Here is a 57671-nt window from a genome sequence, read left to right on the forward strand (position 1 = left end):
GATCGTGGCCCCGCGTCGCTGTGGTGGAACCCGGCGGCGATCGCCGGCATCACCGATCCCAGCGCCGCGATCAGCGCCACCGCGATCCTGCCCAAGGGCGACGTGATCGACAATGGCACGCTCATCCGCCGTCCGGGCCAGTCGTTCGTGCCGGTCGGCGGCAATGGTGTGTCGCGTGATCCGATCAGCAATGGCGTGCTGCCGAGCGGCGCATTCGCCTATCCGATCACCGATCGCATCGCGGTCGGCGTCGCGGTAACCTCGCCGTTCAGCTTCACCACCGATTACGATGCGAACAGCTGGGCACGCTATAGCGCCGACAAGACCCGCCTGCGCACGATCGACATCCAGCCTTCGATCGGCGTGAAGGTGACCGATTGGCTAAACGTGGGCGGCGCGCTCAACGTTGAATATACCGATGCTTATCTCAGCAACGCGTTGCCCAACGTGCTCGCGTCGCTGCCCGATGGCAGCCAGACGCTGAAGGGTCATGGCTGGGATTTCGGCTGGACCGCAGGCGTGCAGTTGCACAACGACGTCGTCACCGTCGGCATCAGCTACAAATCGAGCATCAAGCATACGTTGACGGGAAATCTCAACGTGTCGGGGTTGGTCGGTCCGCTCGCCGGGTCCAACACGTCGCTGTCGGGCGTGCAGGCGCAGTTCAACACGCCGGGGCAGGTGATCGTCGCCGGCCGCTTCCGCGCCACCAACGCACTGACGCTCAATGCTCAGACAGTCGCCTATAACTGGAGCAAGTTCGACGCGATCCGGCTCGGTGCACCGCTCAATGTCGCGCTGCCCGAGAACTATCGCGACAGCTTCAGCGTGGCGGGCGGCTTTGATTATGCCGTCAGCCCCAAAGCGACGCTGCGCGCCGGGCTTCAGCGCACGATCACGCCGACGCAGGACGGCCTGCGCGATGCCCGCGTGCCCGATTCGGACCGTTGGACCTATGCGGCGGGCGGCAGCTATCAGTTGAACCGGCACATGACGATCGATGCCGGTGCGAATTACGTGAAGTTCGACGACGCCACGATCGACCGCGTGACCGCAGCCTATGCCGGCACCGCCGCGCAGACGCCGATCCTTACCAACGGCCTGCTGCGCAATGCCCATGCGATCGTCCTGTCGCTTGGTGGCCGCGTAACCTTCTGACGCATCCCTCCCCCTCCGCCAGCATTGCCTGGCGGAGGGGGGATCGGAGGACCGCCTTCGCCCGAAAGGACGACGCGGATTGCGGTCATTCGGTCACTTTCCTCTGTCTTATCGCGGCCTCGGCTGGCACAGAGCGCGGACATGGTCGCCGCAATCCTGTTCCACCTTTCCCGGTCGCTTTGGCAAAGGGCATGGCCCCTTTGGGCCGCCCTCCCCACGGCGCTGCTGCTGTGCTCGCTCGCGGGACCAGCCCGTGCGGACGATATCTCCGCCACCGCCCGCGGCGTCGTGCGCGTCGTCACCATCGCGATCGTCGATGACGAAGTGGTCGGCTTCGGCCATGGCAGCGGCTTCGCGGTCGCGCCCAACCGCATCGTCACCAACGCCCATGTCGTTGAACTGCTGACGCGCTATCCCGGCAATGTCGTAATTGGCATCGTGCCGTCGGAAGGCAGCAAGAGCTATCAGGGCAAAGTGATCGCGATCGACACGGTCCATGATCTCGCGCTGATCGAATTTTCCGGAACGCCGCTTCCGCCCGTGGCGCTGTATACCGGGCTGGTGTCCGAAGGCGGGATGGTCACCGCGCTCGGCTATCCCGGCAATGTCGATCTCGCGACCGCGCGCTCGGCGGTCGATTACATCCATCCACTCTCGCCGATCCGCACCGAAGGGGTGTTCTCCGGGCGTCGGCAGATGTCGGGGACCGACGTGCTGCTGCACACAGCGGGCATCGCACGCGGCAATTCGGGCGGGCCGCTGCTGGATCCGTGCGGGCGCGTGATCGGCGTCAACTCGGCGATCACGCGGGGTGAAGAGGGCGATTCGAGCTTTGGCTTCGCGATCGCCGACAGCGAACTTGCCGCCTTCCTCACCAAGGCCAAGCAACCCTTCCAGGCGGTTGGCATGCCCTGCACCAGCATCGCCGAGATCGACAAGGCCGAGCGCGAAGCCGACGCACAAGCCTCCGCCGAGGCCGACACGGCCAAGCGCGACGCGGCCGGCAAAGCCGTGCTGGCGCGCGAGGCAGCGCTGACCGCCGCCCGCGACGCCGCTGACCGCCACCGCGAGAACGTCATGGCAATCGCAACCTTGATGCTGGTACTGGGCGCGATGGCCATTGGCGCAGGGGGCCTGCTCGACGCGCAAGCGATGCGGCGCAAGGCGATCTGGGCCTGGGCAATCGGTGGTCTGGTGATGGTTGGCGCAGTGGTCGTGTTCGAGCTGCGCCCAACCGGCACCGTCTCGCTTCCCGCCGCGACACCGGCGGCGGTCGTGCCGCTCGCCCCGACCGTGTCCTCCACCACGCCGCTCGGCAAATTGCAGTGCCGTTTCGTACCCGAGCGGAGCCGCGTCGTCTCCTCGTCCACCACCGACCTTACGCTCGACTGGGGCAAGGCCGGCTGCATGAACGGGCGCGTCCAATATGCCGAAAACGGCAGCAAGTGGGACCGCATCCTCGTTCCCGCCGAGGAACAGACCGTATCGATCTTGCAGTTCGACCCGGCGACGCTCAGCTATGTCACCACCCGCTATTTTCTGGGTGCGGCCGAGATGGACAGCGTGCGCAAGATCCGCAGCCAGGTGACGGTGAAGGCCTGTTCCGCCGACGAAGCAAGCCGCGCCAATCTCGCGACCCAACAATCCGCTATTCGCACCGCCCTGCCCGCCCAGCCCAATGAGAAGATCGTCTACCGCTGCACCCCAGCATCGGGTGCGGCGACCTCAGGCGGCTGACACGCGATCCACCCGGGCGGCAAAGCAGCCGGGTTTGGCATTGTGGACGTGGAGATACGCGACGCGCGGATCCGAGAAGAACCCATCGATCGCGGTGGCGAGCCCGCTGCCGTCGATCACATCCGCGTCCAGCATCATCCCGGCCGCATCGAACGCGCGCACCGACAACAGGCGAATCGCCAGTTGCTCGGGAATGCTGTTGACGAACACCGCCGCAGTCTCGGCCCCTTCGCGAACGAAAATCGCGTGGCACGAGCGATAGGGCGTGGCGACCGGCAGATGCTCGTAATTGAGCAACAGCACCGTCTCCCCGACCGCCGCATCCTCCAGCGTCACGCGGCACGGCGAACCGGGCGCAGCCTCCACCACCATGCGGATCGCTCCCTGCGCTGCCAGAGCCGCATCGCTCTGTCCGTAAAGGTGCCGAAAGGGCGCGGGGTCGATTCCCGCAATCACGAAGCCGCTCATTTCACCCGCTCCCGCGTCCGCAGCGCGACCTTGCGGTCAATCCCATAAGCATAGCCGCCCAGCGTCCCGTCGGTGCGCTGCGCGCGGTGGCACGGCACGATGATCGACACCGGATTGGCACCGCACGCCGTCCCCGCCGCGCGCACCGCCTTGGGGTTGCCAACCGCCGTCGCCAGCTCGGCATAGCTGCGCGTCTCGCCCAACGGGATCGCGCGCAGCGCCTGCCAGATCGCTTCCTGGAAAGCGGTGCCTTGCACGTCGAGCGGCAAATCGCGGTCGCGATCGGGCGATTCGACGCTTGCCACCACCTGCGCCGCCAGATCGGCCAGCGCGGCACCACCCGGCACGATCTCGGCATGCGGGAAGCGCGCGCGGAGCGCCGCCTCGCCCTCGTCAAACGAGACGCGGCACAACCCCTTGTCGGTCGCGGCCACCAGCATTGCGCCGAGACTGGTATCGGCCACGGTCCAGCGGATCGTTACCCCCGCCCCGCCGCGCTTCCACGCGCTCGGTGTCATGCCCAGCCGCTTGGCCCCGCCATCATAAAAGCGGCTCGGCGCGGAATAGCCTGCCTCGTAAATCGCCTCGGTCACGCTGGCGGTACGCGCCAGCGCGCGCGCCGCGCGCTGCGCCATCAGGCCGCGCGCATAGGCCGCCGGGGTCACCCCGGTCGCGCGCTTGAACAGACGGTGGAAATGATGCGGCGCATAGCCGACCTGCGCGGCGAGATCCTCAAGCGGCACCACTTCCTCGGCCCCCTCGATCAGCGCGACCGCGCGCGCCACCGCGATCCGGTCGCGCCCGACCGCGTCGGGGACACAACGCAGGCACGCCCGGAACCCCGCCGCGCGTGCCTCCTCGGGCGTGCGGTAGAAGACGATATTCTCGCGCTTCGGGTGACGCGCCGGACAGCTTGGCTTGCAATAGATGCCGGTGGTTTTCACCGCGCCGACAAAGCGCCCATCGGAATGCCGGTCGCGCGCTTCGAACGCTTTCCAGGCGGCGTCGGGATCAAGGGGGAGGGTTTCGGTCATGCGACGATATACGCATGGTCCCGATGCGCCCACATCCCGTGGCTTGCGATCAAAGCAGCGCGCTCAACCGCCATTCGCTTCGAACAGCTCCAGCGTCCGTTCCTTGGCCAGATCGGCGCTTGGCTCGTGATAATCCTTGCGGCGATCCGAATTGAAGCCGTGGCCTGCCTCATACACATAGACCGTCGCCTTGGGCCACGCCTTGGCGATCACCTTTTCGACCCCATCCATCGCGATATGGTCGTCATGGCGGCCGAAATGCAGGATGACCGGGACCTTCGGTTCCTCATCCGCCGCATCGGGGATCAAGCTGCCATAATAAGCCGAGGCGGCGGCCACATTATGCAGGCGCGTCGCCGCGAACCACGCGACCGATCCACCATAGCAATAGCCGACCACGAACACCGGCCCGCGCCCGGCCAGCGCGTCGATGCAGGTCTGCACGTCGGCAAGCGTCAGATCGAACGGGTGCAGCTCACGCGCGAGTTGCACGCTGCGGGCAAACCCCTCGCCGGTATAGTCAGCCTCGAAGCCAGGATGCTCGCGGTCGAACAGCGCGGGGGCCAGCACTTCATAACCGTCGGCGGCATATTCCTCGCACAAATCGCGGATATGGTCGGTGACGCCGAAGATCTCCTGGACCAGCACGAGCCCGCCCTTGCGTCGCCCGGTCGGCTCGGCGTGATAGACGCCGATCTCGGCACCGTCCGACATGATCTTCTTTTGCATCTGGCCGGTCATAGAATCGCTCCGCCTCACACCCCTGCGGCGCAATCGCTACCAACATTGCGACCGGCGCGAAAGCGGCGCGTCAGGCCGCGCGCACATCCGCGATCAAGCGGTTGATTTGCGTGCGGAGCCGTTCGACGCCGCCCGCCACATCCTCGGCGGTGCGGGTGACATGGTCGGCGGTGTAGCGCGAGCGTTGCGCACGGTCGCGTAGGGTCTGCATGTTGGCGGCGGCATCGGCGGTGCCATCCTCGACCTCGGCGATCGCGAGCGCGATCGCCTGCGTCATGCCGCGCTGCTGGTCGACCGCCGCCGCAACATTGGCCGAGGATTGATCCAAATCCGCCACGAGCGAATCCACCGATTCGATCGTGGCAAGGACAGTGTCGCTGGCGGTACGGACGGCGGCGAGGCGTGCCTCGATCCGGCCGGCGGCGGACTGGGTCTGGCGCGCAAGCCCCTTCACTTCGTCGGCGACGACGGCAAAGCCGCGCCCCGCCTCGCCCGCCCGCGCCGCCTCGATCGTGGCGTTGAGCGCAAGCAGATTGGTCTGCCCCGCCACCGCCGTGATCATGTCGAGCACGGTGGCGATTTCCACCACCAACGCGCCCAGCGATTCGGCGCGATCCCGCCCCTCGAGCGTGCGCGCCCGCACCGTTGCCACGCTTGCGCGCGATTCGTTGGCGGCGCGGCTGATGCGGTCGATCGCGCCGGCCAGCGCCGTTGCCGAATGTGCGATGGTGCGCGCGTTGGTCGCGCTTTGCTCGGTCAGCGCGGCAGTCGCCATCGCTTGTTCTTCGGTGGTGCCCGCCTCGCCCGCCATCGCCGCTGCCGTCTCGCGGAGCGCGGGGCCAGCCGACACCAACTGACTGACCGAAGCGCCCGCTTCCCCTTCAAACACGCGGAACAGCGCATCGAGATGCGCCGCGCGGCGGGCACGGGCGGCATCCTCGCGCCGTTCGTTCGCACTCAAGGCGTCGGCGGTGCGGCGCGCCTCTTCACTCAGGCGCCGCGCATCGGCTGAGCGTTGCCGGGCGAACGCCAGCGCGCGCGCGATTTCGCCAATCTCATCGCTGCGATCGAGCGCCGGGATAGCCACGTCGGCGCGGTCGAGCGTGATGCTGCGAGTCGCCTCCGCAATCAGGGCGAGCGGCTGCTCGACCTGGCGGGCGAGCATTCGCATCCCCCAGAAAGCGACGAGGATCGCCGCCACCGTCACCAGCGCGACCAGAATATAGACTTGGCCAAACCCGGTTTCGAGGGCGCTGCGTTCGCGCAGCGCATCCGCACGGAGATCGGCGATCAGCGTCGCGCTTGTTCCTGTCAGCGGATCGATCGCCGCGTACAACGCGCCGCTGACGAAAAAGTCGAGCTGATCGGTGCGCCCTGCCCGCAGCAGGACCAGCAGCTTGTCGAGCGCCGCGTCGGCGTCATGCCGCGCCGAATCGACCTTCGCCACCTCATCGGCCCGGCGCGTGTCCAGGTTGTGATGGACGAAGGCGTCCCAGCTCGAAGCGATTTCTGCCCGATTGGCCTCGATCGTCGCCACTGCGCCCGAAGCCGACAGATTGCCGCTGCGTACCTTGTGCGCGGTCAACAAGGCTGTGGCGTAATTGGCGTTGACGCGTTGCAGTTCGCCGATCGGATAGAGCCGGTCCATGACCAGCGTGCGGACCCCGTGGCTGGTCGCCAGCGTCGTCCCGATCAAGGCGAGTGCGAGCATCGTCTGCATGGCCAGCAACGCCCAGACGATCCGCCGCAATTGTACGCGGATGTTGCCGCGACCTGTTTGCCAACGCAAAAACAACAGGCTCAGTCGAGCCGGAAGGACGAATAGCGAGCGGGGCAGCGCGATACGGTTCATGAATCTCGCTATGGCCGCCAAGGCGCGAACAGATGGTTAAGCCAATGTTACACTTGTGTGAAATACGAACAAAACGCTGGCCAATGCGTCGGCGGACGTGGTGCGCGCTTTCGACGTCCGCCGCATGACTTGCATCGCGCCCTACCCAATGCTAACCGCCCGCCAACCCATCTGAAGGCGCATTCCCCAACGCCCTCTATTTGCATGGGGCCACCATTCGTGCCCAAGAGGACCCCAATCGCGTGGAGACATCCGGCGGTATTCAAGCAAGCTTAAGCGGACGCTATGCGACCGCGCTCTTCGAGCTTGCCCGTGACAGCAAAGCCATCGATGCGGTCGAGGCGAGCCTTGGCCGCGTTCGCGCCGCCATCGCGCAATCGAGCGAATTCGCGCAGCTGATCGGCAGCCCGGTCGTTTCGCGCGCCGACGCCGCACGCGCGGTCGCAGCGGCAGCCGAAATGATCGACGTGGACGACACCACCGCCAAATTCCTCGGCGTGCTCGCCGAGAACCGGCGGCTGTCGCAATTGCCCGCAATCATCCGCGCGTTTCGCGGCCTCGCCGCGCGGCATCGCGGCGAAACCACGGCGGAGGTGACCTCGGCACATCCGCTGACCGACGATCAGGTCGACGCGTTGAAGCTGCAATTGCGCACGCGCATCGGCACCGATGTTTCGGTCGATCTCGCGGTTGACCCCACCCTCCTCGGCGGTCTGGTTGTCCAGATCGGTTCGCAACGGATTGACTCGTCGATCCGCACCCGTCTCAATACTCTCGCGCACGCGATGAAAGGTTAAGTCATGGATATCCGCGCCGCAGAAATCTCGAAGGTCATCAAGGACCAGATCGCCAATTTCGGCACTGAAGCGCAGGTTTCGGAAACCGGCCAGGTGCTGAGCGTCGGTGACGGCATCGCCCGCATCTTCGGGCTCGACAACGTCCAGGCGGGCGAAATGGTCGAGTTCTCGAACGGCGTGCAGGGCATGGCGCTCAACCTCGAGGCCGATAACGTCGGCGTCGTGATCTTCGGCTCGGACAGCCAGATCAAGGAAGGCGATGTCGTCAAGCGCACCGGCACGATCGTCGATGTTCCCGTCGGCAAGGGCCTGTTGGGTCGCGTCGTCGATGGTCTCGGCAACCCGATCGACGGCAAGGGCCCGATCGTTTCCGACCAGCGCAGCCGCGTCGAAGTCAAGGCGCCGGGCATCATCCCGCGCCAGGGCGTCAACGAGCCGGTGCAGACCGGCCTCAAGGCAATCGATGCGCTCGTCCCCGTCGGCCGTGGCCAGCGCGAGCTGATCATCGGCGATCGCCAGACCGGCAAGTCGGCGGTCGCGATCGACACCTTCATCAACCAGAAGGCCGCGCATCAGGGCGATGACGAGAGCAAGAAGCTCTATTGCATCTATGTCGCCGTCGGCCAGAAGCGCTCGACCGTCGCGCAGCTCGTCCGCACGCTGACCGAAAACGGCGCGATGGACTATTCGATCGTCGTCGCCGCAACCGCGTCGGACCCCGCCCCGCTGCAGTTCCTCGCGCCCTACACCGGCTGCGCGATGGGCGAATATTTCCGTGACAACGGTATGCACGCCGTCATCGTCTATGACGATCTGTCGAAGCAGGCGGTTGCGTATCGCCAGATGTCGCTGCTGCTGCGTCGCCCGCCGGGCCGCGAAGCCTATCCCGGCGACGTGTTCTATCTCCACTCGCGTCTCCTCGAGCGCGCGGCGAAGATGAACGACGCCAATGGCGGCGGCTCGCTGACAGCACTCCCGATCATCGAAACGCAGGCAGGCGACGTGTCGGCCTACATCCCGACCAACGTGATCTCGATCACCGACGGCCAGATCTTCCTCGAAACCGACCTGTTCTTCGCGGGCGTCCGCCCGGCGATCAACGTCGGTCTGTCGGTGTCGCGCGTCGGCTCCGCCGCCCAGACCAAGGCGATGAAGAAGGTGTCGGGCTCGATCAAGCTCGAGCTCGCCCAGTATCGCGAAATGGCCGCCTTCGCGCAGTTCGGTTCGGACCTCGATGCTTCCACGCAGAAGCTGCTCAACCGCGGCGCGCGCCTGACCGAGCTGCTGAAGCAGGCGCAGTTCTCGCCTATGCCGTTCGAAGAGCAGACCGTGTCGATCTTCGCGGGTACGCAGGGCTTCCTCGATACCGTTCCGGTCAACGCCGTCGTCCGCTATGAACAGGCGATGCTGGCGGCGATGCGCAGCGATCACGCCGATCTCCTGAAGGACATTCGCGACAAGCGCGATCTGTCGAAGGAGACGACGGAAGCGCTGAAGACCGCGCTGGGTGCGTTTTCGAAGACGTTTGCGTAAAACCCTCCCTCTCCCCACCGGGGAGAGGGCAGACGAGCGAAGCGAAGTCGGGAGAGGGGCCGTAACGCGGACGGAAGTTTGTGGGACGGCCCCTCTCCCCGACCCTCTCCCCGGAGGGGAGAGGGAGAAGAAGGACTAGAATGGCAAGCCTCAAGGCCCTCAAGATCCGCATCGGCTCGGTGAAGTCGACGCAGAAGATCACCAAGGCGATGAAGATGGTCGCCGCCGCGAAACTGCGCCGTGCGCAGGAGGCCGCAGTCGCTGGCCGTCCCTATGCCGAGCAGCTCGAAAAGGTGATGGCGAGCCTCGCCGCCAAGGTTTCGGTCAGCGAATCGAGCCCCAAGCTGCTGGCGGGAACCGGCAAGGACCAGGTCCACCTGTTGATCGTTGCGACGTCCGAGCGTGGTCTCGCCGGTGCATTCAACTCGAACATCGTCCGCGCCGCACGCCGCAAGGCCGAAGAGCTGGAAGCTGCTGGCAAGACCGTGAAATTCTATGTGGCGGGCAAGAAGGGCCGCGTGATCAAGCGCTTCTTCCCGACGCAAATCGCCGCCGACCATGAGATGAGCCACATCAAGACCGTCGCCTTCGCCGATGCGCGCGCGATTGCAGACGATGTCATCGCGCGGTTCGAGGCGGGCGAATTCGACATCGCGCACCTGTTCTACGCCAAGTTCCAGTCGGCGTTGGTGCAGGAACCGGTCGGTCGCCAGATCATCCCGGTCGCAATCGACACCACCGCCGCTCCCGTGGCGGATGGCGGTGCTGCGGTCGAGTATGAGCCCGATGAGGAAACGATCCTCGCCGATTTGCTGCCGCGCAACGTCGCGATCCAGATATTCCGCGCGCTGCTCGAAAACGCAGCGTCGGAGCAAGGCAGCCGCATGACCGCGATGGACAATGCGACGCGCAACGCCGGCGACATGATCAATCGCCTGACGATCCAGTATAACCGTAGCCGCCAGGCCGCGATCACCACCGAGTTGGTGGAAATCATCTCCGGCGCCGAAGCGCTCAAGTAGTCGATACGAGGAAAGCATCATGGCAACCGCCCCAGACACACTCGCCCCGGCGACCACCAACAGCGTCGGCCGCATCTCGCAGGTCATCGGCGCCGTCGTCGACGTGACCTTTGAGCAGGACCGCCTGCCCGCGATTTTGAACGCGCTGGAAACCTCGAACAACGGCAACCGCCTGGTGCTCGAAGTCGCGCAGCATCTCGGTGAGAACACCGTCCGCACGATCGCGATGGACTCGACCGAGGGTCTGACGCGCGGCCAGGAAGTGACCGACACCGGCTCGCAGATCCGCGTTCCGGTTGGCCCGCAGACGCTGGGGCGCATCCTCAACGTCATCGGTGAGCCGATCGACGAGCGTGGTCCGGTCGGCCACACCGACACGATGCCGATCCACGCTCCTGCCCCGCTGTTCGTCGACCAGTCGACCGAGAGCGCGATTCTGGTGACCGGCATCAAGGTCATCGATCTGCTCGCGCCTTACGCAAAGGGCGGCAAGATCGGCCTGTTCGGCGGCGCGGGCGTTGGCAAGACCGTGCTCATCCAGGAACTGATCAACAACATCGCCAAGGGCCACGGCGGCACCTCGGTGTTCGCAGGCGTCGGCGAGCGTACCCGTGAGGGTAACGATCTGTACCACGAATTCCTCGACGCAGGCGTTATCGCCAAGGATGCCGACGGCAACCCGACCCCTGAGGGCTCGAAGGTCGCGTTGGTGTTCGGCCAGATGAACGAGCCGCCAGGCGCGCGTGCGCGCGTCGCGCTCTCGGGCCTGACGATCGCCGAATATTTCCGCGACGTCGAAGGCCAGGACGTGTTGTTCTTCGTCGACAACATCTTCCGCTTCACCCAGGCGGGTTCGGAAGTGTCGGCCCTGCTCGGCCGCATCCCGTCGGCGGTGGGCTATCAGCCGACGCTGTCGACCGACATGGGCGCGCTGCAGGAGCGTATCACCTCGACCAACAAGGGCTCGATCACCTCGGTGCAGGCGATCTACGTTCCGGCCGACGATTTGACCGATCCGGCTCCCGCCACCTCGTTCGCCCACTTGGACGCGACGACCAACCTCAACCGCGCGATTTCGGAGCTGGGCATTTACCCGGCGGTCGATCCGCTCGACTCGACCTCGCGCGTGCTGACCCCCGCGATCGTCGGCCAGGAGCATTACGACACCGCCCGCCGCGTCCAGGAGACGCTGCAGCGCTACAAGTCGCTGCAGGACATCATCGCCATTCTGGGCATGGACGAGCTGTCGGAAGAAGATAAGTCGATCGTGTCGCGCGCGCGCAAGATCCAGCGCTTCTTGTCGCAGCCGTTCCACGTCGCCGAAGTGTTCACCGGCATTCCGGGCAAGTTCGTCCAGGTCGAAGACACCGTGAAGTCGTTCAAGGCGGTCGTCGATGGCGAATACGATCACCTGCCCGAGAGCGCGTTCTACATGGTCGGCGGCATCGACGAAGCGATCGCCAAGGCCGAAAAGATGGCGCAGGAAGCGTAATCCAAACTCCCTCTCCCCGCTTGCGGGGAGAGGGTTGGGGAGAGGGGCAGTCACACAGGCTGGCCTATAGTCCCCACACTGCCCCTCTCCCCGACCCTCTCCCCTGAAGGGGAGAGGGAGAAGGACACAACAATGCTCCACTTCGAACTCGTCACGCCTGAAAAGCTCGTCCGCTCGGAGGACGTGTACATGGTCGTCGTCCCCGGATCGGAAGGTGATTTCGGCGTGCTGGAGGGCCATGCGCCAGTGATGTCGACCATCCGCGACGGCGCGCTATCGGTCTATCGCACCGAAAAGGGCGAACCCGAGCTGATCGCGATCGAAGGCGGTTTCGCCGAAGTGAACGCCAACGGCCTCACCGTGCTGGCGGAACGCGCCGCCTAAGTCGAGCTGCCCTGCCCTTTACGCGGCGTTAACTACACCCTGCGACATAGCGGGCCATGGATATGCTCCTTGGCCAACTCTCCCGTCCCCTGCCTCATAGCGTAAGTGCGGTGTCGGTGCGTGCGGGCTGGATCGCGCTCGCGGCCACCATTGGCGCTGCGGTGCTGCTGCGCTTCGGTCTGTTCGGCAATCCGATCGCGGGGCTGGACGAGCAGCTCTATCTGCTGGTCGGCGACCGGATGTGGCATGGGGAACTGCCCTATGTCGACATTTGGGACCGCAAGCCGCTAGGCCTGTTCGTGCTCTTTGCCGCGATCCGGCTCTTGCCGGGGAACGGATTCCTTGCTGCGCAAATGGTCGCCACGGCCTTTGCCGCCGCCACCGCCTTCCTGATCGCGTTGTTCATGCGACGGCGCGTTGGCTGGGTTCCCGCGACGATGGCGGGGATGTTCTATCTCGCGCAGCTCAACATCTTGTGGGGCGACACCACCCAAACGCCGGTGTTTTATGATCTGCTGGTGATGGCAGCGGCGATGCTGACCTTGCGCGCCAGCGACACTGCCAATGAGCGTGTGCGCACCGGCAGCGGCGTAGCGGCGATGGCGCTGATCGGCCTCGCCATCCAGATCAAGACCAATGCCGTCTTCCAGGGCGGGTTCTTCGGGGCCTGGCTAATCTGGTCGGTGTGGCGCGAGACCCGCGACCCGACCCGCATTTTGCGTCTGGCCGTGCCGATGGTGCTCGCCGCCGCGCTGCCTACCCTGGCGGCAATGCTCTCCTACGCGGCGCTCGGCCATTTCGATGCCTGGTGGCAAGCCAATGTGCTGTCAGTAATCGCCAAGGGCCGACCGACCGACCCTGCGGCGATCGACAATCTCGCGACCTCTGTCATCCTCACTTTGCCCGCCCTGGTGGTCGCGCTCCTCGGCCTATGGGCCCGCACCGAGCGCTTCCAGGTGTGGGGGCAAGAGACGCTCTTCATCCTCGGCTGGATCGCGTTCGGACTGGTCGATTTCGGCGCGATTGGCGGATATTTCCCGCATTACGCGATTCCGCTGGTGCTGGCGTGCTGCCCGTTGATCGCGCATGCCTTCGCCATTCCTCGTTTCGGCAAGGCGCTCTTCGCCACGGTGATGGCGTGGCCGCTATTTTACGCGGTCGTCGTCGCGCCCAAGATCGGCGCGATAGAGCGCGTCTATGCCGCCAATGTCGTGGCCGCACTGCCAAGCGATGTGACGACGCGCTGCTTGTTCATCTACGAGGGGCCGGTTGCTTATTATCAGCTCAGCAACGCATGCCGGGTGACGCGCTTCGCCTTCACCGCGCATCTCAGTTCGACGCGCGAGGCAAATGCGCTGGGCGTCGACCAGGCGCAGGCACTGCGCGACGCGCTGGCGCGGCGGCCTGGCACGATCATCACCATCGCGCACTCGATCTGGACCGACCGCAACCCGGCGATGGAACGACTCCTGAGCGCCACGCTGGCCCGCGATTACCATCCTACGGCTGGCCTGCCCCACCGGGTTTATACCGGCGGGCGCGACCAACTGGTGATCTGGCGGCGCAACGCCGGACGCTAAAGCCGAAACCCCGCGACCGTGGTTAGGCAATTGTAAAAGCTTGGGCGCTAGCGTCCGGGCGAACGACAAGGAACTGAGTGGCATGAGTGCATTTCGGCGCAGACCTGGATCAGCCGGACCGGGCACCCGGCCAGCCTTCGGCGTCGCGCGGCCGATGCACGGCGCGGGCGTCCGCCCCGCGACCGAGGCGGAAACCGCCAGCGATCAGTTCCCGCCGCTGCCCCTGCCGCCGCTTCCGGGCGACACCGAGCCGAGCGGCAACATGCCCGGCCTGCAAATGGACGCGATGCAGCGCCTCGCCGACCGCCAGGCTTCGTCGGGAGACGCAGGCAATTCCAAGGTTGAGGGCTTCGAAAGCTCGATCCACAAGATCAAGGAGCAAGTCCTCCCCCGCCTGCTCGAACGCGTCGATCCCGAAGCCGCTGCGACGCTCGACAAGGACGAGTTGGCCGAGGAATTCCGCCCGATTATCGGCGAAGTGCTCGCCGAGCTGAAGCTGACGCTCAACCGGCGCGAACAGTTCGCGCTCGAAAAGGTGCTGGTCGACGAATTGCTTGGCCTCGGCCCGCTCGAGGAATTGCTCGCCGATCCGAACATCACCGACATCATGGTCAACGGCCCCGAGCAGACCTATGTCGAACGCAAGGGCAAGCTCGAGCTCGCGCAGATCCAGTTTCGCGATGAGGAACATCTGTTCCAGATCGCGCAGCGCATCTGCAACTCGGTCGGCCGCCGCGTCGACCAGACCACGCCGCTCGCCGACGCCCGCCTCAAGGACGGCTCGCGCGTCAACGTGATCGTCCCGCCGCTCTCCTTGCGCGGCACCGCGATCTCGATTCGTAAGTTTTCCGCCAAGCCGATCACGCTCGACATGATGGCGGGCTTTGGCTCGATGAGCCCGAAGATGGCGACCGCGCTCAAGATCGCGGGCGCATGTCGGTTCAATGTCGTCATTTCGGGCGGTACCGGCTCGGGCAAGACGACAATGCTCAACGCTTTGTCGAAGATGATCGACCCGGGCGAGCGCGTGCTGACGATCGAGGATGCCGCCGAACTCCGCTTGCAGCAGCCGCACTGGCTGCCGCTGGAAACGCGGCCCGCCAACCTCGAGGGCCAGGGCGAGATCAGCATCCGCGATCTCGTCAAGAACGCGCTGCGTATGCGTCCGGATCGCATCATCCTCGGCGAAATCCGCGGGTCCGAGTGTTTCGACATGCTCGCCGCGATGAACACGGGGCATGACGGCTCGATGTGCACGCTCCACGCCAACTCCCCGCGCGAGGCGCTCGCGCGTATGGAGAACATGGTGATGATGTCGGACATCAAGGTGCCCAAGGAAGCGATCAGCCGCCAGATCGCCGATTCGGTCGAGATGATCATCCAGGTGAAGCGCCTGCGCGACGGTTCGCGCCGCGTCACCAACGTGACGGAAGTGATCGGCATGGAAGGCCCGGTGATCGTCACGCAGGAACTGTTCAAATTCGAATATCTGGACGAATCCGCGGACGGCAAGATCATCGGCGAATATCGCTCGATGGGCCTGCGCCCCTATACGCTGGAAAAGGCCCGCACCTTCGGCTTCGACCAGGCGTATCTTGAGGCGTGCCTCTGACCGCTAAATCGGGTATCAGTGGCGACCGATGCGTTGCCTCGTGTTTCTGTTTTTTTTGCTTTGCGCCGCCGCCCCCGATGCGCCGCCCATCACGCGTGCTCCGGCACCGCCCGCCCTCGAAACCGAAGCCCCCTGGGTTGCCTTCACGCTGACCCCCGCCGAGCAGATTTGCTTCCAGGCCGTCGTCGATGGCCATTCCGTGACGGCGATCCTCGATACAGGGGTGAGTACGTCGCTGCTGTCGCGACGGTTCGTCGATGCGGCCCGGATGCGGGTGCGGCACGGTCATGCGGCCCTCGCAATTGGCGGCACGGTCGCCACTGGCTGGGTCGATCCATCGAGCGTCACTGTGGCGGAACGTACCGTGCACAGTCCCCGCTTGATGACCGCTCCCTTGCCGCCCGCAACGACGGGACAAGCGGCGATAGACCTGTTGGTCGGCAGCGACATCATCGGGGGCTACGCGCTCGACATCGATTATGCGGCGCAGCGTTTTCGCTTGCTCCCCTCGGGCAACCTCCCCTTTGCCGGCAGTATTGCGCCGCTCCGGATTGGCGGGGAATGGTCGACCTATGTGACCGATATTCTCGTCGGCGACCACCACCTGTCTCGCATGGCGGTCGACACCGGAGACGGCAGCGCCATCACCGTTACCCAGCCAGCATGGTCCGCACTGGCCGAGAAACACCGTCCGACCAGTTCGACCATCAGCTACGGCGTTGGCGGGGCAGCGATTGTCGATCTTGCGATCGTGCCCGGAGTGCGCAGCGGGACAGCGCCGGCACGCACCGTCGAAATGCGGATCGAGCCTTCGGGCGGCTACACCGCCACGATCGGCATGAACGGGCGGATCGGGTCGGGCTTCCTGCGCCACTATCGCGTCCTGCTCGATCCCCATGCCGGGCGGATGGTGTTGCTCCCCGACTCATCGGCAGACACGCCGCCGCTGCGTTCGACCAGCGGCCTTATTCTGCGCCGCGACGACGATCGGCTGACGGTGCTACACGTCATGCGGGGCGGCCCGGCCGAGGCGGACGGTTGGCAAGCGGGCGAACAGATTTGCGCGGTCGACGGGCTTCCCGTCAGCGCCGAAGCGAGCTTGCATTGGCCGGTCGATGCCGCCGGGCGCAGCGTGAAGCTGGCAACTTGCAATGGCATGACGCGTACGCTGACGTTACGCGCCTTCTATTGAGCGAGCCTGCGCGCGTTCGTCATCGATGCGCCGCCATGATCGCACACACGACCGCCGCAATGACCGCTGCCATTTGCAGGCTTGGCCAGTTGATCCATCCAACCTTGTCGAGGTCGCGCCGCGTCCGGTGTCGCCAGTCGCCCAACCCGGCGAGCGCCGCGACGACCATCGCGCCCGCCGCCGCCACCCACCAAAGCACTGCGTCGCTCAGTCGCCGAGCTTTTCGATCTTTTCGTGCAGCCGACCGAGTTCTGCCTTCAGAGCAGCAATCTCGTCGTCCTTGCTCGCGGCGCTTGCGGCCGGTGCCAGACCAGCCGCCACCCCTGGCTTGAACGCCGCAGTCGCCGCCTCGAACATCGCCATATTCTGCTTGGCCAATTCGGCGAAAGGCGAATTGGCGAACGCGCCCTCGACCGCCGATTTGAACTGCTGCTGGTTGCGGCGGAAGCTGTCCATCGACGCTTCGAGATAGCCCGGCACCATCGCCTGCATCGAATCGCCGTACATCGCGATCAACTGGCGCAGGAATGGCACCGGCAGCATCGTCTGCCCGCGCTGTTCCTCTTCCATGATGATCTGGGTCAGGATGTTGTGCGTGATGTCCTCTTCGGACTTTGCATCCACCACCTTGAAATCCCGCCCGTCACGGGTCATCGCAGCGAGGTGCTCGAGCGTGATGTAAGAGGATGTCTCGGTATTATAGAGGCGGCGGTTCGCGTATTTTTTAATGATCACCGGGCCATCGCCCGGAATGGTCTTCTTCATGAAGAAAGGCTCCCCGCCTGTGGTTGCGCAAGTCCTATCATCATTTATTGCCGCATCGCAACACGGCCCGCGCCCATTACCTTTGTTCCTCGACATTTTGCGTGATCAGACAGCGGGTTCGCCGGAACGAAGCGCAGCGGCGCTGGCGGGCCTGCGCGCCTATCAGGACGCGGGGCGCGCGAAACCGCGCAAAGCCATGCCTGCCCGTTTTCGAAAAGGACAGGCGCGGCTACGGGACTATGGGGCCAAGGGCGCGACCGGGCGGGCGGTCATCGTCATCCCGTCGCTCATCAACCCGCCGCATATCCTCGATTTGCGGCCCGAAAGCTCGCTGTTGCGCTGGCTCGCCGGCCAGGGCCATCGGCCGTTCCTGCTCGACTGGGGAACCCAGGGCCCCAAAGCGCGCGATTTGGACGTAGACGCACATATTACTCGCGTGTTGCTCCCGCTGATTGCCAAATTTCCGGTGCCGCCAATCCTGATCGGCTATTGCCTTGGCGGCACGATGGCCCTGGCCGCGTCCTGCCTGACCGAGGTTGCCGGGCTCGCGCTGATCGCTTCGCCATGGCATTTTACCGGTTACGGCTCCGCCGCGCGTGCAGAGATCGCCGCGTTGTGGGATTCGGCCAAGCCGGCCTGCGACACGCTCGGCCTGGTGCCGATGGAGGTGCTGCAAGCGGGTTTCTGGCGACTCGACCCAGCCCGCACGATCGCGAAATATGAAGCCTTTGCCGCGTTGGAGCCGGATAGCGAAGCCGCGCGCAGCTTTATCGCGCTGGAGGATTGGGCCAATGGCGGTGCGCCCCTGCCCTTTGCAACCGGCGTGCAAATCTTCGAAAATTTCATCGCGGCGGATACGCCTGGCACCGGTGCGTGGCAGATCAGCGGGGTGACGATCGCTCCTGCCGCCCTGTCCTGCCCGGCCATCGAGTTCGTGTCGCTCAACGACCGTATCGTCCCGGCCGCCAGCGCGGCCAACTTGCGCGACCGGCGCGATCTCGGCGCAGGCCATGTCGGCATGATCGTCGGGCGCGGCGCGCGCACGCAATTGTGGGAGCCATTGTCGGACTGGCTAAAGGCGCTGCCGCTGCCTAAATAGGCCACGACACAGATCCCGGAGAGACCCCATGCAGGACATCGTCATCACCGCCGCCAAGCGGACCCCCGTCGGGAGCTTCCTGGGAGCGTTTGCCGCAACGCCTGCGCACGAACTCGGACGGATCGCGATCGAGGCAGCCCTCGCGCAGGCTGGCGTAGCGGGCGCGGATGTGTCCGAAGTCATCCTGGGCCAGGTGCTGACCGCGGCGCAGGGCCAGAACCCGGCGCGGCAGGCGTCGATGGCGGCGGGCGTGCCGAAGGAAATCCCGGCCTGGGGCGTCAATCAGGTGTGCGGTTCGGGCCTGCGCGCGGTGGCGCTGGCCGCACAGGCGATCGCTACGGGCGATTCGACGATCGTCGTAGCAGGCGGGCAGGAATCGATGTCGATGAGCGCGCACGCGCAATTGCTGCGCGCCGGGCAGAAAATGGGCGACCTCAGCTTGATCGACACGATGGTCAAGGATGGGCTGACCGATGCCTTCAACAGCTATCACATGGGCATCACCGCCGAGAATCTGGCGGAGCAATATCAGATCACCCGCGCCGCGCAGGACGACTTTGCGGTGCGATCGCAAAATCTTGCCGACGCCGCCCGCTCCTCGGGCCGCTTTCGCGACGAGATCGCGCCCGTCACCATCAAGGGCCGCAAGGGCGACACGATCGTCGCCGACGACGAATATATCCGCGCTGGTGTTACGTTGGAAAGCGTGTCCGGCCTGCGCCCCGCTTTCAAGAAGGATGGCACGGTGACCGCCGCCAATGCCTCCGGCCTCAACGACGGAGCGGCTGCGCTGGTGCTGATGAGCCGCGCCGAAGCCGAACGCCGCGGATCGCCGATCCTGGCGCGCATCGCAAGCTGGGCATCGGCCGGTGTCGACCCTTCGATCATGGGGATCGGCCCCGTCCCCGCGACTCGGCGCGCACTACAAAAAGCCGGATGGAGCATCGGTGACCTCGACTTGATCGAGGCGAACGAGGCGTTTGCGGCACAGGCGCTGTCGGTCGGCAAGGAACTCGAATGGGATGCCGAGCGCGTCAACGTGAACGGCGGCGCGATCGCCATCGGCCACCCGATCGGTGCTTCGGGCGCGCGCGTTCTGACGACGTTGCTGTACGAGATGGCCAAACGCGATGTGACCAAGGGCTTGGCGACGCTGTGTATTGGCGGCGGGATGGGGATTGCGCTGTGCGTGGAGCGATGAGGTAGCGGAGTTCGTCCCAGTTTGCGGAGGGTTGCCGCGCTCGTCATGGTGTCAACGTCAACAACAGTCCATAAAAAGGGCCGCTCCTCAAGGAGCGGCCCTTCGTTTTAGTTTTCTATAAAATCAGAAGTTTGCCTTGAAGCCTGCATAGAATTGGCGACCAGTGTTCGAGTAGATGCCGCTGCCCGACCCCGTACCGGTCAAACCGAACGGCGGATACTTGTCGAACACGTTGTCCACGCCGGCATACATTTCGAACTGCTTGTTAACTAGGAAGCCCATGCGCAGATTGTGGTAGGTAACCTCAGGATAGTAGATCTGAGGATATTGATCCGCGTTCGTTGGCGGCAAGCCATTGTAGCTGTTCTGAACTGCATAGGTAGCAGCGATCGTCTGCTTGCCGATATACTGAAACTGATAGCGGACCGAGAAACCACCTGCGGTTTGATATTGGGCCGAGAATTGCCCCTCAAGCTGCGGATCGCCGAGCGCGAACAACTGCCGGGTCGGAATGTTCGGGTTGATCGGATCCAGATAGTTGGTCTTGTCGATCACGTAGCTGAACAGCGTACGCACCGTCAGGCGCCCGCCACCACCGAACGTGTGATTATAGGCCAGATCGACGTCGACGCCTGAAGTGGTCTGCTTCGAAAAGTTCAGAGTCGATGCCAGACCAACCACCGACGGGAAGGCCCCCCCGGCAACGCGTGGATTCAGCAACGCGCAATAGGAGTTGTTGATCGTCGGTGAATCTACGCACTGGTTCACGATCGTCTGGATCGAAACGCCAGCAATCAGACTCTGAACCTTGATATCGTAATAATCGACCGTCAACGACAAGCCAGGGATCTGATGAGGTTCAAAGATCGCCCCCGCCGTGAAGCTGTTCGACTTTTCAGGCTTGAGCGCCGGGTTACCACCACTCAGGTAAGCGACAGTTTGCGAGTTCGCTATCGTGTTGGTGAAGCCGACCGGTACGCCAAGCGCAAGGCAGTTCGCTGCGCGCGTTGCCGTTCCGTTATTAATGCGTCCTGCGTCGCACGGATCAGCAATCGATGCAAAGTTTTGCGACGCTGTTGAGAACAGATCACTCTGTGTTGGGACGCGGACCGAACGTGCATAGCTACCCCGCAGTCGGACATCATTGATTGGCGCGTAATAGACAGCGCCGTTATATGTGTAAGTCGTTCCGGCCGAGGTATTATAGCTTGAAATACGCCCTGCACCCGAAAGCGTCAGTTCCTTGACGAACGGCAGATCCTTCAACAACGGAATTTCGATTTCCCCAAAGCCTTCCTTTACCGTCAGTGCAGGCGGATTGAACGGTTGGATCGCGTTGAGGAACGTGCCGCCCGACGCGGTCAGAGCATCGAATGCCGACCGCGCGGTTTCACGACGATATTCACCACCGACGTTGAATTTTACCGGCCCGCCAGGAAGTTCAAACAGTTGCGATGTGTCCCCGGTCACGTTCAGCGTAACGTCGAGCTCGGTCGCACGCGCTTGATACGACGAAGTGGTGTTGACGAACTTTAGCGCCGCCGCCGACGGCGCACCGACGCCGAACAGATTGATCGGAACGCAGTCAGGTCGGGTATTTGTTGCCGAGTTGACAGCACAGATGACCTTCGCGCCTGTAGAGTTGAGCACAAAGTTGCTTCCGCTGAACGACGCCGGCGCCAGCACGGCATCATAAGCAAGCGTAAAGCCGTCGTCGTTACCGGCAAGATCCGCGAGCTTGAGGTTGTTTAGCGAGTCATAATGCTCGTCATACTGACCGTAATTGACGGCAAGTTCGTACTTCCAGTCGTCGTTGAACGTTCCTTGCACGCCACCGACAATCCGGTACGTCTCGCGCTTGTGAAGCTCGCCTCGCCCACCAAAATCGGTATTGAAACGCGAAGTTGCGAAGCGATCGGTTGCGGGATTGACGCAGCGACCGATCGATTGAAGCGTTGCAAGCGATCCAGCGGTCAAGAAACCGTTATTGCATCGCAACTCGGGAAGACCAAGCGTGCCGGAAATCGGCGAGAAGAAGCTTGGTTGACCTTCCTGATCCGCGTAGATGCGAACGTACTTGGCCTCAACGAAAGGCTGGAACGCGTCCGAAATATCGAAATGCGCGAGGATGTTGGCCGAATAACGCTCGAGCGACGGAAGCAACTGGCCCGTGTTCATCAATGTCGAACCAAGGCCGCCAATCGTGTTCGAGCTGCCACTGCTGGGCGAGGACGCACCGAAATTGGTGGTGATGTCGCGAAAATCGAGGCTCGGATTGCTCAGGACAAGCTGCCCGGCAGAATTGAACACATACCGTTGGCCAATGCCGATACCCGGATTGCTCGCCGAGACGAAGCCCGTCGATGAGGCACGGCACCTGTTCAGATCGGCGAGCTGCGCTGCCACGGTTGGATTGCAAACCGCTGTCACGAGGCCGCCGTCCGCAATGCTGCCGTTGCGCACGCCACGGTAGAATTGGTTGTCCGGGACGCCATTGCCTGCGGCCGGCTCACCAACAGTGGTTTCAGACTGGTTGAACTGGTTGCGTCCGGAATACGCTCCGGTCAGATCGTCGCGATCGACATTATAGACGGCATTTGCCTTCGAGTATTCGAGCGCGATCGCGATGTTGCCGCGACCGTCAGCAAAGTTCTTACCAGCCGTCAAGCTGCCGAAATAGGATCCGCGATCACCTCGCGACGTGATCGACCCCTGACCCGCAATCTTGAGGCCTGAAAAATCGCGCTTGAGCACGAAATTGACAACGCCCGCGACAGCGTCCGAACCATACACCGCCGAGTTGCCGCCAGTCACAATATCGACGCGCTCGAGCAGATCATCGGGAATGGTGTTCGTATCGACGATATAGTCCCCTGGCGACGCCGTTACGTGGCGACGGCCATTGACAAGCACAAGTGTACGAGCCGTTCCAAGCCCGCGCAGATCGAGCAGGTTAAGCCCCGACGTACCGATGAAACGCTCTGAGTTCGCTTGACTGAACGTCGAGCGCAGCGCCGGCAGATTGTTCAGGGCGTCGCCAATATTGAGCGTACCCGTGCTCAATAGATCCTGAGCCGAGATCGTCGTAACCGGGACCGGTGACGACAATGTCGGACGCGCGATGCGCGATCCGGTGACGACGATTTCGCCATCATTGGAAGGATTATCGCTCGGATCACCCGTCTGGATCGTATTAGCGGCCGGCTCCACAGAATTCGTAGACGTAGATGGCGCAGTTTGCGCAAAAGTGACGCTCGGAATAGCCCCGAGAATACCGACGAGCGCAGTTGCGCTCATAAGCCGCTTAATGCTCATGAAATTTGCCCCACTTTTGGGCGAAAGCGCCCTTAGTGTCTCCGTTAAAGCGCGGAGGTTTATGGAGCGCAATACCAAGCTGAACCCAAGCTTAATTCGCAAGGCACAATTCTGTCGTTATGTTGCATGATTGTCACAAGACAGACATATCCGAGGAACAGTTTCACAACGAACAACGTATTATAAAACTTTTTATATCAATGATTTAATAGAATATGCGCTCAAACCGCGCGCCCAATCCCGTCAGCAATTCATATTGCGACATGCCCGAAGCCGCTGCAGCCGCCGGCAGATCATACTCCAGAGCCACCCAATCGCCCTCGGCGAGCGCGGGTGCCGCATCGACGCAAATCGCGGTCAGATCCATCGACACACGCCCCACCACTGGCAAGCGAGCTCCTCCAGCCACCGCAACCCCGCGATTGCTGAAGCCGCGCCAATAGCCGTCGGCATAACCGATGTTGAGGATGGCAACTTCCATTGGCAGCGCCGGGGTATAGAGCGCGTTATATCCGATCGACTCGCCCGCCGCGACGGTGCGGCGTTGCAAAATCTGGGCTTCGGGCGTCACCACCTGTCGCACGACCGCCGCCAGTTCCGCCCGCGCCACCCCGCCATACAGCGCGAGACCCGGCCGGGTGAGGTCGAACGCATAATCGGCTCCCAGCGCGATTCCAGCCGAATTGGCCAGACTCATCCGCCGCGCGGCAGTTCGCCCCTCAAGCGCGCGAAAAGCGGTCGCCTGACGTGCGTTCATCGCGCTGTCCTCATCGGCGCAGGCCAGATGGCTGAGCAGCGTATCGATCTGGAGGTCATCGAGCAGACCGCCTCGCACCTCCTCGGGCGCGACCCCGAGCCGGTTGATGCCGGTGTCGACCATCACGTCGCAACGCCCGCCCCCGGCATCACGCCAGCGCGCCACCTGTGCAGCGCTATTGAGCACCGGTCGGGCAATGCCACTGAGCGCCAGCGGCATGTCTTCCGCACGCACGCCGTGCAGAACCGCCACGTCGAGCCCGCAATCGGCAAGCGCTGCCGCCTCGCTCCAGCTCGCGACAAAGAAATCGCGCGTCCCCGCAGCGGCCAACCGGGTCGCGACCCCGCGTGCGCCCAGGCCATAGCCATCGGCCTTGATCGCCGCGCCGCATGCCGCCGCCCCGCTCAGACGATCGAGCGCGCGCCAGTTGGCGATCAAGGCGTCGGGATCAAGGCGGAGGCGAAGCGGTGCGGTCATCCCAGCCGGTTAGCGCTCCGCGCTACGCGGCGCTAGTCCGCGCTCGCCGTCCCCGGCTTGCCCTCTTCGAGGCCGAACAACGTCACGACCAGCGCCATCGCCACCACGACCACGGTGTACCACAAACCCGAATAGGGATTGCCGGTATGGACAACGATCATCTGACTGATCAGCGGCAGGAACCCGCCGAAATAGCCGGTGCCAATATGATAGGGGATCGACATCGAGCTATAGCGAATGCGCGGCGGAAACAGCTCGGTGAGCAACGCTGCGACTGGGCCATAGGTGATGCCCGACAAGGCACTGAGGGCAAGAATCGCCAGCAAAATCAGGGCAATGTTGCCCGGCTTTGGAATCACGGGCGACAGATCATAGCCTGCACGCGTGAGCGCTGCCTCAAGGCCCGCATCGCTCATGTCGTCGACACCCACGCCGCCAACAATGACCAGCGTCACCGGGGTACGCGCCTTGGCGTAAGGGATCCCCTTTTTAGCAAGATAGTCGACCAGGCGGCGACATTCACCCGACTGCTTCGTCGGGAACAGCATCGGAAACATCTCGGGCAGCACTTCATGCGAGCAGGCTGGACCCGACACCACCACAGGAGCGCGCTTCGCGGCACGCGCCAGCTCCGGATTCGCGGCACCGCCCATCACCCAGAAGATCGGAAAGATCAGCACGAGCGTGAGGGCATAGCCAAGGACGATCGGCGTCTTGCGCCCGACCTTGTCCGACAGCCATCCGAACAGCACGAAAAAGCCAAGGCCGAACAGGGCCCCCACCCCGACGATCACTTGCGCCACCGTTTCCTGCACGCGCATCGTGCCTTGCAGGAACGACAGCACGGTAAACATGGCGGTGTACCAGATCACCGTCAGCCCCGCCGCTATGCCGAACAAGGCGACGAACAGCCGCTTGAGATTGCCCTGATAGGTAAAACTCTCAACGAATGGGTTTCCGGCGCATTCGCCAGCCGCTTTCATTTGCTGGAACACCGGACTTTCCGACAGTTTTAGCCGCATCCATAGTGATCCGACGAGGAGCACGATCGAAAACAAGAAGGGCACGCGCCAGCCCCAGTCGCTCCATACCCCTGGCGACATTGCTCCCTTGGTCAGCAGCACGACGGCCAGGCTGAGGATGAACCCACCCGCTACGCTCGCCTGAATAAAGCTGGTGTAGAAGCCGCGCCTCTCCGGCGGCGAGTGCTCCGCAACATAGATTGCCGCACCGCCATATTCGCCGCCCAGCGCCAATCCTTGCAGGATGCGCAAGCCGAGCACGATGAACGGGGCTCCAAGGCCGATCACCGCAGCCGAGGGCACCAGTCCGACGCCCGCCGTGGCGAGGCCCATCACCGTAATCGTGACAAGGAAAGTATATTTGCGGCCGAGCGTGTCGCCGAGATAGCCAAACAGGACGGCCCCAAGGGGTCGAAATCCGAACCCGACCGCAAAGCCGCCCCACGCATACAGCGTCTGCAACAATTCGCTCTGGGCCGGGAAAAACGTACGCCCGATGATGCCCGACGCCGCGAGTGTCCCGTAGATAAAAAAGTCATACCATTCGAAAACTGTGCCCAGCGACGAGGCAGCAATAATCAACTGAATGTCCTTGCGGCTGGGTATCGCCGCGGATCCTGGATCTGCAGCCCCATCCAAGAACGTCGCCATTGTCTTCCCCCAACTACCGATGCGCCCTCCGGCGAGCGGTGAGATTAGGCGGATTTATCTCTGCGGCAACCCAGCTCGGGCCGAGCTTGCCAGCCGATCCCACCAGGACCATCGTCACCCACATGGAAATGGCGTGATCCTAGGTTACCAAATGACAAATTTGTGCACCGCAACACAAATAGCACGAATAATTTATCATCATTATTGAGGAAAAGATGATCTATTCATGTTTTTTACGACAAAATGGCCTATATAAGGTCAATAGAGTGCATCTGTACCGGACAAAGAACATGAGAGTACGTTCCTTCGACCGTTTTCCGTCCACCGCCACTCAGGACAGCCGCCCTGTCCCGCCTGGAACGGGTTTTTTGATTGGCGGTCTCCTGTCCTTGGGTCTCTGGGCTGCAATCGCGGCGGTCGCCTTCGTCATATAATCGCTCCCGCCCGATCAACAGGATCGGTCTGCGAACGCCATCGCAATCCGCGCGTTGACGATCAGGTTGCCCGAGATCATCGGCGACCTTGCGGGTGGATCAAAGGACTTTAGGACGTGAAATGCGCTCGGCGGGTAGGGGGCGGCCATCCCGGAAGGGGTGCGAGGCGCGCGCTGCAACCGCTGACGCACCGCCTGATAACCGCGGCGAACAAAACCGTCTCCGAAAGCAGGCCGCTGGTACGGATACGCAACGGCGTGTTCCTCGCGAAGTAAAGCCAAAGTTGGCGTCAAAAGCAGCCCGGGCTTTTCGGTTTCGGGCTCGGCGGTGATTGGTACCACTTCATGCTGGCACGTGGCTGGCATGGCTTCCATCTCTGCATTTACAGGCTCAGCCGCCACATCGCGCACCGGCTGAAGCACATAAGGCGCGACCACCTGCTGCGTCGGGTCTGGAACCGGGATCCCACCTGCAATTATTCCCACGCGAACCCGGCCCGCCAGTTCGGCATCGAGGACCGCGCCCCATAATATCTCGGTGCCATCCGGGAGGTTTGCCCGCAGGCTCGTAATCGCCTCCTCCACTTCGAACAGAGTAAGCTCTTCTCCACCCGCAACCGTGACCAGCAGACGCCGCGCGGTTCCCGGCAGCCCCTCCAGCAAGGGATTACATAAGGCGGATCGGGCGGCGTTGGCAGCACGATCCCAACCGACGCAGCGCTCCCCAAAGCCGATCACCGCGTCCCCAGTCGATGCCAGCAGCGATCGCAAATCCGCGACACTTACCCGCTTCAGCGCAGGCTCCTCCAGGAGCAAGGCGAAATCGGTAGCGCTCTCTCCGATGATCGAGTCCGACAACCGCAGAGCGTCGCTCAATGTGGTGTCGCGACCAATGACCCCCAGCAGTTTCTGGTTGCACACCGTTACCATCACATCGACCTGCGCGCGAAAGTCAGCGGCACCCAAATCGGCGGTCCGTGCCCGGCGCTTGCCTTCAAAGGCGAACGGCTTCGTCGCCACACCAATAGTCAGGATGCCGAGGTCGCGTGCCGCTTTGGCGATGACCGGGGCGGCACCGGTTCCCGTGCCACCCCCCAGGCCCGCGGCGATGAAGCACAGCGACGCGCCTTGCAGCGCCTCGATAATCTCGGGCAAGGCTTCTTCCGCAGCCGCGCGCCCGATCTCGGGCCGACCGCCAGCACCCAGCCCAGCCGTAATTTGCCGACCAAGCTGCAAACGATTGGCCGCAGGCACCGCGCGCATCGCCTGCACATCCGTGTTCGCGCATAAAATGGTCATGCCGCAGTCCGGACGCCCCAACAGCGCGCGAACGGCATTGCCGCCCGCTCCCCCCACCCCGAACACGACCAAGCGACCGTGATCGCTCTTCGCTTGCCCACCCGTCATACCGATGCTCCAGAGAATCGCTTCACCTAATGGTGTGATGCGCGACACCTGCTCCGAACGATCATAGTTAACGATACAGTATCTTTACAGTGACAGAGAACTTGACCGCCAATAATCCTGCATTGTTACGCATCAGAAATGATGAATCATTCTTTAGTATGCAAAGTCGGATCCTGGGGCCTCCGCAACATTACGGGTAGGGTGAACCCCATAAAGTAGATCTACTCTATTCCCCGAATCGTTTTCGGAGCGTTAACCATAAGCTCGGAAGCGAGGGGCTTTAGACATGGACGAACTTTTTATGGGCAGCGCGCTTTGTGAAGTGACCGAATGGGGCGACATCCTGTTGCCACGTCGCTTCCATCAAACATTGCGGCTTCGCTCGGCCGAGCATTCGCTGTTCATTGGGCTGCACGAGGAATCGCCCTGCCTGATCGCGTTCGATCGGCTGCACGCCATGCAACGGCAATTCGAAGTCGCCGAAAAGCTGGCGGCGTCACCCGGCGGCTTCCAGGACCATCATCGCCTGCGGCGCACCTATGGGTTTGTCGACGAGGCACCGGTCGCCCCGGACGGGATGATGACGCTGCCGCGAATCATGCGCGAACGTGGCGCGATTGGGGACTTTGCCCTGCTCGTTGCCACCGGGGCTCGCTTCGAAATTTGGGACATGGCGTATGTGCTCGATCATGGCCCGTCCGATCTCGTCACGCTCGCAACGCTTTTGCGGGCCAGCCAAATTGCACATGAGGTAAACGATGTCGCCGTTATGTCACCTGCTCGGGCATCGGGCCCGACCCTCTATCCAGCACAATCAGGGGTTCGCGTTCAGTGTCTGCCAGCGTTGCAGCCGCGACATGATCCGGTCGGCAGGCGCGCCGCCCACCAGTAAATGGAAGGAAGTTCCCGAAGGATTTCGCGTGTCCCGCAAAACCCCCAAACACCAGCGCCTTGCGGCCACCCCGCCGATGATGCCACGGCCACGCTCCACCATGATCGATCTGGTGCATATCGGCGCTGCCGCCTTGTTCTGGCATCTGCGGGACATGATCGAGACGCCCCCGCTGCGCCCCGCCAAGGTGCTTCGGATACCGCTGCTCTAAGCAGTGCGGTCGAGCGCTTGCGCGATCGCATCGGCCGCGGCGTCCGCTCCGTTTTCGTCGGCCATGCATCGCGCGATTTCGGCGGCGACGGCGCTATATTTGGGGTCGCGTAACAGACACCCGATGCGCCGCGTCGCGCGCGCGGCCGAGAAGCGGTCCGCCCGCAACCGTAACCCTGCGCCCAGCCGCGCGATGCGGTGTCCGTGATCGTTCTGATCCCCCATATGCGGCACCACCAACTGCGGCTTGCCCGCGCGCAGCGCCTGGCCCGTCGTCCCGACTCCGCCATGCTGGATGATCGCAGCGGCGCTTTGGAACAGCAACGAATGCGGCGCATAGCCGCAACGCAACACATCGCCCTCGATCGTCGGCGCAGCATCCCCGCCGACCAGCAGTACCGCCCGCATCCCTAACCGCCGCGAAACCTCAGCAGCCGTATCGTAAAAGCCCCCGGCACTGTTCACGGCGAAGGAGCCGAGCGTGAAGACCAGCGGCGGCGGCCCTGCGGCGAGGAAATCCGCCAACGCCGGATCGAGCGTCTCCTCGCTTCCGCTATCGCTGTCGAAAACGGGAAAGCCGACAATCTTGGTCGACGGCGGCGCGTCGGGCGGCAACGGGGCGAGTTGCGGCGAATAACATCCCAGTTGCAAAATGGAGCGCGCGTCGGGCTCCAGCGCACGCCGCGCACCCTTGGGCGGCAAGCCGTGCTCCGCCCGCACACGATCGAACCGCCGACCGTACAGCCCATGCAGAACCCGCCGCAGCACCGTATAAGCCGTGCGGTTCCATACACGCCCAACGCGTCCGACCGGCTGATCGCGCATCATCCAGAAATCGGGCGTGCGCGGCGGATCATAAGCCGACAGCATTGCCATGGGTTGCAGGATCACGGAAATCAGCGGCAAGTTGCGCTTTTCGGCGATCATCGGTGCGGCAAACACGAAAATCGAGGCGACAATCGCCTCGGCATCCGCCGCCACCGCATCGAGCGCGCGCGTGCAATCCGAAAGGCCCGGCAACAAAACCTGTTCGAGCATGACGCGCTGATTGGCGATGACCCGCCGAACCGCCTCTTCATGGCTCAACCCCATGCGTTTCTGCACCGCATCAAAGCCGGGCAGAATCGCCACAGCCTCCAAGCCGGCGCGGCGACATTTGGCCACCTGGTCCTCGGGCACCGCCAGTACCGGGGTGAAGCCCCGTTTGCGTAGCGCCAGCCCGATCGCGATGAACGGGTGAAGATCGCCTAACGTCCCGATGGTGGTGAGAACGACTTTACGCATTGCGATCCCACTGGTCGCGTCAGCGCATCGCGTCCAGTCCCTTCCTGCTCGGGATCGTAGCATTTTTTCCGATAGAGCACGTGTTTGCTACGGGTGGGCCGGATCGCGCGCGGCCGCCAAATTGCATCGGATGACGGAGCCATGAAGCCCCTCGCTTATTGCCCTCCGCGCAAGTCCAGCCTTGCAGAAACGCGGTGCGGGCCCTATTATGTCTGAGTTATTTTTGAAAGGCCTTCCCGTGATCGATGGTTCTATTTTGATCGGTGCCGACGCTCGTCAGGCAACAACACGATTCACCACGGTAAACCCGGCCACCGGCGAATCTCTGACCCCGAGCTTTTCGTCTGCGGACCGCGACGCGGTCAACGCTGCCACGGCGTTGGCGCAGGCCGCCTTTCCGGCTTATGCCGCGACCGACCTGCCGACTCGCGCTGCCTTTCTGGAAGCGATTGCCGACAATATCGTCGCGATTGGCGACGACCTGATCGTCCGCGCGATGGCCGAAAGCGGCCTCCCCCGTGCGCGCCTGGAGGGCGAGCGTGGCCGTACCGTCGGCCAGCTCAAGCTGTTCGCGCAAGTGGTGCGCCAGGGCGACTGGCTCGACGCGACGATCGACCCCGCGTTGCCTGATCGCGCCCCCTTGCCCCGCCCCGACTTGCGCCGCATCAACGTGCCCGTCGGCCCGGTCGCGGTGTTCGGAGCCTCCAACTTCCCGCTCGCTTTCTCCGTTGCGGGCGGCGATACCGCCTCGGCACTGGCGGCCGGCTGTCCGGTGATCGTGAAGGGCCATCCGGCGCATCCCGGCACCGGTGAATTGGTAGCACGCGCCATTGCCGCTGCGGTCGCATCGAGCGGCCTGCCCGCCGGTGTCTTCTCGTATCTGCCGGGCGACACCAATGATCTGGGCGGCGCACTCGTCGCCGACCCGCGCGTACAGGCGGTCGGCTTTACCGGCTCGCGCGGCGGCGGCCTCGCGCTGATGCGGATCGCCGCCGAGCGTGCGCAGCCGATCCCGGTCTATGCCGAGATGTCGAGCATCAACCCGGTGGTCGTGTTCCCCGCCGCGCTTGCCGCGCGCGGACCGGAGATCGCCGCCGGTTTCGTCCAGTCGCTGACGATGGGCGCAGGCCAGTTCTGCACCAATCCCGGCCTGATCCTCGCGCTCGACAGCCCCGAACTCGATGCCTTCGTCGCGGAAGCGGGAAAGCTGCTTTCGGGCACCCAGCCGCTGACGATGCTGACCCCCGGCATCCATGCCAGCTTCGACAAGGGCGTCGAAGCGCTCGCTACGCATGACGCGGTGCGCACCATCGCGCGCGGCTGCCCCAGCGCCGGACCAAACCAGGCGGTTGGTGCCCTGTTCGAAACCGACGCCAGCCATTTCCTGGCCGACCGCGCGCTCGGCCATGAAGTCTTCGGTTCGTCGTCGATCATCGTGCGGTGCCGCGATCTGGGTGAACTCGCGCAAGTGATCGCCGGGCTTGAAGGGCAATTGACCGCGACGTTGCAATTGGATGCAGCCGACGAGGCCGCTGCCGCGACATTGATCCCCGTCCTCGCACAGCGTGTTGGCCGCATTCTGGCCAATGGCTGGCCAACCGGCGTCGAAGTGTGCCACGCCATGGTGCATGGCGGCCCCTACCCCGCCACCAGCGACGGGCGGACGACCTCGGTCGGTACGCTGGCCATCTATCGCTTCTTGCGCCCGGTTGCCTTCCAGAACCTCGCCCCGACCCTGCTCCCGATCGCGGTGCGCGACGGCAATCCGTGGGACATCGCCCGTCGGGTTGACGGACTCCGCGAAGCCTCCGCGCGATGATCGGACGCGCCCGTCAGGGTGTGCGGTGGGATATCCCCATGCCTTCCTGCCGAGCGCGTGATCCGCTAGGCTGGGTCTTCATGACCCAGCCACCGTCTCGATGATGGAAGACGACCGCGTCTTCTCGCCGCGCATTCACGGCACCATCGCGCACGATATCGGCGTGGAAATCGTCAGCGGGATGCGCAAGCCCGGCGACGTGTTCGGCGGTGAAATTGAAGCGAGCGAAGCGCTGGGCGTCTCCCGCACCGCCTATCGCGAGGCGATCCGCATCCTGGCCGCCAAGGGGCTGGTCGAAAGCCGCCCCAAGGCGGGCACGCGCGTGACGCCGCGCAGCCGCTGGAACATGCTCGACGTCGACGTACTCGCCTGGACGTTCGAGGGTGAACCCGACACCGACTTCATCATCGACCTGTTCGAATTGCGCGGCGTGATCGAGCCTGCCGCCGCCGCCTTTGCCGCCGCGCGCCGCACCGATGCCGATCTGGCCGAGATGCGATCGGCGCTCGATGCGATGAAGCATTATGGGCTGGCGGATGCGCGCGGCCAGAGCGCCGACCAGCAGTTCCACCGTGCGATCCTGGCGGCCGCGCGCAACACCCCGCTGGCGACGCTCGCCAATTCGGTTGGTGCGGCGGTGCGCTGGACCACCAAATTCAAGCAGCGCAAGCGCGCTTTGCCGCGCGACCCGCTGCCCGACCATGTGCGGGTGCTCGACGCAATCGCCGCCAGCGATGCAGACGCCGCGCGCGAGGCAATGGTGACGCTGCTGAAGCTCGCTCTGCGCGACATGGGGCTCGCGCAGCGCGGCTAACCCCAGCGCTCGCCGATCAGCGGCGAGCGCTGGGGTTTCCGATCAATGGTTATCGCGCGGCAGGCCGCGCGTCTGCGCGATGCGCTGATACGCCTCCGCACCCTCCAGGATCGCGCCCGAACCGAGCTGGCCGACCACGGCGCGCTGGATCTCCTGCCACGGCGTCTGCGAGGCCGGGTAGCGATAGCCACCCGCCGCCGCGAACGCCGCGCGGCGTTCCTCCAACTCCGCGTCATCGATCAGCAGATCGGCCGTGCCGCGCGTCAAGTCGATCCGCACGCGGTCGCCATCGCGCAGCAGCGCCAGCGTGCCGCCGACCGCCGCTTCGGGCGAGGCGTTGAGGATCGACGGGCTGCCGCTGGTGCCCGACTGGCGGCCGTCGCCGATGCACGGCAGCGAATGAATGCCATCGAGGATCAGATGCGCCGGCGGGCGCATGTTCACCACTTCCGCCGCGCCCGGATAGCCGACCGGCCCCGCGCCGCGCATGACCAGCAGCGTCGCGGGCGTGATGCCGGTCGAAATTTGGTCGATGCGGGCGTGATAATCCTCGGGACCATCGAACACGACCACCGGCCCTTCGAACGCCTCGGGATCGTTGGGGTTGGACAAATAGCGTTCGCGGAACTCGGGCGAAATCACGCTGGTCTTCATGATCGCGCTGTCGAACAGATTGCCGGACAGCACCACGAACCCCGCCGACGTCATCAAGGGCGTGTCGAACGGGCGGATCACATCCTCATTCTCGATCACCGCGCTGCGGCAATTATCGCCGATCGTCTTGCCGTTCACGGTCATCGCGCCCTCGGCAATCAGGCCGTGCTGGATCAACTGCGCGACCACGGCGGGGACGCCACCCGCACGATAATAATCCTCGCCCAGATATTCGCCCGCTGGCTGCAAATTGACCAATAGCGGCACGTTGAGGCCATGCTCTTCCCAGGTCTTGAGCGGGACGTCGACGCCGATATGCCGCGCAATCGCGGTGAGATGGATCGGCGCGTTGGTCGATCCGCCGATCGCAGAATTGACCGCGATCGCATTGAGAAAGGCGTCCTTGGTCAGGATGTCGGAGGGCTTGAGGTCCTCCGCCACCATCTCGACGATGCGCTTGCCGGTGTAATAGGCGCATTCCTGCCGGTCGCGATACGGTGCGGGGATCGCCGCCGATCCAGGGAGCGACATGCCCAGCGCCTCGGCCAGGCTGTTCATCGTCGTCGCGGTGCCCATCGTGTTGCAATAGCCGGTCGACGGTGCCGACGAAGCAACGAGGCGGATGAATTCGGCATCGTCAATCTCGCCCGCCGCGAGCAACTCGCGCGCCTTCCACACGATCGTGCCCGAGCCGGTGCGCTCGCCCTTGTGCCAGCCATTGAGCATCGGCCCGACCGACAGCGCGATCGCCGGGATGTTCACGGTCGCCGCCGCCATCAGGCAGGCAGGCGTGGTCTTGTCGCACCCGATCGTCAGCACAACGCCGTCGAGCGGATAACCATAGATCGTCTCGACCAGGCTGAGATAGGCAAGGTTGCGGTCCAGCCCGGCGGTCGGCCGTTTGCCGGTCTCCTGGATCGGATGGACCGGGAATTCGAGCACGATGCCGCCCGCCTCGCGAATGCCCTCGCGCACGCGCTCGGCCAGGACGAGATGGTGACGGTTGCACGGGCTGAGATCGGAGCCCGTCTGCGCGATGCCGATGATCGGCTTGCCCGAACGCAGTTCCTCCAGGCTCAACCCGAAATTGAGATACCGCTCCAGATACAGCGCGGTCATGTCGATGTTATCGGGGTTGTCGAACCATGCGCGACTGCGGAGCTTGAAGGGGGGGGAACCGGTCATTGAGATACTCCGCGTCTGGACGACTTTGTTCCCGGATATACTCAGACAATTATAAGATCAATGCGCACGCGACCAAAGTCGAACCGCAGATGGCTCCGGCACCCTCTTTAGGAAGGCGGGTCAGCTTGCATCGGACAGCAAACGCCCGCCAACGCGTCGCGCTGGCGGGCGGTCAGGGTGGCGTTGACAAGAAGCAACGTCGCCACTGTGATAGTATCCGCTCGCCAGCGCGAAAGGCTTACCCTCTCCCCTTGCCGGGATCCGGAGTGACGATCGAGTGCGGGAAGCCCCAACCCGCAAGATCGCTCGACGCGCGTGACGAACGATCCTGCGGGTGCGCCGTACAAGGCCCATGCGCTTATTGGGCGAAAAGCAGCCCCCACATGAAATCATACCCGGTATAGCCCGGGGGCGGCCCATGAGGCCCGATCGGCTCCCCGACGTTGGCCGGGCCGCCGGACGCATTGAACGAAGCGCCAGCATGGCACGAAATGCACGACGATTTCGCCATCGGGACATTCGCGTTGAGCGGCTCGATGATCGGGCTGCCGAGCAGGATCGGGTTGGTCGAGGTCCCGAACGTGCTCTGCGATCCCGTCAGGCAGTAATTGTTGAAGATAGGGGCCACATTTGCCTGGCTGAGCAAAGCGGTTGCCGCCGAAGATTTGGGGCATGCACCATATTGGCCCCACGCCTTCGCATTGGCGGGCACCGATGGGGTCGCGGCACCGAAGGAATCGTTGCATCCCGTCTGGTCGCAACGGCCCGGCGTATACGCATTTTCGAAATCAGCCCATATCCAGTCAGGAAAGCCTGGTGTCTTTACCGAGATATGCATGCTCGTCATTGCATAGGTCGTCGCTGAGCCTGAGCCGACGCTTGCGGATGAAGTATAGAAATTGCTGGTGATGAAGCTGGTTGGCTGCCCCAACCAGGTGGCCAGCGTGCTGACCGGAATCCAGTCCGCCTTCACTTCCAGCGCATTCCACGGCACCGAAACCGGCTGCTTGGTGCCGTAATATGTGCTTATCCCCGCCGACGACCACAGGCCATTCGCGACGAGATAGTTGAAGGTCGCGCGATCACGCCGCACCTCTTCGCCGACGCAGCCCCCCTTGGGAAACCCCGAGCCCGCAGCCGCCCCTGCGAGCCCCGACGGCGTGCCGCAGCCCTGTGCCGGTCCAATCACTTGGACGGCGAAATGGCCCGTGCCGCGCGTCGCCATCGCGGCGCGCATATGGGCCCGCCCGAGCAGGCTGCGCTGCAAGAGCTTGCTGCCCTTGCTGGAACTCGCGCTCGGCCAGGTCGGCACGTTGCAGCCCTTCTTAGGGGTCGAAGAACAGGGGTTCGCGACGTAAATGTCCTGATCGGACGCAAATGTTTCGTAAGTAACCTTGCCCACTGTTCCAGACGGACTGACCGCGAGAACGAATTGCTGCCATGAAACGGCGTCCGTCGAAACGGGCGGCGGCGGAATGATTTGTGCAGGTTGAGCGGGCCTTGCATGTATTCGAGAGGCGTCAGTTGCGACGATACCAATCGAAATCGTCGCTACCGCCAACGTTGAAAATATACGATATTTCTTAAAAGCGATTGTAGACATGTCACCATCTCCCCAGAATCTATTCTGACGGATACGCTTTTACCATATCGGAACACTGTATTGATAAAATAGAGTATCAAACAATCAAATATCGGTCAACGTTGAAAATATTATATCCTAATGGCTGCGTTTAGATTTTGTGATATTTTTCACAGACATTATCATTCATGTTATCTGACGGCTCAGTTCGCACAGTCTTTCGCGTACAGGAAGATATTGTCGGACAAAGAGATTCTGCACATCGTCCATTTATCGCCCATGCGGCCCTGACCGCCGGGCACCGCCTTGGTGCGTGTGCGATGCTCTTGGCACCACACCGCGCGTGAAGCGCGCCGGTGTCGGCACCGGCCCCGGCGAGGGCAGCGCCTTTTACGGACGCATTACGCGACAGCGCGCGATTCACCGGGAATTTTTACGCCGTCGCGGGCAGTGTCGCCCTCGAACAGGTGAGGCAATGCGACAGCGTTCGATGCGGGATTTCGACCTCAAGGTGCGGTTGAGCGGCGTTGGTTTCCTTCTGCTGGCGGCGCTGTGCCTTTCCGCCTTGTCGGCCGATCGGGGCAGTCCCGATGCGCAACCAAGCGGGTTCGACTTGTGTATGGCGCTTATCGCCGTCTGCTCGGGCTGTGTCGGCGCGGCCCTCGCGCTGGAGGGTCGCTGGCTATTCGAGCCGGTTTCCGATCCCCGCGCGCGCCGCAACGTGCACGGCGACGATGCGCGAGACAAAGAATGAAGGTGCATCCCCATGGCAAGGTCGGCGGTGCTGAACCGGGTTGCGCCATGTTGCCAGCCGCAGCAGCCGACGCTTTGCTGGTCGCTGCGCTGGAAACGGACATGTCGCGCGTGGGCATGGCCACCACCATGGCCTATCTCGCCATCACGCGACGCAGCCTGGCGCTGCCGCTCTATCGCGACCGATCATGACCGGACATCCCCCCGCCCGTTTTGGCTCGTCCTATGCGGGGCGAGCCTTTGTCCGGTCTGCACGGCACCGGCACCGCACGGCAATGTGCCTACCCTGCCGCGAAAAGAGCTCGGTGGATGGTCGCCGCTTCGGATTTTCGTGCGCACCTTGTCGGCTCGGCCCGGTGTATCGCGCCGAACTGCCATCAGGCGGCCCTGTGGAAATGTTGCGCGGTTTCCCAGGGCTGCACCGGTGCGAAAGAGATCGTGGGGACTAGAGGGGCGGTCGCAACCAAGATCCTTGCACCGGGGAAGGCATGCACCTCGCTGCGCGCGAATCCCATAGCGGCCGCGCGGGAAACGAAGCGGCCCTCAAGCTTGCCGCCATCATCCTGCACCAGCCAATGGCCAGCGCTATCCTGTCCCACTCTTATGACCGGGCCTCTTTGATCGGGCTCCGGGTCGTTTGGCGATGTCATGCTATGCTTCCTCACGCTAAACGCTCGCAAGATCCAATATCGCGGAAGGCCGCTGGCGCGCGACACGCACCTGTAGCGCGCCGCGCCCAGAACGCTGATCCGCGATCATGGGTTGGACGATCATGCGAACGTCGAGATAGCTTTGGGCGGCATAAAAGCTCGATATCGATTGAAAGGAATTTGCGTAGAAAGTGCGTAAAACGAGGCCTCTGCGCGGAGGCCGCCGCCTCGCCGAAGAGCGCCTTTTCAGGCGCATCAACCTGCCACGGGATTGGCTATTGGCACCCTCTTCGAAGTCGAACGCGCAGCTTCGCATTCCGGGGCGAGCACCGGGCTTATCCGAGCATGACCGTCGCGGGCACGCCGCCAACCGACGACGGCGCTACCCAGACATCAAATGCGCCGGCTTCGGCGAAGCTGCGCCGATCGGGATGGACGAACGCCAGATCGGCGCGCGACAGGGGGAATGCAACGCGCACGCTCTGCCCCGGATCGAGATCGATATGCGCGATGCCTTTCAAAGCTCGCACCGGCTGCGTGAGGCTCGCGACTTTCTGGTGAATGTATAATTGCGCGACTTCACGCATCCGCTGGTGGCCAGTGTTCGTGACCGTCGCCGACACTGTGGTCGCGGCGTCGCCCGTCAGTCTCGTAACGCTCACCTCGGTTGGCGAATAGCGCACGGTCGAATAGCCGAGCCCGTGCCCGAACGGATAGAGCGCTTCGTTCGTCACCTCCCGGTAGCGCGCTTTCCATTCCGGTGCCGCGCCCAGTTGCGGACGGCCGGTCGCGCGATGGTCATAGAAGAACGGCTCCTGCCCCGACGCTTGCGGGAAACTGACCGGCAGACGGCCCTGCGGTGCGTGATCGCCAAACACGACATCCGCCATCGCATTGCCCGTTTCCGATCCAAGGAACCATGTCGCGAGGATCGCCGGTGCCGCGCGCACTGCGCCCGTCAGTGCGAGCGCACGTCCGTGGCGCAGCAGCACGACGACCGGCTTGCCGGTCGCGGCGATCGCCTCGGCAAGCCGCAGCTGCGCCTCCGGAACCGTGATTTCGACCCGCGCCTGCGCCTCGCCCGACATGCGTGCGCTTTCGCCGATCACCAGCACGACGACGTCCGATGCCTTTGCCGCCGCCACCGCCCGTTCGATCCCGCCGGCAAGCGGCACTTCATAGTCGGAGCCGCGTTCGACCTTCAGCGGTGCATCGTGCCCCATCGCGGCGCGGAAACCCTGCTCGGGCGTGACGCAACTCTCGAAATCGGGAAAGCTCGCCCATGGCCCGGGCATGTCGCCGCGGTCCGACACGCACGGCCCGATCAGCGCGATCCGCGCAGATCGCGCGAGCGGGAGCAGGTCGCCGTCGTTCTTGAGCAGCACGATCGACTTGCGCGCGGCCTCACGCGCCAGCGCAACCGCCTGTGGCAAGCGCACGTCGCGCCGCTCGCGCGCCAGATCGAGCGAGCGATACGGGTTGTCGAACAGCCCCAGCGCCTGCTTGACGGAGAGCACGCGCCGCACCGCGGTATCGACCGTCGCCATCGAGATCCGGCCCGCCCGCACCAGCGCGGGCAGGTGCTTGTTGTACAAGCCGCTCTGCATCGAGATGTCGCACCCCGCGTTCAGCGCTTTGACCACCGCATCGGACCCGTCGGCGGCAAAGCCGTGGAGGATCATCTCTTCGTCGGCGGTATAATCCGACACGACCAGGCCCTTGAATCCCCATTCGCCCCGCAGAATGTCGGTGAGCAAGTAGCGGTTTCCGGTCGACGGCACGCCCGCGATATCGTTGAAGCTCGCCATGGTCGACAGCGCGCCGGCGTCAAACGCGGCCTTGAACGGCGGCAGATGCGTCTCGCGCAATGTCGTATCGGGGATGTCGGCGGTGTTATACTCCATACCGCCCAGCACAGCGCCATAGCCCGCGAAATGCTTCGGACAGGCCAGCACCGAATCATCCGCTGTCAGATCTTCTCCCTGAAAACCACGGACGCGCGCGGCGGCGAACTGTCGACCGAGCCAGGTGTCCTCGCCCGCGCCTTCGACGACGCGGCCCCAGCGCTGATCGCGCGCGACGTCGACCATCGGCGCGAAGACCCACTGAATACCCTTGGCGCTCGCCTCTACCGCCGCCGCACGCGCCGTGCGCCGCGCAAGCTCAGGATCGAAGCTCGCCGCTTCGCCCAACGGCACGGGGAAGGTCGTCTTCATGCCGTGAATCACGTCTCCGGCGAAGATCAGTGGAATCCCATGCGGCGACTGCTCGATGGCGACGCGCTGCAGCGCGCGTCCGTCGGCGACGCCGATGCCGTTGTATAGCCCGGTCATCCGCCCGGCGGCGATGTCCCGCTGCAGCGCGGCCATGCTCTGCGTGACCAGTCCAGGATTTAGCGGTGGCCCGTCGGTCCGCGCGGGGTCGCTGAAGATGCTGAGTTGCCCGGCCTTCTCCTCGAGGCTCATCGCCGCGATCAATCGCTCGATCCTGCTATCGAAGTACCGGATGCGCGCGTGCGCCGGTGCCAGGGCGGCGGCGATCGCCGCGGCGGATCCCCCTTTCAGCAGCGCCCGCCGAGAAACAGTTCCAGTCACACGCTTTCCCTCGCCGATCTGCGCGCCCGAATCGGTTTGGGCTGTCGCAGCACGATAAATTTCACTTGGCGGATGCACAAGAAACCGGTTACAACGCAAGTGTTGGAACCGGTTTCTTGGCGCATCGGCCAGGTTTATCGGCCGCATAATTCACCACCGTACCGCGGTGCTCGGGCGAGCAGCGCGGCGATTCGATTTGAAGACGGACAGACAAAAATAACAGGGCGGCACCGCGCCGATTAGGGGAGATGAAATGAACAAGCTGATGAAGGCGAGCCTGCGTGCGGCGCTGGCAACCACCGTTCTGGGCACCGGGACGCTCATTTTGGCCGCGCCCGCCGCCGCGCAGACCACCTCGACGGTCCAGGGACATATCGATGGTGCCGCCGCCGGCACGACGGTGACGCTGACCGACGTAAATACCGGCCATCAGGACACGACCAAGGTCGACGCCAACGGCAATTACGTCCTCGTCGGCTTGCCGCCAAGCACCTACCGCGTTTCCTCCGGCGGCCGATCGGCCGAGGTAGTGGTGCCGTTGGGTCAGGCCGTCACCGCCGATCTGCTGGCACCTGCGGACGACGCAGCGGCTCCCGGCAAGGACATCGTCGTGGTCGGATCGCGCGCGCGCGACGTCCGGACAGCGACCGTCAGCACCAACATCTCGCGGTTCCAGCTCGAAAATCTGCCGAACGGCGATCGCAACTTTCTGAATTTCGCAGCGCTCGCCCCGGGCGTCACCGTCTCCCCGCCGACGCTGGGCGGCAAGGCGCGCCAGGTCCAGGCGGGCGGCATCAATTCGGATAACACCAACACCTTCATCGACGGCATCAGCATCAAGAATCTGGTGAACCACGGTGGCACGGTCGGGCAGAACCTATCCTCGGGCAACCCCTTCCCCGCCTCCGCAGTCGACCAGTTCGACGTCCAGACGCAGAACTTCAAGGCCGAGTTCGAGCAGGCGGGCTCCGCCGTGATCTCGTCGGTCACCAAGACCGGCGGCAACAGCTTCCACGGCGAGATCTTCGGCGAGTGGCAGCCCAAGGCCTTCATCAGCCAAAATTACGATGACCGCCCCGGCCATCTCAACAACGCCACCGCGCCGTACAAACCGAAGCCCAATTTCGACACGAAATATTACGGGGCCGACCTTGGTGGTCCGATCATCAAGGACAAGCTGACCTTCTTCGTCGATTTCGAAGGCACGAAGAAGACATTCGGTGCCAACGACATCAATGTCTATAGCGGCAATCTGGCGGCGCTGGCCCCGGCGGCGCAGACGTACGCCCAAAGCGCAAGGTCGCAATATAATGGAAGCTTCCCGGCGACGTTCGACGAGAAGCTGTATTTCGGCAAGCTGACCTTCTACGCAACGCCGCAAGACACGATCAACGTCAGCGCGTTCATTCGTGACGAGTCGAATCTCCAGATCAACGGTGGCGCGACGACGGTCGAGGCATCGACCAACAATCGCAACAATGAACGCCGCTATCAGCTCACCTGGAATCACCGGGGCGAGGGCTGGCTGAACGAATTCATCTTTGCGCGCGATGCTGCCGCGAACGGTGCCATCCCCAATGTCACGGGCCCGTCCTCCGTCGTGACCTTCAATGGCGGTGCGACCACGCCCAACGTCGGCGATTCCCGCGTGCTCATTCTGGGCGGGACCAACTTCGCCCAGGACGATCACCAGTATCAGACGCTGTTCAAGGACAACGTCACCTTCTTCGGCGGCCCGCACACCGTGAAGGCCGGTATCAAGCTCAACTTCACCAAGCTGCAGCGGCTTGAGGACAATAACGGCTCGGGCACCTTCTTCTACGACGCCAATTCGTTCTTCGGCCTGGGCTCGGCGAGTACGAAGGCCCCCTATGCCGCGACCATCAACACCGCCGTCGTCAGCCCGGTTACGGCGAACAACACCGAAATCGGCGGATTCGTACAGGACGATTGGCGGCCCAACGACCATTGGTTGATCAGCGCCGGCTTGCGTTGGGACTATGAATCCAATGCGGTAAACAACGACTTCGTGACACCTGCGGGCATTGCGGCCGCGTTGCGGGCCTATCCCGGCTGGAAGGCGGCTGGCATCAACCCCGACGACTATATTTCGACGGGCCACAACCGGAAGCCCTTCCTCGGCGCGTTCCAGCCGCGCCTTGGCATTTCCTATGACGTGAAGGGCGACCGCGATCTCGTCTTCGTCCTGGGTGGCGGGCGCTATTATGACCGCTCGCTGTTCATCGACTCTGCGATCGAGACGATCAAGGACCAGTACGAATCGGTCGTCACCATCAACACGCCCCCCAATTGCACGTTGGGCACGCCACGCTGCGTGACGACGATTCCGACCAATGTCGACCAACTGCGCGCGCTCGCCGCGGCGCAAGGCGGCGAGGTGCACCTGCTCAACAACCGGACCAAGATGCCTTATTCGGATCAGGTCAACTTCGCGGTCAAGAAACGCCTTGGGGTGATCAACACGTCGGTCACCTTCGCCTATATCAAGTCGCACAACATCTATCAGGAGCTGATCGGCAACCGCAATCCGGACGGCAGCTACAGCCCGGGTGGCAATCCGGTCTATGTCTATAACGGCGTGCCCTATGCGGCCGGGATTTTCTACGGCACGGCTGCGATCAACACCGCGCCGCTGCCCGGTTATGGTAGCATCTTCATCGGCAACAGCGACGGCAAGGCCCATTATGCCGCAGTCTATCTGCAAGCCGACAAGCCCTATACCGAGCGCTCCGGCTGGGGCTTCAGCACGACGCTGACCATCTCGAGCTCGCGCTCGAACGATACCCGCAACGGTGCCTCGATCGGCGATCCGTTCAACTTCGACGCACCGACTATCGGGGCGCAGGGCTATGGTGATTCGAGCGGTCTGGAACGCTGGCGCTTTGTCGCTACCGGCACGGTCAAGCTGCCGCTCGACATCCGCGCCACCACCTTCGTCACGCTGTCGTCGGGGCCCTCTTACGGCGGCGTGCTGTGCAATATCCCCACCACCGCCCCCGGCGGCGGCGGCTGCTACACGACCAACTTCGGCATCTACCGGCCCGGCGGAATCGGATATAAGAACGTCGACTTCAACATCGCCAAGACGTTCAAGATGCAGTACGCGCATGGCCACGAGCTGACGGTCTATTTCCAGGCGCTCAACGCCTTCGACTTCGTCAACCGCAACTATTCGATGTGGGGCGGCGGGTTCCAGAACGTCGGCGGGGCAGGACCGACCGGGGCCTATGATACGGGCTCGGTCGCGAGCCAGGGGCGCAACTTCAAGGTCGGCGCGCGATATAAATTCTAACCTGAAATCCGGAACGCTTTGTCACCCCGAGGATATCCCCGGGGTGACGATGCGACCGGATCAGGCCGCGATCGGCGGTGCCTTGCAATGGCGGGCGATGAAGGCGGCGTGATCGGGCATGGCGGCGGCGACGTCAGCGGTGACGTCCGCGACATCGGCGAGAAAGTCGCTTCGCACTTCGGCCGACACCATCGCCGCATTGGGGTCGCATCCCATCGCAAACCCCTGCCCCAGCAGAACCTGGACCCAGCTTTCGACCCGAAACAGCTCGGCTGCGGCGCGTTTGTAGAAACGGCCCGACGAGGCGAATAATGCCAGCCGTTCGGCAAGGCTGTCCGGGATCGCCATGTGCTTCAGATAACGCCAATAGGGCGTGTCCTCGCGATCGGTCACCTTGTAATGTGCCACGATGAAGTCGCGCACGTCGGTAAATTCGAAATCGTGTTGGCGATTATATTCCGCGATGTCCGCTGCGGCGAAACCGCGATGCGGAAACAGGCCCAGCAGCTTGGTGATGCCGGTGTGGATCAAGTGGATGCTGGTCGATTCGAGCGGCTCGAGAAACCCCGCCGACAGGCCGATGGCGACGACGTTCTTCTCCCACGCCCGATGCCGCTTGCCCGGACGAAACCGGATGGCGCGTGGATCGGCGAGCGGCTTGCCGTCAAGATTGGCAAGAAGCAGCGCGGCCGCTTGGTCGTCGCTGATGTGCGCGCTCGAATAGACATGCCCGTTGCCGGTGCGGTGCTGAAGCGGAATCCGCCACTGCCAGCCGGCCCCGCGTGCCGTCACACGCGTATAAGGCGTCAACGGTGCCACCCGCTCGCATGGGACCGCCAGCGCACGATCGTTGAGCAGCCAGTGGTTCCAATCCTCATAGCCGACGCCGAGCGCATCGCCGATCAGCAGCGCGCGCATACCCGAACAATCGACGAACAGGTCGCCATCGACCGCACGGCCATCGTCGAGCACGAGCTGCGCAACATGGCCGCTTTCGCGATCGCGGGTCACATCCACGATCTTTCCCTCGATCCGGATGACGCCATTGGCCTCCGAACGACCACGCAAATAGCGCGCGAACAGCGACGCATCGAAATGATAGGCATAGTCCAGTCCGCCGAGCGGCGAACCCGGGCTGCGCGGATCGGGATACCTGAACTTGTTTTGCATCGCCGCGACGCAATTGAGCGCATAGGCGTCGAATGGTGCCCTCGTCTCGCAGCGCTCGCCCAGCCATAGCTGATGCGGGTGCAGCCACATAAAATCGTGGCCGATGCGACCGAAGCCGTGAAAATAGCGATCCGCGCCGCGATGCCAGTCGACGAAGTCGATCCCGAGCTTGAAGGTCGCCTGGCTTGCGCGCATCATCTCGATCTGGTCGATCCCCGCCAGATCATTGTAGGTACGGATCGATGGGATTGTCGCCTCGCCCACGCCGATGATCCCGATTTCGTCGGATTCGATCAGCCGGATCGTGTAGCTGCGGAACACGTGGGACAGCAGCGCCGCACTCATCCACCCCGCAGTCCCGCCGCCAACGATAGTGATCGTCCGTAGCGGCGCGTTAGCGTCCATGCTGCCCTCTCCCCTGCCGGTTTATGCGGCGAGCCATCCGCCAGTGAAGCCGGCGCGCTGCAACCCCAGGCGGATCGGGCCCGAGCGTCGCATCGTGCGCCAGATGAAATCCTCCTTCGCATTCGCGATCGCGCCAAGGATCGGTCCTTGATCGATACCGAGATAATTGCGCGAAACCCAACCGCGCGCCGGGTCGACGACGCCAAGCTGCACCGGCTTGTCGCTCCAGCGAAAACTCGGGTTGAAGGCGTCGTAAAAGCCGTAGTCGCCATACAGCCACGGGCCATAGCGCGCATGCATCGCCAGCGTTGCGGGAACCACGATTTCCGGCGCGAAGGCAAGCGAGCCGATTGCGGCGGTCGGCGCGATCGTGCCGTCGTCATAGCCATCGGGCTCGTCGATCGGCCCGCGCGCCGAATAGGAGCGGAAGCTGCGCTGGGTGCCCTTGAAATCATGCTCGACATCGGCCGGGCCGACACAAGCGGTCAGTCCCCAGACGTCCCGCGAATAACCGTCCCATCCCATCGGATTGCGGATCGCGTAGCTGCGCTGCGCCCAGGTTTCGCGTCGGCTGTTCTCGAAATAATCAAGCCCCGCCGCACGCATCGCGGCGTCGCGGATCCCACGGAAGTCGATCCACATTTGGCTATACTGATGCCCGAACATCGGGGCGAACGCGAGCCGACGCGTGTCGCCGCTACCGCGCCAGCACTGCGGGTAAGGCGCGCACCAGGCGTCCCAGATATTCGCCGCGACCGGGTGTGTGGGCGACCCGAGCGCGAGCAGGTTGACCATCATGCCTTCGTTATAACCATCCCAGCTGCGCGCGATGAAACCCTGGCCGGGATGCCAGCCCATCGAAATCGCCGCCGCGCCACGACGGAACCACTCCCAGTCGGCGCGGGCGTAGATCGTCCGGGCGAGACGACCGATCTCGCGCTCGTCGGGATGGTCCTGGTCGAAATATTCGGCGGCAAACAGCATGCCGAGGAACAGCATCGTGCTGTCCACCGACGACAGCTCGACATCGCCATACCGCAGGCCGCTGTCCATGTGCAGGAAGTGGTAGAAGAATCCCTGATGACCGGTAACGCCGTCGGCCGCCGGACCCTGCGGCGCGCGATCAAAGAAGCGCAGCGTCGCCAGCGTCCGCGCACGTGCGGCGGACCGGCTGATCCAGCCGCGCGCCACACCGATCGGATAGGCTGTCAGCGCAAAGCCGACCGCTGCGATGCTGCAGAAAGCGGGATTGGGCCAACTATCGGGGACCAGGCCGTTTGCGGGATTGCCAGTGTCCCAGAACCAGCGGAACGTGCGGTGTTCGAGATCGTCCAACAAGGCGGGCAGCGGAGTTGCCCCCGTCGTGCGCTTGGGCCGTCGGCCTGCCAGCGCCGCCGCCCGATCTGCCGCAAGTCCGCCGACCGCAAGGAGCGCGGTGGCGCTGAAGCAACGACGATCGATCAATTGGCCTCTCCATGCTGTGCAGGGGTGATGCATCAGCCGCGGCCCCGATGTAACCGGTTACAGATGGTGGTCAAGCGAAATGCGGATCGATCCGGGCGATGTGCTATCGCCTCGTGAATGGCAGATTCGGTTCCTCCCGCGCCACAGCTTTCCTGGCCCGCACGACTGCGTTTTGCCTCGGGCGATTTCGCCTGCAATCTGTATTGGCAGAGTTCGAGCCTCTTCCTGTTCTTCTATTATACCGACGTGCTCCATCTGGCCCCGCAGGTTGCGGGCCTGATTGCGATGCTGGGTTCGGTGTGGGACGGAATGGCCGATCTGCTGACCGGCATGTGGGTCGAGCGTGGGCGCGGCAGCTATGCCCGGACGGTCGGCCTGGGGGCTGTTCCGCTCGGCCTGGCGTTCCCACTGCTGTACCTGGCACCGCCATTTCACGGAGCGCTATTTCTCGGGGCATTGCTCGTCGCCCAGTTCGTGTTTCGCTCGCTCTACGCGCTGGTGAACATCCCTTACGCCGCGTGGAGCGTGCGGATCAGTAGCGACAGCCGCGACCGCGCAGCGATCGCGGGGCTGCGGATGGTCTTCGGCACCGTCGCCGTCGTCGTGGTGTCGCTCGCGACCGAGCGCATTTCGCTCGCCGTGTCAGGCAGCCTGACCAGCACGAAGGGGCTGCTAAGTGCCGCCGCCGTCTTCTCGCTGGTCGCGACGCCAGTGCTGCTCCATGTCGCTCGCGGCACCCCCGCCCGCGCAGGCTCGCCGCGGCGCGACAGGCCGCATGCCTCGCTGCGCGACGGCCTGCGGACGCTTGCGACCAATTACGCGTTCGTCACGCTGTGCACCGCGATGATGTGCGTCGCGGTGGCAACGACGATGATGACCCGCTCGGTGCTCTATTACTTCACCTATATCGTCCACGACGAGTCTGCGGGGACGACCGCGCTGGCGCTGATGGGTGTGGCCGGGGGCCTGACCGTGCCCTTGTGGATGGTCGTGCGACATCGGATCGGCAGCCGCGCACTGTGGCTCGGTGCCGTCGCCCTGGCGACCGTAGCCAGTATCGCCTTTGCGTTGAGCGATGATGGTGCGGCGTGGCGTGCGGACCTGTTCCTGGTGACGATGCAGGCGGCGCTCGCCGCGTTCAGCTTCGTCTTCTGGGCGATGCTGCCGGACACGGTGGAATATGGCGAATATCATGGCGGTGTCCGCGTCGAAGCACTGTCGTTCGGCGTCGCGGCGTTCCTGCAGAAGGTCTCGATCGGTGCCGCGACCGCGATCACCGGTTTTGCCTATGCCGCCATTGGCTATGCCCCCCAAGTGCCGCAAACACCGCACGTCCTTACCGGCATCCGTTGGATCATGGTCGCAGCCCCGATCATCGGCTGTATACTGTCGGCGCGCGCAATGGCGTCGAACCCGCTGCGGCGCGACACCCATCGACGGATTGTCGCGACGCTGGCGCAGCGAACAGACGCTACGCCGCCAGCGTGAAGGTACCCGAAACGCCCTCCGCTTCGGCCGATGGCGCGATCCAGACCCGGAACGCGCCTGGCTCGACCGTCGGCTTCAGGGACTCGCCGACGAAGGCCAGATCGGACCGCCGCAGCGTGAAGCTGACCTTCTCCGACTTGCCCGGTGCCAGCGACACGCGCCGATAGCCCTTGAGCTGCCGCACCGGGCGCGTGATGCTCGCCGCTATGTCGTGGATGTAGAGTTGAACCACTTCGTCCACCGCGACCTTGCCGGTGTTGGTGACGGTCGCCGAAAGCATCAGGGTACCATCCCAGGCCAGCGTGTCGCCGTGGTCAATCTCCAGTGCGGCATAGTCCACGTTCGCGTACGTCAGGCCGTGCCCGAACGGAAACAGGGCCGAATTGGGAATGCCGCGATAATGCGCCTTGAACGGCGCCAGCGGGCCGTCAGGATTGGGCCGCCCGGTCGATTTGTGCGCATAATAATAGGGCACCTGACCGGGCGCGCGCGGGAAGCTCACCGGAAGTCGTCCCGAAGGGCTGGCATGGCCGAACAGAATCTCGGCGATCGCCGCCCCCCCTTCCGAGCCGAGGAACCACGTCACCAGGATCGCAGGCGCTGCGAGCACCGCGCCATCCAGCGCCAGCGCACGGCCGTTCTTGAGCAGAACGACAATCGGCTTGCCGGTGGCCGCGACGGCTTCGGCCAGGGCCTGCTGTGCGGCGGGCACCACGATCTCGGTGCGCGCCTGTGCTTCGCCGGACATGTCTTGCCCCTCGCCGATCGCGAGCACGACGATGTCGGCCGCATGCGCGGCCGCCACCGCCGCTGCGATTCCGCCGTCGAGCGGCGTTTCGATGCCACACCCCTGCGTGACGGTGATCTGCGCCTGACGCCCGGCGAGCGCGCGCACCCCCGTCGCGAGATCGATTGCCTCAGCATCCGAGCCATAGACGTTCCACGGTCCGATCAAGTCGTGCTGCCCCGCCGCGAACGGCCCGATCAGCGCGATTTTCCGGTTTTGTGGCAGCGGCAGCAGTGCACCATCATTCTTGAGCATGACGATCGACCGCCGCGCCGACTCACGCGCCACCGACCGATGCGCAGGAGTGCCGATGCGGGCCGCTTCGCGCTGCGGATCGATGCGGCGGAAGGGATCGGCGAACAGGCCAAGCGCGACCTTGACGCGCAACACCCGGCGCACAGCCTGATCGAGCCGCGCCATCGGCACCGCGCCGGACGTCACCAGATCGGGCAGATATTTGAGATAAAGCGCGCTTTGCATGCTCATATCGACCCCGGCGAGGAACGCCAGCCGCGCCGCGTCGCGCGCATCGGCGGCAAAGCCGTGCGCGACCAGTTCCTCGTCGCCAGTATAGTCGGACACCGTCAGCCCGCTAAAGCCCCATTGGTCGCGCAACACGTCGGTCATCAGCCAGTGATTCGCGGTCGCCGGCACCCCCGCAACTTCGTTGAACGCCGCCATCACCGACAGCGCGCCGGCGTCGAGCGCCGCCTGAAACGGCGGGAAGTAGACCTCCCGCAAACTGCGCTCCGAAATGTCCACCGTATTGTAATCCAGCCCGCCCTCGGCCGCGCCATAGGCGGCGAAATGCTTGGCACAGGCCACCACGGCGTCGTTCGCGGTCAGCGCATCGCCTTGGAAACCGCGCACCCGCGCGCGCGCCATGTCCTCCCCGAGCAGCACATCCTCGCCCGCGCCCTCGACGCCACGCCCCCAGCGGGCATCGCGCGCAATGTCGACCATCGGCGCGAAGGTCCAGTCGATCCCGGCTGCAGACGCCTCGACCGCCGCGACGCGCGCGGTGCGTTCGGCAAGCGCGGGATCGAAGCTCGACGCTTCCCCAAGCGGTACCGGGAAGACGGTGCGGAAGCCGTGGATCACGTCGGCGGCGAAGATCAGCGGAATTTTCAACCGGCTGGCCATCGCCGCGCGCTGCATTTCGTGCGCCATCTTCGCACCATTGCCGTTGAACACGCCGCTTAGGCGGCCCGCCTTGGCGTCGGCGAGTTGCGACGCATACCCACCGGTCGGTGTGATCGGGTTGAGCCGATTGGCGGCTCCCCCGGCCCAGGCCGCGGCCATCAGCGTGAGCTGTCCGGCCTTCTCTTCCAGCGTCATCATGCCGATCAGGGCTTCGACTGCGGTCGGCAGAACGCCTTCGCCCAGCGTCGCGATCAAAGCCTGTGCCGGAGACGCCCGCCACGCCAGCGCAGCCGCGCCGCCAAGCATCAAGCTACGTCGCGAAACCTGCATGTTATCCACCTCAATCCTCCCGATTTCGGTCTTGGTACAGTGATGTAACCGGTTACAGCAAGAGCCTTGCCGAATTCCCCCATTCGTGGTGCAAGCGTGGCCCAACGAACGGCTGGAGATTGCTCCCCTTATGGCGCACGCCACCATCCGCGACGTCGCCCGCGCAGCGAACGTTTCTATCGCGACCGTGTCGCGCGCACTGAACGGCCACGGCAACGTCCGCGCAAACCTGCGCGAGCGGGTCCAGAGCGTGGCAGCCGCGCTCGGCTACGTGCCGCACACCGGCGCGCGAAGCCTCAGCCTCGCGCAAACCAACGCGATCGGCGTGATGCTCCCCGACCTGCACGGAGAATTCTATTCTGAAGCGCTGCGTGGCATGGACGGCGAGGCATCGGCCCGCGGGCTGCAATTGCTGCTGTCCAACATGCATGGCGACCGGCGGGGAACCGAAACGTTGCAGTTTATGCGGGGACGCGTCGACGCGCTGATCCTCATGGCCCCCGATATCGACCCCGAGCGGCTGCTGACGCATCTGCCGACAAGCTTGCCAACCGTTCTCATCAGTTGCCCGGACGTAGCGGCGGATCATCCGCAGTTCCGTATCGACAACGCCGCCGGGGCCGACGCGATGGTCGAGCATCTGATCGCTTCCGGGCGACGACGGATCGTTCATTTGTCCGGCCCCCGTGGCAACCGCGACGCCGAGGAACGCATCGCCGGCTACCGCGAGGCAATGGCCCGGCACGGCCTCAGCCCGCGAATCCTGACCGGCAATTTCGAAGAGGAAACGGGCACGGCGGCGGCACTGCAATTGATCGCGGATGCGGAACGCGCCGATGCCTTGTTCGCCGCGAACGACATGATGGCAATTGGTGCGATGGTGGCATTTCAACGCGCCGGACTGGCGGTTCCCGACGACATCGCAGTGGCGGGATTCGACGACATTCCCCTCGCGCGTTTCGTAACACCCGCGCTCAGCACGATGCGCGTCGGGATCGCCGAGATCGGTGCGGAGGCGGTATCGCGCATTGCCGCGATCCTCGCCGGTGAAACGGACACCGACGTCCGGCGCATCGTGCCCCAGATCATCGCCCGGGCCAGCACATTGGCGAAAACAGAAAAGGGCCGCCAACTCTGAGAGTTGACGGCCCTTTTAATGGTGGGCGTGGCAAGGATTGAACTTGCGACCCCTGCGATGTCAACACAGTGCTCTACCACTGAGCTACACGCCCACTTCGCCGTGGCGATGCCTAGCGAGGGGCGGCCTTTAACGAAGGCTTGGCCGTCGCGCAAGCGTCTCCTGCACGATTTAAATATTGTCGCTCACGCGTTCATGCTCGAACATGCGATCGACCTCGAGCACAAGATCCCGCAGGTGAAACGGCTTGGACAGCACGCGTGCCTGCGGCATCGTCTTGCCCGCCTTCAGCGTCACTGCGGCAAAGCCGGTGATGAACATCACCCGCAGATCCGGCAACATGTCCCCCGCCTTCTGCGCAAGTTCGATGCCGTCCATTTCCGGCATCACGATATCGGTCAGCAGCAGGTCGAAATGCTCGGTCTCCAGCAAGGGAATCGCCGCTGTGCCACGATCGACCGCCACCACTGCATAGCCGGACCGTTCAAGCGCACGAGTCAGATATTCGCGCATCACGCGATCATCTTCGGCCAGCAAAATGCGTATCATTCCAAAATCCCGCCTCGCAGCCTCGCTGCGCTTTACCATCCTTTCCTATGCGCAAAGCCCTTAATATTTTCCAGCCGGATCGCTGCGTGGCTTGTGCTACAAAGGGAGGAGATGACCGCTCCGGAATGCGCCTTCGACCGCTTTGGCGATGATCCGCCGCTCAGCCCGATCGTGCTGTCGGTACCGCATGCCGGGCGCGACTATCCACTTGCGCTACGGGCGGCGCTGCGGGTTCCCCTTGCTGCCGCAACGGTGCTGGAAGACCGCTATATCGATGCCGTGGCGCTGGCCGCGCACCGCGATGAAGCGCTGTTCGTGCAGCGTCGAGCGCGCGCCTGGATCGACCTCAACCGTTCCGAGCAGGAACGCGATCCCGCAATCGACGAAGGCGCGGCTTGGACCGCAATGCCACACGCCTCTGCCAAGCTGCGCGGCGGGCTGGGGCTCGTGCCGCGACGAGTCGCGGGGGCCGGGGAATTATGGCGGCGTCGGCTTGACGCCAATGACGTCAACGCCCGCATCCGCAACGACCACCGCCCCTATCACGCCGCGCTGGCATGCGCGCTGGCCGCAGCCCGGGCGCGCTTTGGCACCGCCGTGCTGCTCGACATCCATTCCATGCCGTCGCTCGGACCGGACCAACCAAGACTGGTCATCGGGGATCGGTTTGGGCGTAGTGCCGGTACCCGCTTCATCGCGGCAGTCGAGGCCGCGGCGCACCGACACAGTGTTAAAACCGCGCTAAACACCCCATATGCCGGGGGCCATATCCTCGATACCCACGCACGGCCCGCAAACGGGGTGCATGCCATCCAAATCGAATTCGACCGCAGCCTCTATCTCGATCCTGCAGGGGATCGCCCAGGCGATACGCTTCCGGCGGTGGCGCGAATGTTGCGGGATATGATCGACGCGCTGGCCGATGAGGCCGCAACCCCGCTATCGATTGCGGCCGAATAAAAAACCACCGCGTGCAATGCAGCACGCGGTGGCCAAGGTTCAGGGAGGAGGCACCCTGAAAGGGTGCCGCGCGGCCCCGCGAAAGGGGGGAACACGAAGCCGCGTGCAACAGATATAGGTAAGAGGTTTTCGCGCTTCAAGGGCCAAATTTCGGCCGGATCAGCGGAGCCTATTTCGGTCGCGCCAACGCCGGAATCATCCGCGTGAGCGTACCGTCGCGCAACACGAAATGGTGACGCAGCGCGGCACAGACATGGAGTACGATCAGCCCGACCATTGCATATCCAAGCAGGCCGTGCGCGCTATGGGCCGCCCCGCTGGCTGCCCGGGAAATCGGGAGCGCTGGTACGTCGAACACGCCCAACCACGAAAACGCGACGCCGACCGGCTTGCGCGATACCAGCATCCAGCCGGTGATCGGCAATGCCAACAGCAAAAGGTAAAACGCGCCGTGGGTGAGCCCGGCAACGGCGCGTTCCCACGCCGCCGATTTCGCGGGCGGCGGCGGCGGGCGATACACCAGCCGCCACGCCACCCGCGCGACCGTCAGCACCAGCACGCACAGCCCGATCGCCATGTGAAAGGGGATCGCCCCTCTCACCCCTTCCAGCAGCGAGTCATGCAACAGCCCGATCACCAGATTGACCAATACAAGCGCGGCGACGATCCAGTGCAACCAGACCGCCCCGCGCGTATAATGGTCCAGCACGATGATCGCGCTGCGCGTCATCTTAGTCGATCAGTTGCGGGACGGGGGCCTTGCCCAATTTGACCTGACGGTCGAACACCTGCGGCAGCGTCGAGAGCGAGAACAGGTGCGCGTAGAGCAACGGCAACAGGCCCGACTTCTGAATCTTGCGCAGTTGGTCGCCACGCAGTTCGTTGAGCTTTTCCTCGTTCACCATCTGGAAGCCGCGATAGATGAACGGCTTGTCATTGCCTTCGATCTGCAGCGTAACCTCGCCTTCCATCAGCAGGTCCAGTTCGCGAAGCTCGTTCATGAAGTTCGCGGTGCGCGCGCCCGCCTGCTCGAACTGCTCGTTGAAGGCGAGGATATTCTGCACGATCTCGGTCGGCTTACCGTCGGCGAACAGCGGCTCGCCCTCGTCGAACGTGCCGATCGTCTCGCCCGTCGGGTCGAAGCACAGCGACAGTTCTTCGGCATCGGGGCGCAGCCGCGCCAGCATGAAAGGATAGCGGCGCACATACGCGGGCACATAGACCTGATCTTCGGTCAGCTTGCCATCGTCGCCGATGAACACGTTGACGCCCTCGTTCAGGCCCATCAGCGCGATCGGGATCGCGTCGTCGCCGCTGGTGAAGACGATCGGCAGCGACCGCTGTGCCGCAACGAATTCATCCACCGTAATCGGAATGGCGTGCTGGCCGACCAGGAAAGTAGCCCGGTCCAGGGCGCGAAAACGGAAGGCAGCGTGCGCTTCGCTCGAAAGAGGCTCGAGCGCGTTGTAGAACAGCGGAAGGGATTGCGGCGCGCTGGCCATCAGAAATTCTCCATCGACTAAGATAAAGCACGCGGCTTGCTATGCCTGATGGCCGCTGGCTCTATGGTGCGCGCGGCGTTTCTGCAAGGCCGAGCAATTTGCCGGGATTCATCAATCCCTGCGGATCGAGGCCCGCTTTGATCGCGCGCAGCGACGCCAGGCGCGCGGGCGAGGACAAACGCTCCAATTCCGCCCGCTTCATCTGTCCGATACCGTGTTCGGCCGAAATCGAACCACCCGCTGCAACCACCAGATCATGGACGAATCGCGTTACGTGCGGCGCATCCTCCCCATACCAGCGGGTTGCGTCGGCCCCCATTGGAGCGCGGACGTGGAAATGCACGTTGCCGTCGCCCAGATGCCCGAACGCCGTGGCGTGTGTGCCGGGGAAGCGCGCCTCGGCGGCGGCGGCGGCCTCGACCATGAAACGCGGCATCGTCGCCACCGGGACCGAGATATCGTGCTGCACTGCTGGTCCGCTGGCCCGTTCAGCCGCAGACAAGGAATCGCGGATGCGCCAGAACGCTTCCGCTTGCGCTTCCGATGCTGCGATCGTCGCATCGGCAACCAGGCCATCGGCCATCGCGGCACCCAGTTCCCGCTCCAGCAATATGGCGGGCGATTCGGCTACGGCATTGGCGGTTGTCGCCTCGATCAGCACGTGCCACGCATGCTGCCCGGTCAACGGCGCACGTGTGCCGGGAATGTGGTCGAGGACCAGCGCCAGCGAATCACCCGGGATGATCTCGAAACTTTCGATCGAATCGCTTGTGCGCTCGAGCCGCCGCAGCAAAGCCAGCGCCGCCTCGGGATCGGGCACCCCGGCCCACGCCGCCGCCCGCTGCAGCACCGCCGGATAAAGGCGCACGGTCACCGCCGTGATGATGCCGAGCGTCCCCTCGGCCCCGATCAGCAGATGGTCGAGATCGTAGCCGCGATTATCCTTCTTGAGCGCAGCCAGCCCGTCGAGAATCTGCCCGTCCGGCAGCACCGCCTCGACCCCGGCAACCAGCCCGCGCATGGTGCCAAAACGCAGCACCTGCGTGCCCCCGGCATTGGTCGACGCCAATCCGCCAATCGTGGCACTGCCGCGCGCGCCAAGCGTGAGCGGAAAGCGCAAGCCATGCGCGGCGGCGGCGGCGTGGAGATCCGCCAGAATCACCCCGGCCTCCACCACCGCCAAGCCGGCGGCCGGATCAATCGACCGTATGCGATTCATCCGCCGCAAGGACAGGATCAGCGCCGACCCGTCGGAAGGGGGCGTAGCGCCGCCCACCATCGACGTGTTGCCCCCCTGCGGCACCAGCGGCACCCGATATTCCGCGGCGAGGCGCATTATATGGGCGACGCCCGCGGTACTATCCGGCGACAAAATCGCGGGAGTGCGGCCGTGAAAACGCCCGCGCCAGTCGGTCAGCCACGGCGCGATGTCCTCCGCGTCCGTCGTCACCGCCTTTGCCCCCAGTACCGCCTGGGCTGCGTGGATGACCTTTTGCTGGGCGGAGGTGGCATTGCCGGGCGGGAATGGGGCATTCATCATTCTTTTGCCCTACCATCCGCATGGTCAGACGCCAATTCATCCGGCATTCAACCATTCACGGTAACGCTGGCCTTTATCTTTATGCCCAACTTCGCCCTTCCCGCTTCATTGCTCCTTGCGCTCGCGTCGACCAGTTCGGCCGCGATGGCGCATAGCGATGGCGTTGCGCTGGCCCAGTTGACCATTCACCAACGCATCATAATCCGCATTCCACGCGTCCTCGGCGGGCCTGCGTCTCGGCGTTCGGAACCCGCACCACCCCGCGTGACTGAGAAAAAAGGGCCGAAATGCGTGGCTATGGCAGCGGTGGAGGGTGCGCTTATCTCGGGCGACGACAGCGTTGATCTGATCCTCATCGACGATACGCGATTGCGCGCGCGGTTCGACAACAAATGCCCGGCGCTCGATTTCTATTCGGGCCTTTACCTCAAGGCCACACCCGACGGCATGGTCTGCGCCGGACGAGACTCGATTCGCGCGCGATCGGGCAGCGCCTGCCGAATTGACACTTTCAAGCGTTTGATCACCAGGAACAAGTAGAACGTCCGCGTTTACCTTGACATTTCGCCCCTGATCGGCAAGCGCTTTTCAACCGTTCGCGGGCGCTTCGCCCGGGCGCTTTTTCCGGATACCGCATGACTTTTGCCGATCTCGGCCTTTCCGACGAACTCCAGCGCGCCGTCAACGAGTCCGGCTATACCGAGCCGACTCCGATCCAGGCGAGCGCGATCCCCTCTGTGCTGATGGGCAAGGACTTGGTCGCCATCGCGCAGACGGGCACGGGCAAGACCGCCGCCTTCGTGCTGCCGATGATCGATATTCTCGGTGAGGGCCGATCGCGCGCGCGGATGCCACGCTCGCTGATCCTCGAACCGACGCGCGAACTGGCCGCGCAGGTCGCCGAGAATTTCGAGAAATACGGCAAATATCACAAGCTTTCGATGGCGTTGCTGATCGGTGGCGTGTCGATGGGCGACCAGACCGCCGCGCTCGAAAAGGGGGTCGATGTCCTCATCGCGACACCGGGTCGCTTGATGGATCTGTTCGGGCGCGGGAAAATTTTGCTCACGGGCTGTTCGATGCTGGTGATCGACGAGGCCGACCGGATGCTCGACATGGGGTTCATCCCCGATATCGAGGAAATCTGCACCAAATTGCCCAAGACGCGGCAGACGTTGCTGTTCTCGGCAACGATGCCGCCGCCGATCAAGAAGCTGGCCGACAAGTTCCTCGACAATCCCAAGACGATCGAGGTCGCGCGGCCCGCGACCGCCAACGTCAACATCAAGCAGTGGCTGGTCAACGTTTCCGCCGCCAAGAAGCGCGATACACTGATCTCGCTGTTGCGGGCGGAAGACGTGCAGACCGGTATCATCTTCTCCAACCGCAAGACCACGGTGCGCGAACTAAACAAGGCGCTGCAGCGCGCGGGCTTTGCCTCGGGTGAGATCCATGGCGATATGGAGCAGGCGCAGCGCATCGCCGAGCTCGATCGTTTCAAGAAGGGCGAGATCAAGATCCTCGTCGCGTCCGACGTCGCGGCACGCGGCATCGACATCAAGGGCGTCAGCCACGTTTTCAACTATGACGCGCCGTGGCACCCCGACGATTATGTCCACCGCATCGGTCGTACCGGCCGCGCGGGCGCGACCGGCATCGCCTTCACCTTCGCGACGCCCGACGACGCCGAAAACATCCAGAACATCGAAAAACTGA

The 57671-nt window shown here is 63.9% G+C and carries 45 protein-coding genes and 1 tRNA gene (2 of these 46 running past the window's edge); 24 read left to right on the forward strand and 22 right to left on the reverse strand.

Annotation, left to right across the window (positions count from 1 at the left end; all coding sequences use genetic code 11):
* A protein-coding gene (locus ACP7BY_RS03595; RefSeq protein WP_033966359.1) for an OmpP1/FadL family transporter crosses the window boundary here: on the forward strand, nucleotides 1-1158 show its 3' portion. Its footprint begins 147 nt before the window's first position; 1158 of the gene's 1305 nt are visible here — the last part of the coding sequence; the start codon falls outside the window, past its left edge; the stop codon is at nucleotides 1156-1158.
* Nucleotides 1159-1299: 141 nt separating this feature from the next.
* Nucleotides 1300-2895, forward strand: a complete 1596-nt coding sequence (locus ACP7BY_RS03600; protein WP_249340848.1) for a S1C family serine protease — start codon at nucleotides 1300-1302, stop codon at nucleotides 2893-2895.
* Here the strand turns inward: ACP7BY_RS03600 and ACP7BY_RS03605 are convergent.
* From ACP7BY_RS03605 to ACP7BY_RS03620, 4 genes are all read right to left on the reverse strand, one after another.
* Nucleotides 2884-3363, reverse strand: a complete 480-nt coding sequence (locus tag ACP7BY_RS03605) for a DUF1203 domain-containing protein (protein WP_033966357.1) — start codon at nucleotides 3361-3363, stop codon at nucleotides 2884-2886. The two genes, ACP7BY_RS03600 and ACP7BY_RS03605, sit on opposite strands and share 12 nt — an antisense overlap.
* Nucleotides 3360-4397, reverse strand: a complete 1038-nt coding sequence (gene ada, locus ACP7BY_RS03610; RefSeq protein ID WP_137902780.1) for a bifunctional DNA-binding transcriptional regulator/O6-methylguanine-DNA methyltransferase Ada — start codon at nucleotides 4395-4397, stop codon at nucleotides 3360-3362. Before ada ends, ACP7BY_RS03605 begins: the two co-directional genes overlap by 4 nt.
* Before the next feature lie 63 nt (nucleotides 4398-4460).
* Complete coding sequence (locus tag ACP7BY_RS03615; protein ID WP_033966356.1) at nucleotides 4461-5138, reverse strand: dienelactone hydrolase family protein; 678 nt, start codon at nucleotides 5136-5138, stop codon at nucleotides 4461-4463.
* A gap of 70 nt (nucleotides 5139-5208) precedes the next feature.
* Complete coding sequence (locus ACP7BY_RS03620) at nucleotides 5209-6990, reverse strand: methyl-accepting chemotaxis protein (RefSeq protein WP_137902781.1); 1782 nt, start codon at nucleotides 6988-6990, stop codon at nucleotides 5209-5211.
* Nucleotides 6991-7232: 242 nt separating this feature from the next.
* Here ACP7BY_RS03620 and ACP7BY_RS03625 point away from each other — a divergent pair, with 242 nt between their 5' ends.
* The 8 genes from ACP7BY_RS03625 (at nucleotide 7233) to ACP7BY_RS03660 (ending at nucleotide 16602) form a co-directional block, all read left to right on the forward strand.
* Complete coding sequence (locus ACP7BY_RS03625) at nucleotides 7233-7787, forward strand: F0F1 ATP synthase subunit delta (RefSeq protein WP_033966355.1); 555 nt, start codon at nucleotides 7233-7235, stop codon at nucleotides 7785-7787.
* 3 nt (nucleotides 7788-7790) lie between these two features.
* On the forward strand, nucleotides 7791-9320 hold the full coding sequence (gene atpA / locus ACP7BY_RS03630) for a F0F1 ATP synthase subunit alpha (protein WP_010404112.1): 1530 nt from the start codon (nucleotides 7791-7793) through the stop codon (nucleotides 9318-9320).
* 140 nt (nucleotides 9321-9460) lie between these two features.
* The gene (locus ACP7BY_RS03635) at nucleotides 9461-10342 is read left to right on the forward strand and encodes a F0F1 ATP synthase subunit gamma (protein WP_033966729.1); all 882 of its coding nucleotides are present in this window, start codon (nucleotides 9461-9463) and stop codon (nucleotides 10340-10342) included.
* Between the two features lie 19 nt (nucleotides 10343-10361).
* The gene (atpD, locus tag ACP7BY_RS03640; RefSeq protein ID WP_010404115.1) at nucleotides 10362-11834 is read left to right on the forward strand and encodes a F0F1 ATP synthase subunit beta; all 1473 of its coding nucleotides are present in this window, start codon (nucleotides 10362-10364) and stop codon (nucleotides 11832-11834) included.
* A gap of 132 nt (nucleotides 11835-11966) precedes the next feature.
* Nucleotides 11967-12218 (forward strand): ATP synthase F1 subunit epsilon, encoded by a 252-nt coding sequence (locus ACP7BY_RS03645; protein WP_010404117.1) that lies wholly within the window; start codon nucleotides 11967-11969, stop codon nucleotides 12216-12218.
* Nucleotides 12219-12274: 56 nt separating this feature from the next.
* Complete coding sequence (locus ACP7BY_RS03650) at nucleotides 12275-13798, forward strand: glycosyltransferase family 39 protein (protein WP_081988818.1); 1524 nt, start codon at nucleotides 12275-12277, stop codon at nucleotides 13796-13798.
* A gap of 82 nt (nucleotides 13799-13880) precedes the next feature.
* Nucleotides 13881-15410 (forward strand): CpaF family protein, encoded by a 1530-nt coding sequence (locus tag ACP7BY_RS03655; protein ID WP_137902782.1) that lies wholly within the window; start codon nucleotides 13881-13883, stop codon nucleotides 15408-15410.
* 40 nt (nucleotides 15411-15450) lie between these two features.
* Nucleotides 15451-16602: an aspartyl protease family protein gene (locus tag ACP7BY_RS03660; RefSeq protein WP_231565282.1), complete on the forward strand. Its 1152-nt coding sequence runs from the start codon at nucleotides 15451-15453 to the stop codon at nucleotides 16600-16602.
* Nucleotides 16603-16621: 19 nt separating this feature from the next.
* On the opposite strand, the gene ACP7BY_RS03665 is transcribed toward ACP7BY_RS03660, so the two are convergent.
* Nucleotides 16622-16801, reverse strand: coding sequence for a hypothetical protein (locus ACP7BY_RS03665; protein WP_033966473.1), 180 nt, complete (start codon nucleotides 16799-16801; stop codon nucleotides 16622-16624).
* 8 nt (nucleotides 16802-16809) lie between these two features.
* Nucleotides 16810-17367 (reverse strand): polyhydroxyalkanoate synthesis repressor PhaR, encoded by a 558-nt coding sequence (gene phaR / locus ACP7BY_RS03670; protein WP_126849106.1) that lies wholly within the window; start codon nucleotides 17365-17367, stop codon nucleotides 16810-16812.
* Here phaR and ACP7BY_RS03675 point away from each other — a divergent pair.
* Nucleotides 17366-18466 (forward strand): alpha/beta fold hydrolase, encoded by a 1101-nt coding sequence (locus ACP7BY_RS03675; RefSeq protein ID WP_137902783.1) that lies wholly within the window; start codon nucleotides 17366-17368, stop codon nucleotides 18464-18466. The genes phaR and ACP7BY_RS03675 overlap by 2 nt on opposite strands.
* A gap of 28 nt (nucleotides 18467-18494) precedes the next feature.
* Nucleotides 18495-19667 carry an acetyl-CoA C-acetyltransferase gene (locus tag ACP7BY_RS03680; RefSeq protein ID WP_033966471.1) on the forward strand — a complete coding sequence of 391 codons (1173 nt, stop codon included), beginning with the start codon at nucleotides 18495-18497 and terminating at the stop codon, nucleotides 19665-19667.
* Between the two features lie 123 nt (nucleotides 19668-19790).
* Here ACP7BY_RS03680 and ACP7BY_RS03685 read toward each other — a convergent pair whose 3' ends face one another.
* The 4 genes from ACP7BY_RS03685 to ACP7BY_RS03700 all read right to left on the reverse strand — a co-directional run bounded on the left by ACP7BY_RS03685 (nucleotide 19791) and on the right by ACP7BY_RS03700 (nucleotide 27729).
* Entirely contained in the window at nucleotides 19791-22982 is a 3192-nt protein-coding gene (locus tag ACP7BY_RS03685) for a TonB-dependent receptor domain-containing protein (protein WP_137902784.1), read from the reverse strand.
* 205 nt (nucleotides 22983-23187) lie between these two features.
* A complete protein-coding gene (locus tag ACP7BY_RS03690) occupies nucleotides 23188-24216 on the reverse strand; it encodes an alanine racemase (protein WP_137902785.1) in 1029 nt (342 codons plus the stop codon).
* Nucleotides 24217-24248: 32 nt separating this feature from the next.
* The gene (locus ACP7BY_RS03695) at nucleotides 24249-25889 is read right to left on the reverse strand and encodes an MFS transporter (protein WP_033966469.1); all 1641 of its coding nucleotides are present in this window, start codon (nucleotides 25887-25889) and stop codon (nucleotides 24249-24251) included.
* Nucleotides 25890-26337: 448 nt separating this feature from the next.
* Nucleotides 26338-27729, reverse strand: a complete 1392-nt coding sequence (locus tag ACP7BY_RS03700) for a cell division protein FtsZ (RefSeq protein WP_137902786.1) — start codon at nucleotides 27727-27729, stop codon at nucleotides 26338-26340.
* A 286-nt stretch (nucleotides 27730-28015) separates the two neighbouring features.
* Between ACP7BY_RS03700 and ACP7BY_RS03705 the strand changes: the two genes are divergently transcribed.
* Nucleotides 28016-28621, forward strand: a complete 606-nt coding sequence (locus tag ACP7BY_RS03705) for a cell division protein SepF (protein WP_033966467.1) — start codon at nucleotides 28016-28018, stop codon at nucleotides 28619-28621.
* A 28-nt stretch (nucleotides 28622-28649) separates the two neighbouring features.
* On the forward strand, nucleotides 28650-28832 hold the full coding sequence (locus tag ACP7BY_RS03710; protein WP_033966465.1) for a hypothetical protein: 183 nt from the start codon (nucleotides 28650-28652) through the stop codon (nucleotides 28830-28832).
* Here the strand turns inward: ACP7BY_RS03710 and ACP7BY_RS03715 are convergent.
* Nucleotides 28829-30115 carry a glycosyltransferase gene (locus ACP7BY_RS03715; RefSeq protein ID WP_033966463.1) on the reverse strand — a complete coding sequence of 429 codons (1287 nt, stop codon included), beginning with the start codon at nucleotides 30113-30115 and terminating at the stop codon, nucleotides 28829-28831. The genes ACP7BY_RS03710 and ACP7BY_RS03715 overlap by 4 nt on opposite strands.
* 238 nt (nucleotides 30116-30353) lie before the next feature.
* Between ACP7BY_RS03715 and ACP7BY_RS03720 the strand changes: the two genes are divergently transcribed.
* The gene (locus ACP7BY_RS03720; RefSeq protein ID WP_137902787.1) at nucleotides 30354-31934 is read left to right on the forward strand and encodes an aldehyde dehydrogenase (NADP(+)); all 1581 of its coding nucleotides are present in this window, start codon (nucleotides 30354-30356) and stop codon (nucleotides 31932-31934) included.
* Nucleotides 31935-32037: 103 nt separating this feature from the next.
* Nucleotides 32038-32748: a FadR/GntR family transcriptional regulator gene (locus ACP7BY_RS03725; RefSeq protein WP_126847977.1), complete on the forward strand. Its 711-nt coding sequence runs from the start codon at nucleotides 32038-32040 to the stop codon at nucleotides 32746-32748.
* Between the two features lie 42 nt (nucleotides 32749-32790).
* On the opposite strand, the gene ACP7BY_RS03730 is transcribed toward ACP7BY_RS03725, so the two are convergent.
* Together ACP7BY_RS03730 and ACP7BY_RS03735 are read right to left on the reverse strand one after the other, a co-directional pair.
* Complete coding sequence (locus ACP7BY_RS03730) at nucleotides 32791-34587, reverse strand: IlvD/Edd family dehydratase (protein WP_137902788.1); 1797 nt, start codon at nucleotides 34585-34587, stop codon at nucleotides 32791-32793.
* Nucleotides 34588-34945: 358 nt separating this feature from the next.
* On the reverse strand, nucleotides 34946-35899 hold the full coding sequence (locus tag ACP7BY_RS03735) for a hypothetical protein (RefSeq protein ID WP_052192439.1): 954 nt from the start codon (nucleotides 35897-35899) through the stop codon (nucleotides 34946-34948).
* Nucleotides 35900-36644: 745 nt separating this feature from the next.
* On the opposite strand from ACP7BY_RS03735, the gene ACP7BY_RS03740 reads away from it, so the two are divergent.
* Nucleotides 36645-36923 (forward strand): hypothetical protein, encoded by a 279-nt coding sequence (locus tag ACP7BY_RS03740; protein WP_033966050.1) that lies wholly within the window; start codon nucleotides 36645-36647, stop codon nucleotides 36921-36923.
* Complete coding sequence (locus ACP7BY_RS03745; protein ID WP_033966052.1) at nucleotides 36920-37114, forward strand: hypothetical protein; 195 nt, start codon at nucleotides 36920-36922, stop codon at nucleotides 37112-37114. Before ACP7BY_RS03740 ends, ACP7BY_RS03745 begins: the two co-directional genes overlap by 4 nt.
* A 793-nt stretch (nucleotides 37115-37907) precedes the next feature.
* On the opposite strand, the gene ACP7BY_RS03750 is transcribed toward ACP7BY_RS03745, so the two are convergent.
* A complete protein-coding gene (locus ACP7BY_RS03750) occupies nucleotides 37908-40166 on the reverse strand; it encodes a glycoside hydrolase family 3 N-terminal domain-containing protein (protein WP_137902789.1) in 2259 nt (752 codons plus the stop codon).
* Between the two features lie 253 nt (nucleotides 40167-40419).
* Here ACP7BY_RS03750 and ACP7BY_RS03755 point away from each other — a divergent pair, with 253 nt between their 5' ends.
* A complete protein-coding gene (locus ACP7BY_RS03755) occupies nucleotides 40420-43479 on the forward strand; it encodes a TonB-dependent receptor (protein ID WP_137902790.1) in 3060 nt (1019 codons plus the stop codon).
* A 60-nt stretch (nucleotides 43480-43539) separates the two neighbouring features.
* Here the strand turns inward: ACP7BY_RS03755 and ACP7BY_RS03760 are convergent, their stop codons facing one another.
* Together ACP7BY_RS03760 and ACP7BY_RS03765 are read right to left on the reverse strand one after the other, a co-directional pair.
* Nucleotides 43540-45054: a tryptophan halogenase family protein gene (locus ACP7BY_RS03760; RefSeq protein ID WP_033966053.1), complete on the reverse strand. Its 1515-nt coding sequence runs from the start codon at nucleotides 45052-45054 to the stop codon at nucleotides 43540-43542.
* A 21-nt stretch (nucleotides 45055-45075) separates the two neighbouring features.
* Complete coding sequence (locus tag ACP7BY_RS03765) at nucleotides 45076-46518, reverse strand: glucoamylase family protein (protein ID WP_171010516.1); 1443 nt, start codon at nucleotides 46516-46518, stop codon at nucleotides 45076-45078.
* A 117-nt stretch (nucleotides 46519-46635) separates the two neighbouring features.
* Here ACP7BY_RS03765 and ACP7BY_RS03770 point away from each other — a divergent pair, with 117 nt between their 5' ends.
* A complete protein-coding gene (locus tag ACP7BY_RS03770; RefSeq protein ID WP_137902792.1) occupies nucleotides 46636-48006 on the forward strand; it encodes an MFS transporter in 1371 nt (456 codons plus the stop codon).
* Here the strand turns inward: ACP7BY_RS03770 and ACP7BY_RS03775 are convergent.
* Nucleotides 47990-50266 (reverse strand): glycoside hydrolase family 3 N-terminal domain-containing protein, encoded by a 2277-nt coding sequence (locus ACP7BY_RS03775; protein ID WP_137902793.1) that lies wholly within the window; start codon nucleotides 50264-50266, stop codon nucleotides 47990-47992. The two genes, ACP7BY_RS03770 and ACP7BY_RS03775, sit on opposite strands and share 17 nt — an antisense overlap.
* 130 nt (nucleotides 50267-50396) lie before the next feature.
* Between ACP7BY_RS03775 and ACP7BY_RS03780 the strand changes: the two genes are divergently transcribed.
* A complete protein-coding gene (locus ACP7BY_RS03780) occupies nucleotides 50397-51404 on the forward strand; it encodes a LacI family DNA-binding transcriptional regulator (protein WP_033966054.1) in 1008 nt (335 codons plus the stop codon).
* A gap of 19 nt (nucleotides 51405-51423) precedes the next feature.
* Here ACP7BY_RS03780 and ACP7BY_RS03785 read toward each other — a convergent pair.
* Together ACP7BY_RS03785 and cpdR are read right to left on the reverse strand one after the other, a co-directional pair.
* Nucleotides 51424-51498 (reverse strand) — tRNA-Val (locus ACP7BY_RS03785).
* Nucleotides 51499-51575: 77 nt separating this feature from the next.
* Nucleotides 51576-51953, reverse strand: coding sequence for a cell cycle two-component system response regulator CpdR (gene cpdR, locus ACP7BY_RS03790; RefSeq protein ID WP_033966056.1), 378 nt, complete (start codon nucleotides 51951-51953; stop codon nucleotides 51576-51578).
* Between the two features lie 111 nt (nucleotides 51954-52064).
* Here cpdR and ACP7BY_RS03795 point away from each other — a divergent pair, with 111 nt between their 5' ends.
* Nucleotides 52065-52913, forward strand: coding sequence for an N-formylglutamate amidohydrolase (locus ACP7BY_RS03795; RefSeq protein ID WP_137902794.1), 849 nt, complete (start codon nucleotides 52065-52067; stop codon nucleotides 52911-52913).
* A gap of 169 nt (nucleotides 52914-53082) precedes the next feature.
* Here ACP7BY_RS03795 and ACP7BY_RS03800 read toward each other — a convergent pair whose 3' ends face one another.
* The 3 genes from ACP7BY_RS03800 to ACP7BY_RS03810 form a co-directional block, all read right to left on the reverse strand.
* Nucleotides 53083-53643 carry a cytochrome b gene (locus ACP7BY_RS03800; RefSeq protein ID WP_126847912.1) on the reverse strand — a complete coding sequence of 187 codons (561 nt, stop codon included), beginning with the start codon at nucleotides 53641-53643 and terminating at the stop codon, nucleotides 53083-53085.
* 1 nt (nucleotide 53644) lies between these two features.
* Nucleotides 53645-54415 carry a SapC family protein gene (locus tag ACP7BY_RS03805; protein WP_126847910.1) on the reverse strand — a complete coding sequence of 257 codons (771 nt, stop codon included), beginning with the start codon at nucleotides 54413-54415 and terminating at the stop codon, nucleotides 53645-53647.
* 61 nt (nucleotides 54416-54476) lie between these two features.
* Complete coding sequence (locus ACP7BY_RS03810; protein ID WP_033966061.1) at nucleotides 54477-55952, reverse strand: FAD-binding oxidoreductase; 1476 nt, start codon at nucleotides 55950-55952, stop codon at nucleotides 54477-54479.
* On the opposite strand from ACP7BY_RS03810, the gene ACP7BY_RS03815 reads away from it, so the two are divergent.
* Together ACP7BY_RS03815 and ACP7BY_RS03820 are read left to right on the forward strand one after the other, a co-directional pair.
* Entirely contained in the window at nucleotides 55908-56495 is a 588-nt protein-coding gene (locus ACP7BY_RS03815; RefSeq protein ID WP_249340850.1) for a hypothetical protein, read from the forward strand. The genes ACP7BY_RS03810 and ACP7BY_RS03815 overlap by 45 nt on opposite strands.
* A gap of 95 nt (nucleotides 56496-56590) precedes the next feature.
* Nucleotides 56591-57671, forward strand: the 5' portion of a protein-coding gene (locus tag ACP7BY_RS03820) for a DEAD/DEAH box helicase (protein ID WP_126847908.1). Its footprint extends 380 nt past the window's final position; the window shows 1081 of its 1461 coding nt (coding positions 1-1081); its start codon is at nucleotides 56591-56593; its stop codon lies beyond the right edge, outside the window.

The organism is Sphingomonas sp. PSPC2-2, assembly GCF_049897725.1.
Taxonomy (GTDB): Bacteria; Pseudomonadota; Alphaproteobacteria; order Sphingomonadales; family Sphingomonadaceae; genus Sphingomonas.

Bases quoted from the DNA above. Each gene is read 5' to 3' on its own strand.
- ACP7BY_RS03600 (WP_249340848.1), top strand. From the start codon at position 1,300: ATGGTCGCCGCAATCCTGTTCCACCTTTCCCGGTCGCTTTGGCAAAGG.
- ACP7BY_RS03605 (WP_033966357.1), bottom strand. From the start codon at position 3,363: ATGAGCGGCTTCGTGATTGCGGGAATCGACCCCGCGCCCTTTCGGCAC.
- ada (WP_137902780.1), bottom strand. From the start codon at position 4,397: ATGACCGAAACCCTCCCCCTTGATCCCGACGCCGCCTGGAAAGCGTTC.
- ACP7BY_RS03615 (WP_033966356.1), bottom strand. From the start codon at position 5,138: ATGACCGGCCAGATGCAAAAGAAGATCATGTCGGACGGTGCCGAGATC.
- ACP7BY_RS03620 (WP_137902781.1), bottom strand. From the start codon at position 6,990: ATGAACCGTATCGCGCTGCCCCGCTCGCTATTCGTCCTTCCGGCTCGA.
- atpA (WP_010404112.1), top strand. From the start codon at position 7,791: ATGGATATCCGCGCCGCAGAAATCTCGAAGGTCATCAAGGACCAGATC.
- ACP7BY_RS03635 (WP_033966729.1), top strand. From the start codon at position 9,461: ATGGCAAGCCTCAAGGCCCTCAAGATCCGCATCGGCTCGGTGAAGTCG.
- atpD (WP_010404115.1), top strand. From the start codon at position 10,362: ATGGCAACCGCCCCAGACACACTCGCCCCGGCGACCACCAACAGCGTC.
- ACP7BY_RS03645 (WP_010404117.1), top strand. From the start codon at position 11,967: ATGCTCCACTTCGAACTCGTCACGCCTGAAAAGCTCGTCCGCTCGGAG.
- ACP7BY_RS03650 (WP_081988818.1), top strand. From the start codon at position 12,275: ATGGATATGCTCCTTGGCCAACTCTCCCGTCCCCTGCCTCATAGCGTA.
- ACP7BY_RS03655 (WP_137902782.1), top strand. From the start codon at position 13,881: ATGAGTGCATTTCGGCGCAGACCTGGATCAGCCGGACCGGGCACCCGG.
- ACP7BY_RS03675 (WP_137902783.1), top strand. From the start codon at position 17,366: ATGAAGAAAGGCTCCCCGCCTGTGGTTGCGCAAGTCCTATCATCATTT.
- phaR (WP_126849106.1), bottom strand. From the start codon at position 17,367: ATGAAGAAGACCATTCCGGGCGATGGCCCGGTGATCATTAAAAAATAC.
- ACP7BY_RS03680 (WP_033966471.1), top strand. From the start codon at position 18,495: ATGCAGGACATCGTCATCACCGCCGCCAAGCGGACCCCCGTCGGGAGC.
- ACP7BY_RS03685 (WP_137902784.1), bottom strand. From the start codon at position 22,982: ATGAGCATTAAGCGGCTTATGAGCGCAACTGCGCTCGTCGGTATTCTC.
- ACP7BY_RS03690 (WP_137902785.1), bottom strand. From the start codon at position 24,216: ATGACCGCACCGCTTCGCCTCCGCCTTGATCCCGACGCCTTGATCGCC.
- ACP7BY_RS03695 (WP_033966469.1), bottom strand. From the start codon at position 25,889: ATGGCGACGTTCTTGGATGGGGCTGCAGATCCAGGATCCGCGGCGATA.
- ACP7BY_RS03700 (WP_137902786.1), bottom strand. From the start codon at position 27,729: ATGACGGGTGGGCAAGCGAAGAGCGATCACGGTCGCTTGGTCGTGTTC.
- ACP7BY_RS03705 (WP_033966467.1), top strand. From the start codon at position 28,016: ATGGACGAACTTTTTATGGGCAGCGCGCTTTGTGAAGTGACCGAATGG.
- ACP7BY_RS03715 (WP_033966463.1), bottom strand. From the start codon at position 30,115: ATGCGTAAAGTCGTTCTCACCACCATCGGGACGTTAGGCGATCTTCAC.
- ACP7BY_RS03725 (WP_126847977.1), top strand. From the start codon at position 32,038: ATGGAAGACGACCGCGTCTTCTCGCCGCGCATTCACGGCACCATCGCG.
- ACP7BY_RS03730 (WP_137902788.1), bottom strand. From the start codon at position 34,587: ATGACCGGTTCCCCCCCCTTCAAGCTCCGCAGTCGCGCATGGTTCGAC.
- ACP7BY_RS03740 (WP_033966050.1), top strand. From the start codon at position 36,645: ATGCGACAGCGTTCGATGCGGGATTTCGACCTCAAGGTGCGGTTGAGC.
- ACP7BY_RS03745 (WP_033966052.1), top strand. From the start codon at position 36,920: ATGAAGGTGCATCCCCATGGCAAGGTCGGCGGTGCTGAACCGGGTTGC.
- ACP7BY_RS03755 (WP_137902790.1), top strand. From the start codon at position 40,420: ATGAACAAGCTGATGAAGGCGAGCCTGCGTGCGGCGCTGGCAACCACC.
- ACP7BY_RS03760 (WP_033966053.1), bottom strand. From the start codon at position 45,054: ATGGACGCTAACGCGCCGCTACGGACGATCACTATCGTTGGCGGCGGG.
- ACP7BY_RS03770 (WP_137902792.1), top strand. From the start codon at position 46,636: ATGGCAGATTCGGTTCCTCCCGCGCCACAGCTTTCCTGGCCCGCACGA.
- ACP7BY_RS03775 (WP_137902793.1), bottom strand. From the start codon at position 50,266: ATGCAGGTTTCGCGACGTAGCTTGATGCTTGGCGGCGCGGCTGCGCTG.
- ACP7BY_RS03780 (WP_033966054.1), top strand. From the start codon at position 50,397: ATGGCGCACGCCACCATCCGCGACGTCGCCCGCGCAGCGAACGTTTCT.
- cpdR (WP_033966056.1), bottom strand. From the start codon at position 51,953: ATGATACGCATTTTGCTGGCCGAAGATGATCGCGTGATGCGCGAATAT.
- ACP7BY_RS03795 (WP_137902794.1), top strand. From the start codon at position 52,065: ATGACCGCTCCGGAATGCGCCTTCGACCGCTTTGGCGATGATCCGCCG.
- ACP7BY_RS03800 (WP_126847912.1), bottom strand. From the start codon at position 53,643: ATGACGCGCAGCGCGATCATCGTGCTGGACCATTATACGCGCGGGGCG.
- ACP7BY_RS03805 (WP_126847910.1), bottom strand. From the start codon at position 54,415: ATGGCCAGCGCGCCGCAATCCCTTCCGCTGTTCTACAACGCGCTCGAG.
- ACP7BY_RS03810 (WP_033966061.1), bottom strand. From the start codon at position 55,952: ATGAATGCCCCATTCCCGCCCGGCAATGCCACCTCCGCCCAGCAAAAG.